The sequence below is a fragment of the Janthinobacterium sp. GW458P genome (genome assembly GCF_002127585.1).
Lineage (GTDB): Bacteria > Pseudomonadota > Gammaproteobacteria > Burkholderiales > Burkholderiaceae_D > Janthinobacterium.
Genome location: NZ_NEGZ01000022.1, coordinates 56419 through 100965, shown reverse-complemented (window position 1 = coordinate 100965; position 44547 = coordinate 56419). Strand labels below are relative to the sequence as shown.

Here is a 44547-nt window from a genome sequence, read left to right as displayed (position 1 = left end):
AGTCGCGGCCGCGCCGGCGGCCGATGCCGCCCCCGTGCAGAATGCGGCTGCGCCCATGTCGCGCGACGAGGAGCTGGTGCATGCCCGCCGCCTGCTTGAACACTCGCGCCAGGCCGTGCAGACGATGTTCGACGAGGCGCGCATGGGCAAGGCCTTGTCCGTGGGGCAGGCTTACGAACTGGTCGACGATATCGCCGCGTCGGTGTTGCGCGGCGGCAGCGTGCTGCTGGGACTGGCGCGCCTGAAAACGGCCGACAATTACACGTATATGCATTCGGTGGCCGTGTGCGCGCTGATGACGGCGCTGGCCACGGAGGTGGGCCTGGCGCCCGAGCAGGTGCGCTCGGCCGGCCTGGCGGGCCTGTTGCACGACATAGGCAAGATGGCCGTGCCTTCCGCCATCCTCAACAAGCCGGGCAGCCTGAGCGAAGCGGAATTTGGCTCGGTGCGCGCCCATCCGGCCGCCGGCCACCGCATGCTGCAGGAGGTGGGCGAGCTCGATCCGGTGGCGCTCGACGTGTGCCTGCACCACCATGAAAAACTCGATGGCAGCGGCTACCCGCACGGCTTGCGCGGCGAGGAAGTGAGCCTGTATGCGCGCATGGGCGCCATCTGCGACGTGTATGACGCGATCACCTCGAACCGGCCGTACAAGCAGGGCTGGTGTCCGGCCGATTCGCTGCGCCGCATGGCCGCCTGGCGCGGCGCGCACCTGGACGCGCAGCTGTTCGCCGCCTTCGTCAAATGCCTGGGCATCTATCCGCTGGGCACCCTGGTGCGGCTGCAATCGGAACGCCTGGCCGTGGTGGTGGGGCAGACGCCGGGCAAGCCGCTGACCCAGCCCACCGTGCGGGTATTTTTTTCCATCCGTGCCGGCACCTGCATCGTGCCATCGGTGATCGACCTGGCCGCACCGGGTTGCCAGGAGCGCATTGTTTCCACGGAAAGCGCGGAACGCTGGCGCTTGCAGGACGTGGAGCGCTACTGGGCCGGCGAACCCGCCATCGCTTAGCGGCTGGCAAGGGTGGAATAAAAGTACATTTTATTAATAGCAAAATATTAAAATAGTGGTGCCAGTGCCGTGCCTGCTTTCCTGACTGGCGACCGTGCCTTGTCCGCATACCCGTCGCCGTACGGGCTACCTCTGAGGATGTGACCATGCGACTTAATCTTCCCGTCAGCGATACCGAGATCACACTGAGCGATAGCGAGACCATCGTCTCGACTACCGACTTGCAAGGCAATATCACGTATGCGAATCCGTATTTCATCACTGTCAGCGGCTACAGCGCGGAAGAATTGATCGGCGCGCCGCAAAACATCCTGCGTCACCCGGACATGCCGGTGGAAGCGTTTGCCGATTTCTGGGCCACCATCCGCTCGGGACGCTCGTGGAGCGGCATGGTCAAGAACCGCTGCAAGAACGGCGATTTTTACTGGGTGCTGGCGAACGTGACGCCCGTGGTCGAGGATGGCGTGGCCGTCGGCTACATGTCCGTGCGCACCAAGCCCACGCGCCAGCAGGTGGCGCAGGCGTCGGCCCTGTACGCGCGCATCAAGGCGGGCCAGGCCGACGGCATCGCCCTGAGCCAGGGCGCCGCCGTGCGCACGGGCTGGCTGGCCCGGCTGCTCAGCGTGCGCGACATGGCGCTGGGCCGTCGCATCGCCTGGAACCTGGGCGCGCTGGTGCTGCTGTTGCTGCTGCAGCTGGGGTGGGATGCCGGCCTGTTGCCGGCCGCGGCCCATGGCTGGCTGACGGGGCTGTCCGTGGCGGCCCTGTGCCTGACCCTGTATTTCTGGCATGCCTTGCACAAGGTGGTGCTGCAGCCGCTGCAGCGGGCGCGCCAGGCCTGCGACGTGATGGCGGGCGGCGACCTGACGGGCGAGCTCGACACGACGCGGCGCGACGAGATGGGGCAGCTGCTGCGCTCCTTGCGCCAGCTGCGCGTGAACCTGCATTCCATCGTCGGCGACGTGCGCGGCAACTTCCTGCGCATCAGCATGGCCAGCCAGGAAATCGCCGCCGGCAATATGGACCTGTCGGGCCGCACGGAGGCGCAGGCCTCGGCCCTGGAACAGACGGCGTCGAGCATGGAGCAGCTGGCCGCCACGGTGCAGCAAAACAGCGGCAATGCCGTGCAGGCCAGCGACATGGCGGGCAAGGTGCACGGTCTGGCCGGTCGCGGCGGCGAGATCGTCGGCCAGATGGTGACGATGATGGCGGACATTAACGCGTCATCGAGGAAGATCGGCGACATTACGGGCATTATCGAGGGCATCGCCTTCCAGACGAATATCCTGGCCCTGAACGCGGCCGTGGAAGCGGCGCGCGCGGGCGACCAGGGCCGTGGTTTTGCCGTCGTGGCCGGTGAGGTGCGCAGCCTGGCCCACCGCAGCGCGGCGGCGGCGACGGAAATCAAGCAGTTGATCACATCCTCGCTGGAACAGGTGCAGGCGGGCGCGCGGCTGGCGCAGCAGGCGGGCGCCAGCAGCGCCGAAATGCTGGGCGCGGTGCAGGGCGTGCATGGCATCATGGAAGAAATCGCCTCGGCCTCGCGCGAGCAAAGCCACGGCATCGGCCAGGTCAACATGGCCGTCACGCAGATGGATGAAGTGACGCAGCAGAACGCGGCCCTGGTGGAAGAGTCGGCGGCCGCTTCCGCATCGCTGCAAGACCAGGCCTTGCAGCTGGAGCAAGCCATGGCCCTGTTCAAGCTGGAGCGGCGGCGCGGCGGCCCGCCCGCGCCCGCGCCGGAGCGCCGCGTTACAGCAGGCGCTCTGACAGCGCCTTGAAGGGAACCTTGGGCACGAGAAAGGCGAACGGGGCGGACAGGGGCGGCAACTGCGCCAGCAAGCCGCAGTCGGCGCGCAAGGCCGTCAGCGCTTGTACTTGATCCAGATCAACGGGCAAGTCGATTTCGCCGAAGACCAGCTTGCCATTGCGCGGCACGGACGCGATGGCCGCATCCTGGCAAGCGAGGAAGGCGACGGCGTCGCGCCAGCTGCCGAACAGCTGTTGCCAGTGGCCATCGAGGGCCTTGCCGCCGCCGATGGCGGCCTGCACGTCCAACGGTGGAGCGCTGCCGGCGCCGCCGGCAATGGCGCAATGGGCTTGCTTGGCAGAAACATCCAGCGTCATGGCGTTCGCCAGGTGCGTCGGCAGGATGTCGCTGAACAGCCGCGTGCCCAGCGCATGGGGCAGGCTGTCCATGATATTTTTCAGGAAGTACACGCAGGGCACGTCCGGCGCGCCCGCTGGCGTGTGGTCCAGGTACAGCCGCCAGTTGCTTTGCAGCGGAGACGGCATCCGCCGGCGCAAGGGCCCCAGCAGGGCGGGGCCGAAATGGCCGTGGCGGTAGGTCAGCACGGTGAACGGCGTCTTGCCGTCGCGCTGCCACAGGGCCACGCCTGGCGGCAATAATTTCTGCGCGGCAGCGGCGTCGACCAGCCAGCTCACGTAGACGACATCGCGCACGTCGCTGTGCAGTGTCAGGAAGGGCAGGCGCGACATGACAGCCTGGCGCAGATGGGCAAAGCGCGCGCAGTTGGCGAGCGCGGCAAACAGGCGCCCCGGCCAGCCCGCGCGCGGGTGGCGGTAAGTGTTGTCTTGCAATTGGGAACTTTCGGGAAAGGCGCGGAGGGTTGATACGCTAACGCTGCAACGCCCGTCCACATCATCGCGAGCGGCAGCGATGTGTGGCCGAGACGCGCAGCTGTGCTGGAGCACAGCGAGCATCGCAGGCCGCACAGGGCGCCGCGCAGCCGATGTGGGCGGGCGTCACTATTATTGCATGTGCCAGCCGTGGCTGACGACGATGGATTGTCCGCTCAGTGCCGTCGACGGGAACGCGGCCAGGAACACGGCCGTTTGCGCCACGTCCTGCGTGGTGGTGAATTCGCCGTCGATGGTGTCTTTCAGCATGACTTTCTTGATCACGTCTTCTTCGCTGATGTTCAGCTGGGCCGCCTGTTCGGGGATTTGCTTGTCGACCAGCGGCGTGCGCACGAAGCCGGGGCAGATGACGTTGGCGCGGATGCCATCCTTAGCACCTTCCTTGGCCACCACCTTGGCCAGGCCCAGCAAACCATGCTTGGCGGCAACGTAAGCGCTCTTGAACGGCGAGCCTTCGTGCGAGTGCACGGAGCCCATGTAGATGATGGCGCCGCCGCGGCCGGCCTTGAGCATTTCGCGCATGCAGGCGCGCGTGGTGAGGAAGGCGCCGTCCATGTGAATGGCCAGCATCTTCTTCCACTGCTCGAACGGGTAGTCGACGACGGGGCTGATGATCTGGATGCCCGCATTGCTGATCAGAATGTCGATGCCGCCGAAGTGGGCCGCGGCGTCCGCCACGCCCTTGTCGACCTGCTCTTCGCTGGAGACGTCCATGGCGACGGCAAACGCCTGGCCGCCAGACTGCTTGATTTCCTCGGCCGTCTTGCTGGCCGCTTCCAGGGCCAGGTCGGCGATGACGACCTTGGCGCCCTGTTTGGCGTATTCGATGGCCATTTCCTTGCCGATACCACTGGCGGCGCCGGTAATCAGTGCGACTTTGTCTTTGAGTTGCATATTAATCCTTTGCATTGCGGGTTGGAGTGATGGTGGGAGCCTGACATGCCAGTATAGCCAGAAAACGGGCAGGGCATGGCGCGCGCACGCCAGTCAGGCGGCCTGTCCGGCCTGCAGTTCCTGCAGGCGCCAGGCGCCGGGATTGGTGCCGGACCAGGTGCGGAACGCATGGTTGAACGCGCTTTGCTCCTGGTAGCCGAGCAGGAAGGCGATGTCGACCAGCGACAGGCCCGGCTGGCGCAGATAGTCGCGCGCCAGGCCGTACCTGGCCTGATCCAGCAGGGCCTGGAAACTGGTGCCCGCGTCGGCCAGCTTGCGCTGCAGGGTGCGCGGCGTGACGGCCAGCGCGGCGGCCACGTCCGCCAGCCTGGCCGGACCCTGGCGCAGGCCGGCCACGATGGCCGCCTGCACCTGCGCGCCGATGCCGCCGCCCGCCTCGGCCTGGCGCTGCGCCAGCAATTGTTCCGCGTGCTGGCACAGCACGGGATACAGGCTGACGTCGGCATTCGGCACGGGCCAGTCCAGCAATTGCGCATCGAAGGTGGCCGTGTTGGCGGGGGCGTTGAAGACGGGCAGGCTGCCCAGCACGCGCACGTATTCGTCGCGGTGCGCCGCGTGGCGCAGCAGCTCGCCGCCGCCGTCATGGGCAAATGCCAGCCGGGCCGGCGGCAGCGGCATGCCGGCCAGCCATTCGCCGCACACCTTGACGCCGGCAAAGACGCTGTCGACCAGGTGCCGGCTGGCGCCCGGGTAGTTGCTGGCCCAGCGGTAATGCGCGACGGCGCCGTCACGCTGCAGGGTCGAGCGTCCCAGGTCGTGCGCCAGCCGCTCGTAGCGGGCCGTCTGTTCCAGCGCCTGGCCCACGTTCTGGCAACTGAGCAAAATCAAGCCATACGCGCTGTACGTGCCCATGCGCACGCGCTGGCCCACGTGCAGGCCGAAATGCGCGTCGCCCGCCAGGCTGGCGCCCGCATCGAGCAGGCGCACGTAGTCGCGCGCGGCCAGGCCGGGCGCTGTCGCTTCCAGGCTGTGCGGCGGCACGCCGGCCGCCCGCGCCAGGGCGGCGGCAGCGATGCCGTGCGCGCCGGCCGCTTCCAGCAGCGGCTGCAGATAGGCGCCGGCGACCCGGCCGTCCGCGTGGTGGCTGTCAGTGCTTGTCATGATGGAACAATGCGATTGTCATGAAAAACCAATACCCGTCGTTTCTGGCGGCATATGCTGTTGAACAGGCAAGAACAGTATAGCAAGCCGCCGTGGCGCGCAACTGGCCCAACACAGGGGATGTCGATGCAACGCTGGAATGGCTGGGGTGACGAAAGCATCGTGTACGCGCTGGGCGCGGAGGCGCTGGCCTTCCTGGGCGAACGGCTGGGGCCGGGCACCGCCATTGCTGACGCCAGCTTCGAGGATGCCTGCGCGCAAGTTCCTGCCTCGCGCCTGGCGCCGCATCCGCTCATCGATACTACGCCGGCTGCGCGCGTGCGCCATGCGCTCGGTCAAAGCCTGCCCGACTGGTTCAAATTGCGCCACGGCCGCATCGGCGCGGTGCCCGATGGCGTGGCTTTTCCCGACAGCGGCCTGCAGGTGCGCCAGCTGCTCGATTACGCGCGCCAGGCCTGCGTGGCCGTCATCGCGCATGGCGGCGGCACCAGCGTGGCCGGACACCTGACGGTGGCGCCGGGCCCGCGCCCCGTGCTGTCGATCAACCTCACGCACCTGTGCGCGCTGGGCCACCTGGACGGCGAGGCGCTGCTGGCCACGTTCGGCGCGGGCGTGTACGGCCCTGACCTGGAAGCCCAGCTGCGCGCGCAGGGCTATACCCTGGGCCACTATCCGCAGTCGTTCGAGTATTCCACTTTGGGCGGCTGGATCGCCACGCGCTCGTCGGGCCAGCAATCGCTGCGCTATGGCCGCATCGAGCAGCTGTTCGCCGGCGGCGTGGTGGAAACGCCGGCCGGCACCCTGACGATTCCAACTTTCCCCGCGTCGGCGGCCGGCATCGACCTGCGCGAAATGGTGCTCGGCTCGGAGGGCCGCATCGGCATCGTGACGCAGGCCACCGTGCGCATTTCTCCGCTGCCGCCGTACGAAGCGTTCCACGCCGTGTTCTTCGCCGCCTGGGAAGAGGCGCAGGCCGCCGTGCGCGCGCTGGCGCAGGCAAAACTGCCGCTGTCGCTGCTGCGCCTGTCGAACGGAGCGGAAACGCAAACCATGCTGACCCTGGCCGTGCACAAGAAACTGGTGGGATTATTGGAACGCTATCTGTCCCTGCGCGGCTGCGGGGAAGGCAAGTGCATGCTGATGGTGGGCGTCAGCGGAGAGGAAAAGCCGGCGCGCGCGGCCCTGCGCGGCGCCCTGGCGCTGGCGCGGCGGCACAAGGGCGTGCACGTGGGACGGCACATGGGCGAAAAATGGAAGCAGGGACGCTTTCGCAATGTCTACCTGCGCAACGGCGCCTGGGAACACGGCTATGTCATCGACACGGTGGAGACGGCCGTCGACTGGCCCCGCGTGGCGCCCATGATGGCGGCGCTGGAGCAGGCGGGCCGCACCGCGCTGGCCGCGCACGGCGAGCAGGTGCACGCCTACACGCATTTGTCGCACCTGTACCCGCAGGGCGCCAGCGTCTACACCACGTATGTGTACCGGCTGGCGCCCACGTTCGAGGAAAACATGGCGCGCTGGCGTACCTTGAAAGACGCGGCCGGCGCCGCCATCGTCGCCAACGGCGGCACCATCAGCCACCAGCACGGCGTCGGCACGGACCACGCGCCGTGGCTGATGGCCGAAAAGGGGGAACTGGGCATCGCCGCCATGCGCGCGCTGCTGCGCCAGATGGACCCGCAGGGCATGATGAATCCCGGTAAACTGCTGCCCGACGCCGGCGGTCCGTCATGAACAGGGCAGAGCTGCCTGGCCTCCTGGCGCGCGAGTGGGATGTGCTGATCGTCGGCGGCGGCATCACGGGCGCCGGCATCCTGCTCGAAGCATCGCGGCGCGGCTTGACGGCGCTGCTGGTGGAGCAGCGCGATTTCGCCTGGGGCACGTCGAGCCGTTCGTCGAAGCTGGTGCACGGCGGCTTGCGCTACCTCAAGCAGGGACAGTTCGCGCTGACGCGCGAGTCGGTGCATGAGCGGCAAGCCTTGCTGACGGATGCGGCGGGGCTGGTCGAGTCGCAGGGCTTTGCCTTTGGCGACTACGTAGGCCGCCGGCCGGGGCGGCGCCAGTTCATGCTGGGCCTGGCCATCTACGACGTGATGGCGGGCAAGCGCGCGCGCCGCTATGTCGCCGCAGACGATTTTGCCATGCTGGCGCCGCACGTCCGGCGCGACGGCCTGCGCGGCGGCATGCTGTACCAGGACGCCAAGACCGATGATGCGCGCCTGGTGCTGCGGGTGCTGCAGGAGGCGCGGCGCCATGGCGGCGTGGCCGTCAATTACCTGGGCGTGGCATCGCTGCTGCGTGAAAATGAACAGGTCGTCGGCGCCACGCTGAAGGATGCCGTCGGCGGCGGCACGCCGGCCGTGCGCGCGCGCCTGGTGATCAGCGCCACGGGCGCCTGGGCCGACGCCTTGCGCGGCCAGGTGGGCGAGCAGCCGAAACTGCGGCCCCTGCGCGGCAGCCATCTGCTGCTGCCCGCCTGGCGTTTGCCGCTGGCGCAGGCCGTCAGCCTGATGCACCCGCACGATGGCCGCCCCGTCTTCGCCTATCCGTGGGAGGGCGTAACCCTGGTCGGCACCACCGATGTCGACCACGCCGGCGGCCTGGAAAGCGAGGCGGCCATCACGCGCGGCGAGCTCGATTACCTGCTGGCCGCGCTGCGCTGGCAGTTCCCGCAGCTGGCGCTGGGCGAAGACGACGTGCTGGCCACGTTTGCCGGCGTGCGTCCCGTCATCGACAGCGGCCAGCTTGACCCGTCGAAGGAAGCGCGCGAACATGCGCTGTGGCTGGAAAACGGCTTGCTGACGGTGGCGGGCGGCAAGCTGACGACGTTTCGCGTGATCGCCCTCGATGCGTTGCGCCGCGCCGCGCCGCTGCTGCCGGGCTGGCAGGCGGACCTGCGCCCGCTGCCTGTTTTTGACGCAGTGCCGGCCCTGTCGGGCAAGGCCTTGCGGCTCGATGGCGAACAGCGCGCGCGCCTGCTGGGCCGCCACGGCGCGGCCGCGCAGGCGCTGTGCGATGCGGCGCTGGACGGCGAACTGGCGCCGGTGCCCGGCACGCAGACCCTGTGGGCGCAGCTGCGCTGGGGCGCGCGCAGCGAGGACGTACAGCACCTGGACGACCTGCTGCTGCGGCGCACGCGCCTCGGTTTGCAGCTGGCCGGCGGCGCGCTTGCTATCATGCCGCGCTTGCGCGCCATCTGCCAGCATGAGCTGGGGTGGAGTGATGCGCGCTGGGAGGAAGAACAGCAGCGCTACCTGGCCCTGTGGCGCCGCCATTACAGCGTGCCGCAGGGCGATTGAAAACCATAAGAATAAACAAGAGGAGAGCATCATCGACACCACCCTGTTTGGCCAGCATCTGGCGCTGGGCGACGCGCGCATCACCTACGACAGCCTGTCGCCGCTGGACCTGCGCCAGCCGTTGGCCGCCCTCGTCGACGAGCTGGGCGAAGACCTGCTGCAAATCACGTGCGCAAACGGCGCTATCGTCGACCTGGGCTGGTATCCGGCATGGAGCGTAGAGGGGCGCCTGCGCGTGGTGGCCGTGCGGGATCAGGACTGGGAAGCGCCCGTCTTCAGCGCCCGGCCGGAGCTGACGCCGCAAGCGCTGCTGCATGCGCTGCGCGCCGCGCTGGCCAGCGTGGCGTAAGCCATGGCCTCCGCGGCGGGCAATGGCCCGTATATCCTCGCCATCGACAATGGCACGCAAAGCGTGCGCGCGCTGCTGTTCGACCGCGAGGGGACGCTGGCGGCCAAGGCGCAGGTTTTCCTGGAAGCGTATTATTCCGACCACCCCGGCTGGGCCGAGCACGACGCCGACGGCTACTGGCTAGCCGTGTGCGCAGCGTGCCAGCAGCTGTGGCGCGGCACGGACATTGCCAAATCCGCGGTGGCCGGCGTGGCCGTCACCACGCAGCGCGGCACGGTGGTCAACGTGGATGCACACGGCGCGCCGCTGCGCCCCGCCATCACCTGGCTGGACCAGCGCAGCACGCGCGATATTCCCCGCCTGGCGCCGTGGTGGCGCGCCCTGTTCCGCGCCACGCGCCTCGATGGCACGATCACGTACTTCCGCCGCGAGGCCGAGATCAACTGGATTGCGGCGCAACAGCCCGACATCTGGCGCCGCACGCACAAATTCCTGCTGCTGTCGGGCTTTTTGAATCACCGCCTCTGCGGAAAATACATCGATTCAACGGGCTCGCAAGTGGCCTACATCCCGTTCGACTACAAGCGCCACGCCTGGGCCTGGCGCTTCGACTGGAAATGGCAGGCGCTGGCGATACGAAGTTCCATGCTGCCCGAGCTGGTGGCGCCGGGCGCGCGCATGGGCGCCATCACGGCATCGGCCGCCGCGGCGACGGGCATCCCGGAGGGCACGCCGCTGCTGGCGGCGGCCGCCGACAAGGCGTGCGAGGTGCTGGGCGCCGGCTGCGTCGAGCCGCACGTGGCGTGCCTGAGCTACGGCACCACGGCCACCATCAACACGACCAGCCGCAAATACGTGGAAGTGACGCGTTTTATCCCGCCGTACCCGGCCGCCATGCCGGGCGCCTACAGCACGGAAGTGCAGATTTTCCGCGGCTACTGGATGGTCAACTGGTTCAAGGAGCAGTTCGGCGACCGCGAACGGGCGGCGGCCGCCGAGGATGGCACGGGCCTCTCGGCCGAAGCGCTGTTCGACCGCCTGGTCGACGCCGTGCCGCCCGGCTCCATGGGCCTGATGCTGCAGCCGTACTGGAGTCCCGGCATCAAGGTGCCGGGGCCGGAAGCGAAGGGCGCCATGATCGGCTTTGGCGACGTGCATACGCGCGCGCACATCTACCGCGCCATCCTCGAAGGCCTGGCGTATGCGCTGCGCGAAGGCAAGGAGCGCATCGAGCAGCGCAGCGGCGTGGCGATTACGGAGCTGCGCATCGCGGGCGGCGGCTCGCAAAGCGACGCCGCCATGCAGCTGACGGCCGATATCTTCGGCTTGCCGGCCGCGCGCGCCCACGTGTATGAAAGCTCGGGCCTGGGCGCGGCCATCGCCGCCGCCGTGGGCCTGGGCTGGCATGCGGACTTTCCCGCCGCCGTGCAAGCCATGACGCGCAAGGGCAAGGTGTTCCAGCCCCATCCCGAGCACCGCAAAATCTATGAACAGCTGTACCGGCGCGTCTACCGCAAGATGTATGCGCGGCTGCAGCCCTTGTACCGCGAGATCGCCGACATCACCGGCTATCCGGAATAGCTACTCCTTAAATGCTATTGCGAATCATTCGCATCTAATATATGATGTGTTCCGCATTTCACTAAGGCAACTTATCCCGGTGACTGCAGCGTGCTGCCGGCCATGCGCCGGCGGCACGTTCGTGCGGGCAGAGCTCCGCCGCAACGCTTCCGTCAACGCCGCCGCTTGATCGTGCGCCGCCTGTCCTCTGCCCTGCGTTTTTTCATTCCAGCAGCATCAAGTTGCAAGCAAACCCAGGCAAGGATAGCGATGAAGAGCAGCAGCAAACAAGGATTGACCCCGCTGGCCGCCGCGCTGGCGCTGGCATTGGGGGGCGCGCAGGGCCATGCGTGGGCGGCAGCGAAGGCGGACAAGGCCGATGCGGTACAGATGCCGGCCATCAGCGTGTTTGGCGACGCCATCAGCGCCGGCACGGCCGGCCGCTCGTATATCAACAGCGCCGACATCGAACGCCAGCAGGCCGACAATGTCGCCTCCTTGCTCGACACCTTGCCCGGCGTGGACCTGGCCGGCACGGCCCGTCCCAGCGGCCAGAGCCTCAATATCTGGGGCTTCAATAAAGTGCAGGACGTGAAAGTCATCCTCGACGGCGTGCCCAAGGGCTTCGAGAAGTACCGCCAGGGTTCCATCTTCATCGAGCCGGAGCTGATCAAGCAGATCGAAGTGAACAAGGGCGCGCATACGAGCTTGTACGGCAATGGCGGCTTCGGCGGCGTCATCACGGTCGAGACCAAGGATGCGCAGGACTTGCTGGAAGGCGGCGAGAGCGCGGGCGCCATGCTCAAGTATTCGCGCCACTCGAACAATGGCGAAAACGACGCCACCGTGGCCGTCTACGGCCGCACGCAAGACGGTCGCTTCGACGCCATGGCTTTCACCACGCAGCGCAAGTCGGACGACTTGCGCAAACCCGATGGCAAGCCATTCCGCTTTTCCGCCATCGACGCGCCATCGAGCCTGGCCAAGCTGAATATCCGGCTGACGCCGGAGCAGCTGCTGACCCTGACGGCGATGAAGAGCGGCAGTTCGGGCTGGGGGCCGTTCGCCGCCATGGGCGAGGACGTGCCCACGCCGACCGAGGCGGAAATCAAAAAATATGGACTGGAGGAGGCGTGGCAGCGCAAGGCCGTGTACCGCGACCAGGACGACGACACCTATTCCGTGAAGTGGCAGTACGCGCCGCAGGATAATCCATGGATCAAGCTGACGGCCAGCGCCGGCTACTCGCACACGGACCAGCATGACAAGCGTCTGCCATCGGCTTCGCCGGGTTCCTACCTGGGCTCCCTGGGCAACGAGAGCTGGGCCTCGTACGTCGACCGCATTGCCGAGGTGCGCAACGAGAGCGTGTTTGTCACGGGCGCCGTGTCGCACGTGCTGCAAACGGGCCTGCAATGGCACAAGAACGTGCGCGACACCCTGATGTACTACCCGTCGTCGACGGCGCTGAAGGACCCCAGCTACAACTACGGCTACTTCCAGCCCTACTACATGCCGGCCGGGCGCCAGGAAACCACGGGGTTGTATCTGCAGGATGCCATCACCTATGGCAGCGTGACGCTGACGGCGGCGCTGCGCCACGACCGCGTCGTCTCCGAGGGCGTGCCGAACAAGGCGTCGCGCTACAACAGCCCGCTGCCGGCCGCAGGCCACGATTTCAGCGAAAAGGTGCACGCGGACTGGTCGCCCCGGCTGGGGCTGTTCTGGAAGGCGTCGGACAGCATGGCGCTGTTCGGCGACTTGAGCCGTACGTGGCGCGCGCCGACCATCGACGAGATGTATTCGAATGAATACTATGTGTCACCGCGCGTCGGTTCATCGACGCCGGCCACCAGCCGCACCCTGGCCGTCGAGCGCGTGACGGCCGTGCGCGCCGGCGCCATGCTGCACCGCCAGAACGTGTTCATGGAGCGCGACGACGCGCAGCTGCGCCTGACGGTCTACCGCAACCGCGTCAGCGACAATATCGGCCCGCGCCTGGGCGTGCTGGTCGAAGGCTACGAGCCGGGATCAGGCAAGGTGCCGCCGGCCCTGTCCGACTACCGCAACCTGGCCGGTTTCCATACGCAGGGCGTGGAAGTGGAGTCCTATTACAACTCGCCGCGCCTGTTTGCCAGCGCCTCGCTGTCGAAGCAGCGCGGCACCCGCACGGGATCGCAGCGCGACCCGTGGGGCGCGGATGAACCCGTGTCGACCATTGCGCCGGACAAGCTGATGGCGGGACTGGGCTGGCGCTTCCCCGACCTGGGCGCCAGCGTGGGCTGGCAGGGCCGTTTCGTGGCGAAGCAGGAGCGCGTGCTGCCGGTGGGGAGCGTGTACCGCTTGCCGCCGTCGAAGGGCTATGCGCTGCACACGCTGTTCGCATCGTGGAATGGCAGGCAAGGCGTCTGGCGCGGCACGGAAGTGCGCCTGACGGTCGATAATGTCTTCAACCGCAATTACATGCCTTACCTGAGCGAGGCGGTCACCGGCGTGGGGCGCAATGCGAAGTTGAGCGTGTCGAGAAAGTTTTGATTAATTTTAGGAATAGCGGGCCGGAGACGCGGGCCTGAGAAAATGCCGATGGCGGCGTTGCAGCTTCCTTGCCGTACATGCGTACTGTCTGCGTCGCTGCGCCTTGCCCTCGACATTTTTCAGGCCCGCTTGGCCCGGAGTGCCTTTTTTTTGTGACTTGGGCCTACTCCCGGTCCGTTGCATGTTCCGTTGAACTTCCAACTTCAAACGTCAACGTAAAATGATCGCCTTGACCGTTTCCCAGGCCGCGCTGCCCGACTGCGTGGCGCGCACCTGGTTGCGGCCCCCTTCCTTGGCCACGTACAGGGCGCGGTCGGCGGCGACGAACAGCGCTTCGCGGTCGTCCAGCTGGTGCGGGTGGATGGTTGCCACGCCGATGCTGACGGTAATCCACGGCGAGGTGCTTGACCGCGGATGCGGCAGTTGCAGCGCTTCGATGCTGGCGCGAATGGCCTCGGCCAGGTGCAGGGCGCTGTCGGCATCCGTGTCGGCAAACAGCAGGACGAATTCCTCGCCGCCGTAGCGGGCCGCCAGGTCGCCGGAGCGGCTGGCGTGCGCATCGATGGCTTGCGCCACCCGCTGCAGGCAGCTGTCGCCGGCGGGGTGTCCCAGGCTGTCGTTGTACAGTTTGAAATGGTCGACGTCGAGTACTACCAGCGACAGGGCGCCGCCGCCGCGCACGGCGCGTTGCCACTCTTTTTCCAGGAAACTGTCGAAATGCCGGCGGTTGGCGATTTTCGTCAGCGGATCGAGGTAGGCGGCGCGCTGCAATGCGTCTTCCGACTGCTTGTGGTGCGTGATGTCGTGCAGCAGGCCGATATACAGGGGCTGGCGCAGATACATGGGCGTCAGGGTCAGATCCATGCTCAGCGTCGCGCCGTTGCGGTGGCGGATCGCCACTTCGCGCGTGCCGTGGTTGTGCGCCGTCTCCGGATTGGCCGCGTACATGGCGAAGTAATCGAGGTATTCCTGTGTCACCAGGGGGCTGAGCAGCTCGCCGATGGAGCGCCCGGCCAGCTCGTTTTCGCGGTAGCCCAGGTACTGGTCGCAGGCGGGATTGGTGTACTGGATGCGGCCGTCGGCCTCGATGATCAGCAGGCCTTCGGCCATGTTGTTGACGATGGTGCGCAGGCGTTCGGCCTGTTCCTGCTGGGTTTCATTGTTGCTGCGGATTTGCAGCTGGGCGCGCACGCGCGCGCACACTTCGGCCATGCGCAGCGGCTTGCTGATGTAATCGACGGCGCCGCAGTCGAAGCCGGCCACCACGTCTTCCGTTTCCGTCTTGGCGCTCATGAAGATGACGGGGATGCGCTGCGTCAGCGGATGCTGCTTGAGGCGGCGGCAGGTTTCGATGCCGTCCATGTCGGGCATCAGCACGTCGAGCAGGATCAGGTCGGGATGGGCGCGCTGGGCGATCGCCAGCGCCCGTTCGCCGGACGTGGCGACATAGGTTTGATACCCCTGTTCGCTCATCAGCTTGCGCAGCAGCTCAAGATTGGCCGGCGCATCATCGACAATCAAAATGGCGGCTTCATGCCGCTGGGAATATCCCACACTGCCTGGACTCATTGCTACCGGCCTTCTCGGATGTGCTGCGCGAGGCCAGCGTTTGCTGCACTTTCGGCGGCGCCGAAGCCCGCCAAGCCGCTGCCGCCACGCCTGATGGGCGGGCAGGGGCGTGCCGGGAGTGTTGTCCTGGCCGCCAACTGCGGACCCTGGGCGCGACACGTGTAGTCAAAGGCTGACCGGAGTCAAAACTGACGCTGTGGGCGAATCATACCGCCTTGTTAATTTATTGGGTAAAAAATGATGGTCGACGAGCGGGTAAAATATTATTTTTATGATACTTTTAAAAATAAATACACGAAGTTGCCGCCGTAAACGCTGTTTTTGGAAGACGAAGACGCGTGCCCGGCAGTGGGGTGCTGGGGCGGTGTGGCGGAAACGCCCCGCGCAAGGCGGGGCGTGAAGCGCGGATTTATACTTTGGCGGCGATCAGCTTGCCCAGAATGGCGATGCCCTCGCGGATGCGTTCCGGCGGCACCGTCACGAAGGACAGGCGCAGGGTGTGCGTGTCCGGCGTGTTGGCGTAGAACGGCGCGCCCGGCACGAAGGCCACCTTGTTGGCGATGGCTTCATCGAGCAGTTGCATGGCGTCGATGTGCTTCGGCAGGGTGACCCAGATGAACATGCCGCCTTCCGGCCTGGTCCAGGTGACGCCGGCCGGAAAGTGCTCTTCCAGGGCCGACAGCATGGCCTGGCACTGGTTGCCGTACAGGCTGCGGATGCTGGGGATATGCCGCTCCAGGAAGCCATCCTTGATCACTTCATGCACGACCATCTGCGTCAGCTGCGAGGTGTGCAGGTCGGCTGCCTGCTTGGCCAGCTCCAGGCGGCGCACCAGCGGCATCGGCGCCACCACGTAGCCGAGGCGGATGCCGGGCGTGAGCACCTTGGAGAACGAACCCATGTAGATGACGCCGTCCGGATTCATGTTGATCATCTTCGGGTACGGTTCGCCGCTGTAGCTGAGGGCGCCGTACGGATCATCCTCGATCAGCGGCAGGCCGTGGCGGGCGCAGGTTTCCACCAGTTCCACGCGGCGCGCCACGGACAGGCTGCGTCCCGTCGGGTTCTGGAAGTTCGGCAGCGCGTACAGCAGGCGCGCGCCGTCGGCGACGGGGTTGATCGACGACGGCACCAGGCCTTCGTCATCGGTATCGACGGACACGAATTGGGGGCGGTAGACGGAGAACGCCTGCAGCGCGCCCAGGTAGCTGGGGGTTTCCACCAATACCTTGCTGCCTTCGTCGATGAGGACCTTGCCCAGCAAGTCCAGCGCCTGCTGCGAGCCGGACGTCATCAGCACCTGTTCCGGCAGGATGGTGCTGCCATTGCCGGAGAGTGAGTCGGCGATCCACTGGCGCAGCGGCAGGTAGCCGTCGGTGGGGCCGTACTGCAGGGCCACTTTGCCATTGCTGGACAGGACCTTGTCGAAGGCCGTCTTCATTTCCTCGACGGGGAAGGTGGCGGGCGAGGGCAGGCCGCCGGCAAACGAAATGATCTCAGGGCGCTGCGTGATCTTCAGGATTTCGCGGATGAACGAGCTTTGCAGCTGTTCCGCGCGTTCGGCAAAGCGCCATTGGATCGGATTCGGATTTTCAATTTTCATACGAGTCTCACGGAAGATGCCGAGCTGCGCCGGCTGGATTTGTTGGCCCGCTTGTGGCGGTGCTTGAGCAAGCGGCGCCGGGTAGGCGCCGCCAAAGTGCTGCTGTATTGTACGGCTTGTACGCCACTCTGCCCATCCGCACGCGGCGCGGCGTTGCAAACGGGCCTCAGCAGCGCCGTATTCATGGCGCTTTATTTCAGCTTGCGCCCGGCCGCCACCACGGCGATCACGGCGCCGGCAAACAGCAGGCTGGAACCCGTCAGTGGCTCGCCCAGCAGCACGGCGGCGCCCAGCAGGGTGAGGAAGGGCTGCAGCAGCTGCGTCTGTCCGACGCGGGCCACGCCGCCCAGCGCCATGCCCCGGTACCAGAAAAAGAAGCCGATGAACATGGAAATCACGGAAATATAGGCAAAGCCCAGCCAGGCGGCGGCGCTGGCCTGCGCCATCAGCGCGCGCTGCGGCCAGGCGCTCCACAGCACCACGGGCAGGACAAAGGGCACGGCCAGCAGCAGGGCCCAGGAAATGACGTGCTGGCCCGGCATGGCTTGCGCCAGGCGCCCCCCTTCCGCATAGCCGAGTGCGCCGAGCAGCACGGCGGCGAACATCAGCACGTCGGCCAGGTGAAAGCTGCCGCCGCCCTGGCGTAGCGCGAACACCACCACCAGCGCCGTGCCGAGCAGGGCCATCAGCCAGAAGCCCGCAGACGGACGTTCCTTGCCGCGCAGCACGGCAAACGCGGCCGTCGCCAGCGGCAGGATGCCGACCAGGACGGCGCCGTGCGAGGCGGGCAGGCTGCGCATGGCGATCGACGTCAGCCAGGGAAAGCCCAGCACGCAGCCCAGCGACACCAGGGCCAGCGGCAGCCATTGTTCACGGCGCGGCAACGGCGCCCGCGCATGCCATAGCCACAGGCCGGCCAGGCCGGCGGCCACCAGTGCGCGGCCCAGGGCGACAAAGGTGGGATCGAGTTCGGCTACGGCCAGGCGCGTGAAGGGCAGGGTCAGGCTGAACAGGGCGACGGCGATCAGGCCCAGCAGCAAGCCCTTGCGGTCGTCGCGAAGGCGGGGCGGGTGGGCGGTAGGGGTGGCGGTGCTTGTGTGTGAAGACATGGGTTTCCTGGTGCGTGCGGTAAGGGAAAGGCATGGATTTGTATGCTCCATACTGCTATCCTAGGCGGGAATAGCAGTACAGTACAAATACACTTCAACGCATAATTTCACATACTGTAATGGTCATATGAGTAATACACCGGCCACACCAGCGCTGCCCTTGCTGTCGCGCGCCTCGGGCGAAACCCTGATCGACCAGATCGTCCGCTCGGTAGCGGCGCGCATCGACGACAAGCTGCTGCGCGGCGGCGCGCGCATGCCCTCGATCCGCCAGTGCGCGGCCAGCCTGAACGTGTCGTGCGCCACGGTGGTGGCCAGCTACGACAAGCTGGTGGCGCGCGACTATCTGGAATCGCGGCGCGGCGCCGGATTTTTCGTGCGCGAGCGCTCGCCGCTCAATGCCCTTGTGCCGCAGTCGCGTGGCGCGCAGGAAGACGCGGGCGCGCAAAAGTTCGATGTGGTATGGCTGATCCGCAATATGTTCCGCCAGACGCCAGCGATCCCCGCGCCAGGCTCCGGCATGCTGCCGCCGGAATGGCTGGACGGTGAACTCGTGGCGCGCGCCTTGCGCGATGTCAGCCGTCAGCCGAGCGCGCACATGCTCAGCTACGGCGCGCCGCAGGGTTTCTTGCCGTTGAGGCAACAGTTGCAGCTGAAACTGGCGAGTCTCGAAATCGCCTGCCCGCCCGAGCAGATCGTCACCACGGTGGGCGTGATGCAGGCGCTGGACCTGGTGGCGCGCGAATTCACGCGTCCCGGCGACACCATCCTGGTCGACGACCCCGCCTACTGGCTGATGTTCGGCGCCTTCGCCGCCATGGGCATGAAGGTGGTCGGCGTGCCGCGCCTGGGCGACGGTCCCGACATCGCCGTGCTGGCCGAAATGGCGGCGCTGCACCGGCCCAAGCTGTACGTGATCAATTCGGTGCTGCACAATCCCGGCTCCGGCTCGCTGTCGGCGGCCAAGGCCTTCCAGGTGCTGCGCCTGGCCGAGCAGCACGACTTCCTGGTGGTCGAGGACGACATCTATTGCGACATGCATCCGGGCGGCAGCGTGCAGGCGGCCACGCGCCTGGCCGCGCTGGACCAGCTGCGCCGCGTGATTTACCTGGGCGGCTTTTCCAAGAGCCTGTCGGCCAACCTGCGCGTGGGCTTCATCGCCACCTCGCCTGAATGGGCGCAGCGGCTGGCCGACCGCAAGATGCTGGCCACGCTCACCACCAGCGACATCGGCGAACGCGTGGTGTATAAAATCCTCTCGCAGGGCCTGTACCGCAAGCATGCGGAGCGCCTGCGCGCTCGCCTGGACAAGGTGCGCGAGGGCACGTACCGCCGCGCCGAGCGGGCGGGCCTGCGCTTCGATCCCGCGCCGGCCGGGATGTTCATCTGGGCCGACGCGGGCTGCGACACGAATGTGCTGGCCGAAAAAGCGCTGGCCGAAGGCCTGGTGCTCGGTCCCGGCAGCCTGTTTTCGCCGCGCCAGCTGCCGTCGACCTGCATGCGCCTGAACCTGGCCACGGTGCAGGACGAGCGGGTGTGGGCATTTTTCGACCGCGCGCTGGGATAGGCTGGCGCCGCTGTCTCATCGGCATGCGCCAGCCAGCAACGCGGCGCCTGGCTTCGTGCCGCGCGCGCCGTTGTTCAGGCGCGTCGGCGCTGGCGGCCTGTCACAGCCGCCAGCAGCGCCGCGCCGGCCAGCAGCATGCCGGCCTGCGCGGGTTCCGGCACCTCGACGACTCGCCACAGGGCGTAGGTGCCGGTGCCGACGAAATTGGTCTTGCCGACGTAAGGGCCATGGTCGTCCGGATAGCGCGGCGTTGTATATGTCAGCTGGAATTCGGCACTGTAGCCCCAGGGGTCGAAGAAATCCTTGAATTCGATGCGCTGTTCAAACTCCGCGGTGTCAAAGTAAGGCGTTAAGCCGCCGGTGGACACGTCGAGCATGGACGACACATTGTACTGTCCATAGCTGTCGCTGTAGCCACCGGAACTAAGCATCAAGATATTGCTTGGCGGTCGCAAATACGTGCTGGCGTGACTGGTGGGATCCGGGGTCCAGTTGTAGCGGCGGCTGCCCATCGTGATCTCGCCGGAAAAATACGCGGGAGCGCCATTGCTTGAGTTACTGGCGCCATGGATGTTCCCGGACTGACTCTCGGCAAGCGTCGACGTGTCGAGCAGGAACTTCATCGTATACGGCTTGCCGACTATCGACTCCCCCGTGGAGAACAGGAGCAAGTGGTCCTCGCCTTTGGCGACGATGCCGCTGACGCTGAATTCGATTATGGTCGCGTGCACCATCGCCGGCAGCGCCAGCATGCCGGCCAGCACACCGGAGCACAGGACCCGCGCGAATGCGTTGTGCTGGCGGGTGGGATTTTCTCGAGGGCGTGAAATCGCTGTTTGCATGCAACCCGGCGCAGCCCAGGACAGCGGTATGCGCGTATCAGCGGACATCTTCGACAGGCATTTCATGACTATCCCCTTCTTTATTTATAATGATGGAAAGTCAATATTAATGTCGGTGCTGCCTGCAAGGCGCTCAATTGATCAGATTGCTTTGTTATCGTTTTTGCTATTACTGTTGCGGAACAGGCGCACGCCATCCCGTCTGCACATTTGTGCAGGGACGCCTTGAAATCGCCTGTACCATCCCCAACTCCGTAAAATCCGTCCCATCCACAAGACTATGAGGTAAAAATGGCTGTCTCCGAAAAGCAAACCCTGGGTTTTCAGACCGAAGTGAAGCAAATGCTGCACCTGATGATCCATTCCCTGTACTCGAACAAGGAAATCTTCCTGCGCGAATTGATCTCGAACGCGTCCGACGCGGCCGATAAATTGCGCTTCGAAGCGATCGATAACGACGCCCTGTACGGCAACGATCACGAATTGAAGATCAAGGTCAGCTTCGACAAGGATGCGCGCACCATCACCATTTCCGACAACGGCATCGGCATGACCCGCGACGAGGCGATCTCGCACCTGGGCACCATCGCCAAGTCGGGCACCAAGGAATTCTTCGGCAAGCTGTCGGGCGACCAGCAGCAGGACGCGGCCCTGATCGGCCAGTTCGGCGTGGGCTTCTATTCCGGCTTCATCGTCGCCGACAAGATCACCGTCGAAACGCGCCGCGCCGGCGTGGACGCTGCCGAAGGCGTGCGCTGGGAGTCGGCGGGCGAAGGCGACTACAGCATCGAAACCATCGACAAGCCGTCGCGCGGCACGGACATCATCCTGCACCTGCGCGAAGGCGAGGACGAATTGCTGTCGAGCTGGAAGATCAAGTCCATCATCCGCAAGTACTCGGACCATATCTCGCTGCCGATCGTGATGCGGAAGGAAGAGTGGGACGACGAGAAGAAAGAAACCGTCCTGAAGGACGAATTCGAAACCGTCAACCAGGCCAGTGCCCTGTGGGCCCGCAACAAGGCCGACATCACGCCGGAACAGTACGACGAATTCTACAAGCACGTGTCGCACGACTTCCAGTCGCCGCTGACGCACACGCACAACCGCGTGGAAGGCCGCAGCGAATACACGCAGCTGCTGTACATCCCGGCCAAGGCGCCGTTCGACATGTGGGACCGCAACAAGCGCGGCGGCATCAAGCTGTACGTCAAGCGCGTCTTCATCATGGACGATGCCGAGCAGCTGATGCCAACGTACCTGCGCTTCGTGCGCGGGGTGATCGATTCGGCCGACCTGCCGCTGAACGTGTCGCGCGAAATCCTGCAGGAGTCGCGCGACGTCAAGGTTATCCGCGAAGGCTCGACCAAGCGCGTGCTGGGCATGCTGGAAGAACTGGCGAATGCGGACGAGCAGGATAAAAAAGACAAGTACGCCGTCTTCTGGAAGGAATTCGGCCAGGTGCTGAAAGAGGGCATCGGCGAGGACGCGGCCAACAAGGAACGCCTGGCCAAGCTGCTGCGCTTTGCCTCGACGGCCAACGACAGCGACGAGCAAGTCACCTCGTTCGCCGACTACGTGGCGCGCATGAAGGAAGGCCAGGACAAGATCTACTACGTCACGGCCGACAACTACGCCGCCGCGAAAAACAGCCCGCACCTGGAAATCTTCCGCAAGAAGGGCGTCGAAGTGCTGCTGCTGACGGACCGCGTCGATGAATGGATGCTGTCCTTCCTGCAGGATGTCGAAGGCAAGCAACTGGTCTCCGTCGCCAAGGGCGGCCTGGACCTGGGCGCGTTGGAAGACGAAGCGGAAAAGAAAGAGCACGAAGAAACGGAAACCTCGTACGCCGACCTGGTGGGCAAGATGAAGACCGTGCTGGCCGACAAGGCCAAGGACGTGCGCGTCACGTTCCGCCTGACCGATTCGCCAGCCTGCCTGGTGGCCGATGAAAACGAATTGTCGGGCAACCTGCTGCGCATGCTCAAAGCTGCTGGCCAGAGCGCGCCGGAATCGAAGCCGATTTTGGAAATCAACCCGAACCATCCGCTGGTGACGCGTTTGAAGTATGAAGACGCGGAAGGCGGCAAGTTCGGCGACTGGGCCAACATCCTGTTCGACCAGGCCATGCTGGCCGAAGGCGGTTCGCTGGCCGACCCGGCAAGTTTCGTCAAGCGCCTGAACGAATTGCTGCTCAATACGGCGAAGTAATCGCTTAGCTGCAAACGTCATCAAGCCGGCCCTTTCTGCGCGAAAGGGCCGGCTTTTTTTATGCTACAGTGCGCGATTATTTTATTTTATGGAAATAGCAATGGCGCATTGCCCGGCATGTGACAGTTCCAATATTCAACGTCTCTCGATGGTGCATGCCTCCGGCATTTCCGGCACCTCTACCCATATCTCGGGCAGGATCGATGGTGATTTCATCCACGGTCATGCGCATACGCGCAGCCAGACCTTGTTGTCGCGCCAGACCGCCGGGCCGACGATGCAGACCCACCAGAAGGTAGGGCTGATCGTGTTGGGCATGATCATTTTTGTCATCGCCGCCGTCATCTTTTACCAGGCTGGCGCAAATGGCCTGTTCTGGATCTTCGTGGCAGGGGGTGTCGTCTCCGTCGCCTTGTCGCAAACGTCCTTCGTCGCCAATTGGGACAAGGAGGCCGCCGCCTTGCAGGATAAATATGCGCGTACCTTCATGTGCCATGCCTGCGGCCACCGCTTCATTCCTGTACTCAAGCAACCGTGAAAATCCGCCTGATGGCCGGCCTGGGCGCGCATGCGCTGGGCTGCCTGCTGTTTATCGCATTGAGCTGGCTGGGGTTTTATCTGTACACGCAGCTGTTCGGCAGCCTTGGCTCGCGCGGCGTGGCCGGCGGCCTGGCCTTGCTGCTGGTGTTTTACGTGTATGCGGGCACGAATCTGCTGCTGGCGCTGCTGCCGCCTGGCCGGTGGAAGCCTGTGCTGTGCGGTCTGCTGTGCGCGGCGGTGCTGGCCTATCTGCTGCCGCAGCATCCGCTGCGGGCCATCTACTTCAGCGTGCTGTCGGGCGGCTTGAGCTGGCTGGCCGTGCTGGCCAGCGCGCGGTTAGTTGAGCGCCTGCGGGTCTGACAGGCCGTCGATAAAGGCGGCAACGGCGTCGGCGGCCGCTGCCGGCGCCGCCTGCAGCAGCATGTGCGGCGCGGCGATATCTGCCAGTTGCGCGCCCGGCGCCAATCGCTGTACCTGCATGGCGTTCGCCGGCGGCACCAGACGGTCATGGCGGGCGCGCAGATACAGCACGGGCAGGCTGCCGCGCGCGAAGCTGGGCGAAGCGTCCGTTTCCAGCACGGCGCGCAAGCGTCGGCGCAGCACGCTCGGCGGCACTTGCGCCAGCGCCGCTGCCAGTTCCGCCTGCAGTGCCGGCGTCGCATACGGCGCCAGCAGCGCCTGGCGCAGGACGAAGCCGGGCAGGGCGCCAAAGGGGACCAGGTCCAGCAGGTGGCGCAGCGGCGCCAGCAGCGGGCGCGGATTGCGCACAAACGAACAGCACAGGATCAGGGCGCGCATGCCGGGCGGCGGATCGGCGCGCAGGGCGGCGCCCAGCGGTCCCGAAAACGATTCAGCCAGCACGACGAAAGGGCTGTCCTGCGGCAAGCGCTCGCGCACGAACGCTTCCAGCGCCGCATAGTCCAGCGGTGCCGCGGGATAGGCGATGGCCTGGGTAATGATGGCCGTCTGCGCGCGCAAGGCGGCGTCAAAATGCCGGAACAGCCGTGCCGTGCCGTCCATGCCGGGCAGGAGGACAAGCAGCGTCGGGGCGGGGGAGAGGATCATCATCGCGGCCATCATACCAGCCCGCCGGTGCGCGCGCCGTCCGCCAGCCGCACGGCATGGGCGCTGGCGCCATGCTAGAATCGCCGGCGCGCCATGCGTGGCCGGTGGCCACGGTAGCGGCCAAATCTCCCGACAGACAGAATCATGCATATCACCTTTTCGAACTACCGCACCCTGGGCGGCGCCTTGCTGGCGGCGGCCTGCGTCCTTTGCCAGCCCGCCCGCGCCACTGCGGCGCCATCGGCGCCGGCCGGGACAAGCCTGTCTTCCCTGCTGGCCGGCGGCCCCTTGCCGCGCCTGAGCGACGATGCGCAGGTGCGCGCCGCCCTGTTCGATTTCTTCGGCTATGCGCGCGGCAGCTACACGGAAGACGATGAACTGCTGCTGGAGCAGGCGCTCGAGGCGATCAGCGAAAAGCGCGACGCCACGCGTACGCCGCTGCCGGACGGGCGCCAGCTGCTGGCGTCGATGAATGACCGCAAGCAGGGGCGTGAACGGGGCGCCATGCTGCTCGACAAGCGCGGCGCCATCATCGCCTTTGGCCTGGTCAACGGCCATTGCCGCCTGGAGGGCCGGCCGCTGGCCAAGGTGTGCAATCCCGATCCGAACGCCGTGTTGACGGTTTTTCACCGCAAGGGCATGCTGGTCGGCGAGGCGGCGCCCCTGCTGGCCTGGGCCAGGCAGCTGCCGCCCATGCTGGCGCTGATCGCCGCCGACAAGGAGGCGGGCGCCGGCGGGCAAAAGATCGCCAGCGTCGAATATGTGCTGGCGCAGCCGGCGCTGCCGGGCTGGAACCGCGCCCAGCTGCCGCCAGCGTATCCGCCGGCGCTGCTGCCGCTGCTGCTCGACAAATCGACGGTGCTCACGTCGGCCGGCGCCGGGGTGTTTGCCTATCCGCTCACGCTCAAGGGCAAGAAGCAGAACAATGTGCTGGACCAGGCCGAAGGCCGCCCTCCGCGCGACCTGGAGGTGGCGCTGCGCAGCTTTGCCAGTTTCGATACGGTGGTCGAGCGCTACCGCCGGCTGGCCAAGGGTGCCCGGCTGCAGCGCAACGAGCGCACGGCCTACCTCGATGGCGACATGGGGCAGGGCAGCTACCGCGTCTACATCCGCAACACGGGCGCGGACGGCGTGATGATCGACGTGGCGCTATGGCAACGCAGGCTGGCGGCCAGCCGCTGATTTCAGCGTCGTTTTCAAAACGCTGTTTTCAATAGTAGGGCGCCTTGGCGTAACCGAGTTGCGTCAATTGCGCGCGGATTGCGTCGTCGCGCTTCTTTGCTCCCGTCGAAAAACTCAGCTGCTTTAATGCGGCCGGCATGGTCGCGGCCAGCAGCGCATCGATATCGAGCCGCGTCATGTGCACGGCCAGCGCCTGTAGCGCAGGCAAGCCCGCGAGGCCGCTCAGGTGCTCGATGGCCTTGCAATTGCGCAGAACCAGCCATGCCAGCGCCGGATTGGCGCCCAGCCGTACTTCCTTCACCTGACTCTGGTCTTCCACCGACAGCCGCTCGAGGTGCGGAAAGCGGCCGATGTCGCCCAGGTCTTCCAGTCCGCGCACGCGCGCCACTTCAAGCTCCCGCAGCCGCGGCGCCGTGACGTGGGCGATCGATGTCCGCCCTCCCAGGATAAAGCACAGCCGCTCCAGCGCCGGCATGGCGCCGATGAAGTCCACGTCATCCTTGCTTTTGATCTGCGCCAGCGTCAACTTTGCCAGCGTTGGCACGGCGGTGATCGCCTCGATGTTTTTCGCGTGGCCGGCAGTATGCAGCTGCGTCAGCCGCTTCCAGTGCCGCAGCGGCGCCAGGTCGATATGCGCCCTGGCCGTTGGCTCCAGGCTCAGGGATTCCAGGCCGCGCAGGTTGTCCAGCGCCAGGATGTCGCCTTCGGCCAGGTGATGCACGCCCAGGCACAGGCGCTTCAAGTGGCTCAGGCCGCCCAGCTGCTCCAGGTGGATGGCGCGCATGTGGCAATCGAGCGATAGGTTGACGGCATGCGGCAGCGCGCGCAGCACGCGGGCGTCGAAAGGCAGGGTACTGGCGCCAAAGAAGCGGATCTCCAGCGCCGTTCCGCAAGTGGAGGCCAGCGCATCGAGGCTGGCCAGCAGTGGCGCCGGCAGGCGGTCCTGCGTGAATTGAATGACCACCTGTTCGCCCTGGTCTATGCACGCGCGGATGGCGGCGGCATCGATGTGGGCCGGTTGATGGATGCGTTCCTGCACGGGTGGCTGGTACATGGGCGGGTTCCGGGGGGNGTCTGTGTGGTCGAGGGAGGGGGGGGGGGGGGTGGTGTTGTTGGTGGGTGGTGGGGGGGGGTGGTCGGGGAGGGGTGGATGAGGAGGGGGGGGGGGGGGGGGGGGGGGGGGGGGGGAATGGAATGCTGCTTACGGGCGGGGCGTGTCGTAGCCATGCTCCGCCAGCTGCGCCGCGATGGCGTCGTCGCGCGTTTTCCTGCCGGTGCGCAGGCGCGCATGCGTCAGCGACGCGGGCAGATCCTGCAGCAGTGCGTCCACGTCGAGCAGGGTTTCCGACGCCGACAGCTGGCGCAGGGCGGGCAAGGCGGCCAGGCCGGGCAGGCTGTCGAGCGTCTTGCAGGTATGCAGGTTCAGGCGTTCGAGCACGGGATTGGGCCCCAGCGCGATCTGCCGCAGCTTGATCTGGTCTTCCACCCATAGCGCCTGCAGCAGCGGGAAACGGCCGATATCGCCCAGCGTTTCCAGGCCGCGCACGCGTATCACTTCCAGCTGTTCCAGCAAAGGCGCTTCGATGTCCGCCAGCGATTCGCGGCCGCCCAGCTGCAGTTTCAGTTGCCGCAGGCGCTCCATGCCAGACACAAAATCCAGCGCCACCTTGTTCTTGATGCGGTACAGCGACAGCTGGTGCAGCGCCGGCAGGCTGGCCAGGGTGTCGATGTGCTGGCTGTGGCCTTCGATGACGAGGCTGGCCAGGTGCGCATACTGGCGCAGGGGCGCCAGGTCGATATTGTTCCTGGCCGATTCGCCCAGGTTCAGGTATTCGAGGGCGCGCAAATTGTCCAGTTGCAGGATGTCGCCTTGCGCCAGCTCGTACACGCCCAGGCTCAGGCGCTTCAGGTGCCGCAGTTCGCCCAGCGCTTCCAGATGGATGGCTTGTCGGTGGCAGTCGATGGACAGGCTGGCCACATGCGGCAGCGCGCGCAGGATGCGGGCATCGAACACTCTCGGGTCGTAGCCGTAGATGCGGATGGTCAGCGCCGTGCCGCAAGTGGCGGCCAGGGCGTCGAGGTCGGCCAGCAGCGGCGCCGGCTCGGCCAGGGTATTGAACTGCACCAGCACCTCTTGGCCGCCCGCGATGGCGGCGCGAATCGCCCCGGCATCGATGCGCTCGGGATTCTGGATGCGCTGCGGCTGTCTTGTTTGCGTCATGGTCACAGTCCTATCGGGTAGTCGACTTTCCTGGGGGGAGGGCAGCCTTCCGGCCCCGGGAACGTCTGCTTGCCCGTGTCATCGTAGCGCTTGCCGCAATCGACGAGCACGCGCTTGCGGAAGGTATAGATGCTGGCCACCTTGCCGTTCGGGTGGTAGCAGATATTGTCGCCATCGCGGTCGGCCGAAGCGTAGCTGATCATGGTCTGGCCGTTGACCGTGCGCGTGCTGTGGCCGCTGCGCGGCTCCGTGCATTTGAGCTGGCCGCTTTCGTAATACGCATTGACGACGGAAGTGTCGGTGGCGCGGTCGACCAGCAGTTCATCCTTGCGCTTGCCGTTCGGGTAGTTCGAATAGCCTTCCTGGCGCTGGCCGTACTGGAAGGCGTAGTAGTACTGGGGCTTGCCGTCCGGGTAGTACATGTGGTGGTACTCGCACACGTCGTCGCGCGTGCTGCCGTACTCCTTGAAGGTGCAGCGGTGGATGTCGTTGAGCAGTTGGCCGTCTTCATAGTACTCGCGCAGGTGCGTGAGCAGGCGCCCCTGGTCGACGACGGCCAGGCGTTCCGGCTTGCCGTTCGGGTAGTAGCGCGCGTCCAGGCCCTGCTTCTTGCCGTTGTCCCACAGCGTATCGAGGCGCAGGATCTTGCCGCTGTCGTCAAACGCCTGTTCACGCCCATCGAGCTGGCCGTTGCGGTAGGTGGCCGTGTAGACCACGTATTCCTTGCCGGCCGGGCCCAGATAGCGCGTGCGGCTGCCGTCGAGCACGCCCGCCTGGTAGTGGTCGCGCACGCGCAGCGCGCCTTGCGCATCCGTGTCGAGGGCCTCGCCCTGTTTCTTGCCCTTGACGAAAGTGACACTTTGCGTGACCTTGTCCTTGAGCCTGAGCTTCCACGGCCCGTCGCGCAAGCCGTCGACAAAGCTGCCGTCGCCGTCTTCCGTGATCCACGGCCCGTGGCGCGAACCGTTGACGTAGTTGCCGCGTGTGCGCACTTTGCCGCCCATGCTGCGCTCGTGCGGGCCGTTCAGCTGGCCGCCGGCGTAGGTGTCGAAACCCGTCACCTCGTCTTCGTCGGCATAGTTGGTGACCGTCCAGCGGCCCTCGCGCTTGCCGGCGCGGTACATGCCGCTCTCGCTCTGTTTGGGATAATTGAAGTACCACATGCCTTCTTGCAGGCCGTTGACGAAATGGCCTTTTTCGCTGCCTTCGTGCATGCCCTCGCGCAGCCACAGGCCCTGGCGCTTGCCTTTCACGTACTGGCCCCGCTCGACCACCGAGCCATCGTCCCAGGCCAGGCTGTAGATGACGGACGGACCGTCTGCGCTGCCGGTGAATTGCTGCGGCGCCGTCTCCCACGTCACTTGCCACAGGCGGTAATTGGGCAGGATGCCGGCGCCCGCATCGCTGTACAGGGTGTAGCTGGCCGTGAGAAAGCGCCCGCCCTTCTTCTGGAAGGTCTTCTTATAGGTGATGATGTCCTTGCCGCCGGCCGCCATGGGCTCGCCGTCGACGCCGTAGTAGCCAACGATGCTGCCTTGCGTATGGTCGATGGCGTCGAAGTCCGCATTGCCGCTCTTGCCGCGCGGGACGCTGTAGTCCATGGGCGCCAGTTTCGCCAGCGCCGCCTTGACCTGGCCCGCATTGGGCAAGGTGGTTTGCGCCGCGATGCGGTTCAGTGCCGGCTGCAAGCCGTCGAGGCGCCGGTACTTGCCGGAACTGCGGTGGTAGCGGTAGGCGCGCAGACCGTTTTTGTCACCCTGGCGGAACAGCACCAGCATGGTTTGCACGCTGGTGTCCGATTCCTTGTCCAGTGACGCGTAGAAGACGGAGCGGATGACGGCATTGCCGAACTGGTCGAGCAGGAAGGTTTTCGAACTGGCGCTCGTGCATTCGCAGTAATAGCCGTTGACGCCGTCTTTTTCCTTGAGGAAGGCGATGTCGAGGCCGCTATCCTGCGAGGCGCTGATGGCGGGATGGGCGAGGCTCTTGCCTTCGTAGAAGGGCGCGCCGTGGGCGAGGGCGGAGCAGAGCAGCAAGGGCAGGAGAACTGGCAAGAGCGGACGTTTCATCGTGAGGCTGGCGCCAGGGCGCCGCAATGGAAAGGCCACGATTCTGCCTGCGTTCTTACTTGCGGGCAAATGCGGGCGCGTCTATCGTGCGCGCGCGTACGCCCCGGTTCAGGGCTGGTGCGCGGCGCAGAAGTCCAGCAGCAGCTGTTCGCCTTCCGGCCAGGGACCGTAACCGGCGTCGCCGTTGATGTGACCGGCGTCGCCGATCATGGTGAAATCGCTGCCCCAGGCGGCTGCAAACGCGCGTGCGCGCGTGAAGCTGACGTAGGGATCATTGCCGCTGGCCACCACCAGACTGGGGAAGGGCAAGGCTTGCAGCGGCATGGGAGAGAAACCCGTGGTGCCAGACGGGTAGGACGGGGCCTCCACGTCGCTGGGGGCGACGAGGAAGGCGCCGGCGATCCGGTGCGGCGAGCCGCTGGCGGTCCAGCTCCGCCACCCATTCGTCCTTGTCCGGCGTCTGCCATTCCCGGTGCTGCGCGCGCGACCATTGCGGGTGGCGCGCTTCCCAATGGGTTTGCCAGTGCTGCGGCCCGGAATTCCACAGGCCGGCCAGGGTCAGGACGAGAGGCGACATCATTTCTCCTTGTAGAATGCCCGGCAAAATCGTAGCGGGCGGCAGTGGATTGCGGCCGAGACGCGCAGCTGTGCGCATGCACAGTGAGCATCGCAGGCCGCAAGGCGCGCCGCGCAGTCAATTTGGTCTGGCATTTTTATAGCTCGGTGCGCAGGGCGAACAACTCGGGGAACAATACCACGTCGAGCATCTTGCGCAAATAGCTCACGCCCGCCGTGCCGCCCGTGCCCGTCTTGAAGCCGATGATGCGTTCGACCGTCGTCACGTGGCGGAAGCGCCAGAAGCGGAAGGCCGTTTCCAGGTCGACCAGCTTTTCGGCCAGCTCGTACAGGGCCCAGTGTTTCGACGGGTCGCGGTAGACTTCCAGCCACGCCGCCTTGACGGACGCGTCGGAGGCGGTCGGCAGGGTCCAGTCGGCGTCCAGGCGCTCGGGAGCGATGGGCAGGCCGCTGCGCGCCAGCAGCTTGATGGCTTCATCGTAGACGGACGGCGCGCGCAGGGCGGCATCGAGCGTCTTGTAGGTGTCGGGGGCCGTCGCATGCACGTTGAGCAGGGCGGCGTTCTTGTTCCCCAGGATGAATTCGATCTCGCGGTACTGGAAGGACTGGAAGCCGGACGAGGCGCCCAGGTAGGGGCGGATGGCCGTGTATTCGGGCGGCGTCATGGTGGCCAGCACGTCCCAGGCATGCACCAATTGATCCATGATGCGCGCCACGCGGGCCAGCATTTTAAATGCGGGCGCCAGGTCGCCGCTTTGCAGGTTGGCGCGCACGGCGTGCATTTCGTGCAGCATCAGCTTCATCCACAATTCGCTGGTCTGGTGCTGCACGATGAACAGCATCTCGTTGTGGTTGGGGGAGAGCGGATGCTGGGCCGTGAGGATGCGGTCCAGCGCCAGGTAGTTGCCATAGCTCATCGATTCGCTGAAATCCATCTGCGCGCCGTGCCACTGCGCATCCTGGCCGCCGGCATGCATGGGGCAGCCGCTGGTGTTTTCCTTGTTCATATTCTTGTCGTCGCTCATGGGATGGTTCAGGTGACTGCATCGCGCTTGGCGGCGATGTCGTAGGCTAGTGTGTCGAGGATGTCGCGCAAAATTTCTACCGCATCCCACACATCGGCAAAGCTCGTGTACAGGGGCGTAAAGCCAAAGCGCATGATGGCCGGTTCGCGGTAGTCGCCGATCACGCCGCGCGCGATCAGCGCCTGCATCACGGCATAGCCGTGCGGGTGCGTGAAGCTGACCTGGCTGCCGCGGCGCGCATGCTCGCGCGGCGTGACGAGGCCCAGCGGATGGCTGGCGCAGCGCTGTTCCACCAGCGCGATGAACAAATCCGTCAGGGCCAGCGACTTGCGACGGATGGCTTCCATGCTCGTTTGCGCAAAGATGTCGAGGCCGCATTCGACCAGGGCCAGCGAGATGACGGGCTGCGTGCCGCACAGGGCGCGCGCGATGCCGTCGGCGGGCGCGAAGCCCGGGTCCATGGCGAACGGCGCGGCGTGGCCCCACCAGCCGGACAAGGGCTGGCGGAAGCGCGCCTGGTGCTTTTCCGGCACCCAGATGAAGGCGGGCGAACCGGGGCCGCCGTTCAGGTATTTATAGGTGCAGCCGACGGCCAGGTCGGCACCGGCGCCGTTCAGGTCCAGCGGTACGGCGCCGGCCGAATGGGCCAGGTCCCACAGCGCCAGTGCGCCTTGCGCGTGGCAGTGGCTGCTGACGGCGGCCATGTCGTGCTGGTAGCCGGTGCGGTAATTGACGTGCGTGAGCATGGCGACGGCGCAATCGGCATCGATGGCTTGCGCCAGTTCGTCCGGGCTGTCGACCAGGCGCAACTGGTAGCCGCGGTCCAGCCAGGCGGACAGGCCTTGCGCCATGTACAGGTCGGTGGGGAAGTTGCTGCGCTCGCTGACGATGATGCGCCGCGCGGCGCGCGCGGGATCGCTGGCCTGCATCTGCAGGGCGGCGGCCAGGGCCTTGAACAGATTGACGGAGGTGGTGTCGGTGATGACGACTTCACCCGCCTGCGCGCCCAGCAGCGGTGCCAGGCGGTTACCCAGGCGCTTGGGCAGGTCGAACCAGCCGGCCGTATTCCAGCTGCGGATCAGGTCCTTGCCCCATTCGGCGGTGATGACCTGGCAGGCGCGCTCCAGCGCCGCCTTCGGCCGCGCGCCCAGCGAGTTGCCGTCGAGGTAAATCACGCCAGCGGGCAGGTCGAACCGCAGGCGCAGTGGCGCCAGGGGATCGTCGAGGTCGCGCGCACGGCAGTCATGTTGAGAAATCACGGTGGCTTTCATGTTGAGACTTATCAGGATGGCACGATATTGCTTGAGGCTTAAAGTATCGTGCGGTTGCGGCAGTGTAGCAAATCCCTGCCTCCAAGCGTGTTTGCCAGCATGAAAATGTGACGGGAAAATGCGTGCTTGAGGGGCGTCAACGAAAAAAATCACGATTTTTTGAAATATTTTTCAAGCAGCCCTAAAGTTCTGCAAATTGCCGCCGTCAACGATTACATGAAGGGTGGAACTCCGTCGGGCATGCAACGTACTTTTTAAATATTTTAAAAAAAGAGCCTAAAGTTCCCGCCGAAGCTGCCGTTACCTCAGTTAGTGGGCTTGATTAAGGTCAAGTTGTTGTAAAAAAGTGATTTCATTGCAAGCGAAAAGTCAGGCAAATCCGGCTCCTTGCACATCTCTACAATCCGCGCCCTTACTGGCGTGCGACCATGGTCGAGCAGTGTTTGTCAGACAAACACCTACGACCCTATCCGCAATTCCCCGACCAAAAATACAGCGCTAGGCCTCTGTTGCGTTTGATGTTGCTCCTGCAGAATGTATCTCACTGGCAACACACAAGGCCAGCTGAATTCAACGGATTGAGGAGATGGAAATGACTGCTAACGATATGATGGCTGAGATTCGCGACGCTAACCTGAGCTACCTGATGCTGGCTCAGCAAATGATTCGTGCGGACAAGGTAACGGCCATCTTCCGTCTGGGTATCTCCGCTGAAATCGCAGAATTGATCGAAGGCATGAGCAATGCGCAGATCCTGAAGTTGGCTGGTGGCAACATGATGCTGGCCCGCTTCCGCTTCGACGACAGTGCCATCCTTGGCATGCTGACGAATTACAATAAAGACCGCTCGCTGGCCCAGTCGCACGCCGCCATCCTCATGGCCGGCCAGGGCGTCGAAGAAATCGCTTAAGGTTTCCGTCAAAACGTCCATGGCTGCGTTGCATTGCCTCGCCGTACATTCGCAACGCGCCTTGCCCTGAACGTTTTGCTGGCAGCCCTTTAGTCAGTAGCAGTCAGTATCAGTTAGTCAGCATCAGTCAGTCGTGGAGCACACAGCATGGCCAAGAAAAGTGTCGTATCGGAAGCGCAGGAAATCCAGCTGGCCATCGAATTGATACAGCTTGGCGCCCGCCTGCAACTGCTGGAGACCGAAGTCTCGCTGTCGCGCGAGCGCCTGTTGAATTTGTACAAGGAATTGAAGGGCGTCTCCCCGCCCAAGGGCATGCTGCCGTTTTCCACCGACTGGTTCCTCACCTGGCAGCCGAATATCCATTCCTCGCTGTTCATCAATATCCACAAGTTCCTCGTCGACCACGCCGGTGCGACCGGCATCGAGGCGGTGATGAAGGCGTACAAGTTGTACCTGGAGCAGATGCCGCCGGAGGCGGGCGAAGAGCCGCTGCTGTCGCTGACCCGCGCCTGGACGCTGGTGCGTTTCTTCAGCAGCAAGATGCTGGACATGGCGCCCTGCGGCAAATGCGGCGGCAAGTTTGTCGTCAACTGCCTCGACCTGAACGCCGATTATGTCTGCGGCCTGTGCCACATGCCTTCGCGTGCCGGCAAGACCAAGAAGGCGCGCGATGTGGCGGCGGCAATGCCTTCCGGCCTGGCCGTCTGACGCATCCGTCCCTATCATCTTCATAGTGAAAGCCGGAGCCGGTCGCCAGACCGGTCTCCGGTTTTTTCATGGTGCTTTCGCTTACACTGGCGTTTTTCTTCCCCTGCCTGCCCATGCTGCGACAAATCCTGCGCGCGCCCGCGCTCAAGGCCCTGCTGATCCAGGTGCTGGCCGTACCCCTGATGCTGCTGCTCGTCTATGGCCTGGCGCGCGCCGGCGTGCGCATGTCGCTGCCGGTGGTGGCGTTGCTGCAAGGCGTGCTGGCGGCGCTCATCACGTGGCGCGCGGGGCTGGCGCGCTGGTGGTGCGCGATCGGCTTGCTGTTCGCGCCGGCCCTGCTGGGCGCCAGCTTGCTGGCCTTGCCGCCGGTCTTTTTTCTGCTGGTGTTTGTCTTCTTGCTGAGCCTGTACTGGTCCACGTTTCGCACGCAAGTGCCGTTTTATCCATCGGGGCCGGCCGTGTGGCAGGCCGTGGCGCAGCTGATTGCCGATAGGCCCGGCGTGCGCTTCGTCGACATCGGCAGCGGCCTGGGCGGCCTGGTGCTGGATCTGGCGCGGCGCCGCCCCGATGGGCAATGCTGCGGTATCGAGCTGGCGCCCCTGCCTTGGTTGCTGAGCCGGCTGCGCGCACTGGCGAGCGGCAGCCGCGCGCGCTTTCTGCGCGGCGACTACGAGGCGCTCGATTTCGGCCACTACGATGTGGTGTTTGCCTACCTGTCGCCAGCCGCGATGCAAGCCCTGTGGATCAAGGCTGAAAGGGAAATGTTGCCCGGTGGCATGCTTCTTAGTTACGAATTCAAGATTGCGGCGCGCGAGCCCGATAAGACCATTGCCGCCACAGAGGGTGGCCCCTTGCTCTACTTATGGTGCTTTTAAGCAATTGTCTGCGTTATTTGCTTGCCCGGAGGACAATCTCACGTTATTGTAGTTCCACACGGCATTTTGTTGAAATTGTGTTGAAATGCAGGCCATTTCAATTAACTTTTGGTTACTTTCTTGTCGCTGTTCCCCGCCGGTGGCACAGCCGCCGGCTGCCGGGAACTGGTTTGAGCATGCCGGGCGCGCGAGCCCGGCCCTAATTGGGAGTCAGGGCACTTGTTAGTCATAATCGGATACATCATCGTCTGCGCCTCGGTCTTTGGCGGCTTTGCGCTGGCGGGCGGCCATCTGGCGGCGCTGTTTCAGCCGCTGGAACTGCTGATGATCGGCGGCGCGGCCCTGGGCGCCTTCCTTGTTGGTAACAATAACAAGGCGATCAAGGCGACGATCGCAGCCTTGCCCAGCCTGTTCAAGGGCTCGCGCTATACCAAGGAACTGTACATGGAGCTGATGTCGCTGTTGTTCGAAGTGCTCAGCAAGGTGCGCAAGGAAGGCTTGATGTCGATCGAAGGCGATATCGACAAGCCGGAGGAGAGCCCGCTGTTTTCCAAGTATCCGGCCGTGCTGGCCGATCACCATATCGTCGAATTCATGACTGACTACCTGCGCCTGATGGTATCGGGCAATATGGATGCGTTCCAGATCGAAAACCTGATGGATAACGAGATCGAGACGCACCATCACGAAGGCGCCGTGCCGGCCCACGTGATCGCCAAGGTGGGCGACGGCTTGCCCGCTTTCGGTATCGTCGCCGCCGTCATGGGGGTGGTGCACACGATGGAATCGGTGGGCATACCGCCGGCCGAGCTGGGCATGCTGATCGCGCACGCGCTGGTTGGCACCTTTCTCGGCATTCTGCTGGCTTATGGTTTCGTGGGGCCGCTGGCCAGCCTGCTGGAGCAGAAGCTGGAAGAGTCCAGCAAGATGTTCCAGTGCGTGAAAGTGACCCTGCTGGCCAGCCTGAATGGTTATGCGCCGGCGCTGGCCGTGGAGTTCGGCCGCAAGGTGCTGTTCTCGACCGAGCGCCCGACGTTCAACGAGCTGGAAGAGCACATCAAGAAATCGAAAACGAAGTAAGCAGTGAAGGCACGCCTGGATATCATGAGTCAATTGCAGCACAGGGAAGGGGAACGCCATGGCCGATGAAGGCATGCGCCCGATTATCGTCAAGCGCATCAAGAAGACGGCTGGCGGGCACCATGGCGGGGCGTGGAAAATCGCCTATGCCGACTTTGTCACGGCCATGATGGCCTTCTTCCTTCTGATGTGGCTGCTGGGCTCGACCTCGAAGGGCGACTTGAACGGCATCTCCGAATTCTTCAAGACGCCGCTGAAGGTGGCGATGGCCGGCGGCTCCGGCAGCGGCGAGAGCAATTCCGTGATCCAGGGCGGCGGCCAGGATCTGTCGCGCCAGGACGGCCAGGTGCGCAAGGCGCAGGAAGAGCAGCAGCGCAAATCCTTCGACCTCAATTCGGCCAAGGCCGCGCTCGAGCGCGAGGAAGGCCGGCGCCTGCAGGCGCTGAAAGCGCGCATCGAGGCGACCATCGACGCCAATCCGCTGCTGAAAAAATACAAGAACCAGCTGCTGCTCGATATCACCAGCGAAGGCTTGCGCATCCAGATTGTCGACGAGCAGAACCGCCCCATGTTCGCGCTGGCCAACGCCAATCTGCAACCGTACACCAAGGAAATCCTGCACGCCATCGGCTTTGTGCTCAACGAGGTGCCAAACCGCATCGGCCTGTCAGGCCATACGGATTCGACGCCTTACATGAGCGATGCCGGCTACAGCAACTGGGAGCTGTCGGCCGACCGCGCGAATGCGTCGCGGCGCGAACTGGTTATCGGCGGCATGAATGAAGACAAGGTATTGCGCGTCGTGGGACTCGGCTCGGCCGCCCACCTGGACAAGCTGGACCCGTTCAACCCGATCAACCGGCGCATCAGCATCATCGTCATGAACAAGCGCACGGAGGAAAACGTCCTGCGCGATGGTTCGGCGATCGAGTTGCCGGTGACCGATGCGGCCAGTGCCGCAGTCGCCTCCGGGCTGGCGGCCGGCGCGCCGCCCCCCGCGGCGGCCGCTCACGGCCCGGCTGCGGCAAAAAAATAGCGCGCATGGCTGGTCAGCGCGTGGTGTATTGAAACAATGAGACCTTTATGACAAGAAAGAAAATACTTGGCTCGCATGTAAAGCGCCTGCTGTCTGGCGTGTCGGACCATGGCCGCAAGCACTTGACGGAGGTAGAAACCGACCTGGTGCAGACTGGCATCTTGCTGGAAGAGGCGATTGAGAAGCTGTCCTTCAATTTCATGGCCATCCATGCGGCCGTCGCGGCGCAGCAAGACACCATCGCCCTGCTGCTGGAAGGCGGCGTGCCGGCAGAAGAGCAGCGGGAAAAATTGCTGGCGCTGCAGGACGAGGTGGGCGGCTACGTGAACGCGGCCATCACCAGCATGCAGTTTCAGGACATGACGAGCCAGCTGATCGAGCGCACCCTGAAACGGGTGACGGGCTTGCGCGAGTTTCTCGGTACCCTGGGGTCGCACGGCGCTGAAATGCTGCCGGAAAGCGACAACGAAGAAATTGTCGCCTTGCTGGGGCGGGTCAGCATGGCGCTGGCGATTCAAAGCCTGGAGTTGCGCAGCGTGCTGCGCAAGGCTGTCAGTCAACAGCATTTGGAAAGCGGCGACATCGAGCTGTTCTAGCATGAGGATGCGGAACGCTTGCGGTTACATGGATTGATTAATCAAATACTCGGGCAGGATGCCCGGAATAAGTGGGAGCAAAGATGGCCAAAACGATACTTGCAGTGGACGATTCCAGCTCATTGCGCCAGATGGTGGCGTTCAGTCTGAAAGCCGCCGGTTACCAGGTAGTGGAGGCCGTTGACGGCCAGGACGGACTGGAAAAAGCCAAGCTGCAAACCGTGGACCTGGTGCTGACCGACCAGAACATGCCGCGCATGGACGGCCTGGAGTTGATCAAGCTGCTGCGCGAGCTGCCGACCTACCAGAAGGTGCCTATCCTGATGCTGACGACCGAGTCGTCGGACGAAATGAAGTCGAAGGGACGTGCCGCCGGTGCCAATGGCTGGCTGGTCAAACCGTTCGATCCGCAACGCCTGATCGAGGTGGTCAAGAAGGTGATCGGCTGATGCCAGCCGCGGAGCGTAACGATGCAATTGACGGAGTCACCCTATGACCATCGATATTAGCCAGTTTTTCCAGGTCTTTTTCGATGAGGCCGAGGAACTGCTGGCTGAAAAGGAACGGCTGCTGCTGGCCGTCGATATTGCGGCGCCGGACGCCGAAGACCTGAATGCGATTTTCCGCACCGCCCATTCGATCAAGGGCGGCGCGTCGACGTTCGGCCTATCCGACATGAGCGAGGTGACGCACATCCTCGAGTCGCTGCTCGACCGCATCCGCCAGGGCCAGATGGCCCTGACGGCCGAACACGTCGACGCCTTTTTGGCCGCCAAGGACATTCTCAAGATGCAGCTCGACGGCCATCGCCTGGGCAGCGCCGTCGACCAGGACGCCGTGGCCAATGTGCGCATGATGCTGCAGTCGTTCTCGCAGGACGTGCCCGTGGCGGCGCTCACGCCCGTCGCGCCGGCATTCCATACTGCCGACAAGGAAACCGTCAGCCATGCCGGCGGCCAGCGCTTCCGCCTGGAGCTGCCGGCCATGGAGCAGCGCGAAGTCGATGCGCTGGCGGCTGAACTGGGCCTGCTGGGCGACGTGGCGGTGTCGACGCTGCCTGACGCGCGCAAGGTGCTGGAAGTGACGACGCATGAAAGCCTGGACGATATCCTGGCCATCTGCTCGTTCGTACTCAATCCCGACGACATGGTCATCACGCAGGCGCCACCACTGGCGCCAGGCGAGGCCGAGGCGGCTCGCGCGGCGCAGGAAAAGGCGCAGGGCTACGGCTTCTTCGACCCCTTGCCTGGTTCGCCCGCGGCGGCGAAAGCCGAAGCGGACCCCGGCTATGGCTTCTTCCAGCCGATCGAGGAAATCCGCGCCGCGGCGCAGGGCGAGCAAAGCGATGCCCAGCGCGGCTACGGCTTCTTCCAGCCGCTCGAACAGATTCGCGCCGACGCCGCCAAGGCTGGCGCCTCCACCGGCGCGGCCGCCGTGCAAGCCGTGGTGCACGCCGTGGCAGAAGTGGAGCAGGACAAGAAACCGTCGAAGAAAGAGGGCGACAAGGCCGGCGCCGAATCGTCGTCGATCCGCGTATCGATCGAAAAGGTCGACCAGTTGATCAATCTGGTGGGCGAACTGGTGATCACGCAGGCGATGATCGAGCAGCGCGCCAGCGCGCTTGATCCGATGCTGCATGAAAAACTGCTCGACAGCGTCAGTCACCTGACGCGCAACACGCGCGACCTGCAGGAAGCGGTGATGTCGATCCGCATGATGCCGATGGATTTCGTCTTCTCGCGCTTCCCGCGCATGGTGCGCGACCTGGCCACCAAACTGGGCAAGAAGGTCGATTTCATCACGAATGGCGCGGCCACGGAGCTGGACAAGGGCCTCATCGAGCGCATCGTCGATCCGTTGACGCACCTGGTGCGCAACAGCATCGACCATGGCGTGGAAATGCCGGCCGCCCGCGTCGCCGCCGGCAAGACGGAAGCGGGCCGGCTGTTCCTGTCGGCCAGCCACCAGGGCGGCAATATCATCATTGAAGTGTCCGATGACGGCGCTGGCCTGAACCGCGAGCGCATCCTGGCCAAGGCCATGCAGCAGGGGCTGGACGTAGCGGAAACGATGAGCGACGCCGAGGTGTGGCAGCTGATCTTCGCGCCCGGCTTTTCCACCGCTGAGGCGGTCACCGACGTGTCGGGCCGTGGCGTGGGCATGGATGTCGTCAAGCGCAATATCAGCGCCATGGGCGGCGTCGTCGACATCCGCTCGGCGAAAGGCTTCGGCACGACGATTTCCATCTCGTTGCCCCTGACCCTGGCCATCCTGGACGGCATGTCGATCCGCGTCGGCGATGAGGTGTATATTTTACCGCTGGGCTTTGTCATCGAATCGCTGCAGCCAGCCGTTGAGGATGTCAAGGACATCAGTGGCAAAGGCCAGGTGGTGAAGGTGCGCGGCGAATACCTGCCTTTGATCCCGCTGTACCAGATGTTCGACATCGCGCCGCGCTTTACCAGCCCGTCCGAAGGCATCTGCGTGATCCTCGAGACGGAAGGGCGCAAGGCGGCCCTGTTTGTCGACGATCTGGTGGGGCAGCAGCAGGTCGTGGTGAAAAACCTTGAATCGAATTACCGCAAGGTGGTGGGTATTTCCGGCGCCACCATCCTGGGCGATGGCGGCGTGTCGCTGATTCTTGACGTCGCAGCCCTGATCCGTTCTTCTCGTCAGCTGGCTGACGAGTCCCTTTTCGCAACACAGATAGATAAATAACAGATAGGAAATTCATCATGTCAGATACTCAACAAACATCCGGCAGCAAACCTGGCGACGGCAAGGATATCGCCGGCCGTGAATTCCTGGCCTTTACCCTGGGCTCCGAAGAGTACGGCATCGATATCCTGAAAGTGCAGGAAATCCGCGGCTATGAAGCGGTGACCCGCATCGCCAACGCGCCTGAGTTCATCAAGGGCGTGATCAACCTGCGCGGCATCATCATTCCCGTGGTCGACATGCGCATCAAGTTCAACCTGGGCACGCCCGTGTACGACCAGTTCACGGTGGTGATCATCCTGAATATCGGCGGACGCATCGTCGGCATGGTGGTCGACAGCGTGTCGGACGTGACCACCTTGACGCCGGAACAGGTGAAGCCGGCGCCGGAAATGGGCACCGCGTTCTCGACCGACTACATGATCGGCCTGGGAACCATCGATGAGCGTATGCTGATCCTGGTCGACATCGACAAGCTGATGTCGAGCAGCGAGATGGGCCTGATCGACAAGCTGGCGGCGTAAGGCCGGCAGGCGGCGCCAGGGGCGCCGCAGTTTTACCGCAAGTATCACTACAGATATGCATGTACCGGCGTGACCAGAGGCGCGCCGGCAGGCTGCAAGGTCCGACAGAGGCCTGGCCACAATACGGCGCCGTTTGGTTGAGCGCGCGCCGTTCACACATCTATATTGGAGACTGTAATGAGTTTGCGCGATTTTAAGATAGGCACGCGGCTGGGATATGCTTTTGGCAGCATTTTGCTCATTCTGGTGGTGGTCGTCGTGGCGGCCAACGCCCTGAATTACCGTAACAAGGCGGAGCTGCTGGATGGCCTGGCGCTGGCAGGCGAGAAAAACACGCAGGCATCGCTGATGAAGAGCGCGATGCTGGAAACCGGCATCGCCATGCGCAATATCGGCTTGCAGGGCGACGTGGCCCTGATGCAGGCAGAGGAGGGCAAGGTGCGCCAGCACCGCAAATTGTATGACGGCGCGCGCGACAAGCTGGCCACCCTGGGCTTGTCCGGCAGCGAGAAAGCGCTGCTGGCCGATATTGCCAAGGTCGACGGCGAAGTCGATGCGGCCTTCAAGGAGGCGATGGGGCAGGTGCTGGCGTTTAACAGCGAGGGTGCGGCCAAGGTGATTGCCACGCGCATCGATCCGCTGAACCGCAAGACCCTGGCCGACATCAACAAGCTGCTGGAATTGCAGCATGTGGCGCAGCAAAGCTTCATGGATGGCTCGCTGGCGGCCGATGCGCGCCTGATGACGGTATTGCTGGTCCTGGGCGGTGTGGCGTTGGCGCTTGGCGCCTGGTGCGCCGTCTTCATCACGCGCTCGATCACGGTGCCGCTGTCGGGGGCCCTGGCCGTGGCACAGAAGGTGGCGGCGGGCGAGCTGACGTCGCACGTGGTGGTCGAAGGCAAGGATGAAACGAGCGCGCTGCAGCGGGCACTGAAGGATATGAACGACAGCCTGGTGAAGACTGTCAGCGACGTGCGCAGCGGCACGGAAACCATCACCATCGCTTCGCGCGAGATCGCCAGCGGCAATGCCGACCTGTCGGCGCGCACGGAAACGCAGGCCAGTTCGCTCGAAGAGACGGCGTCGTCGATGGAGGAGCTGACCTCGACCGTGAAGCAGAACGCGGACAATGCGCGCCAGGCCAATCAATTGGCCGTGTCGGCATCGTCGGTGGCCGAGCAGGGCGGCAGCGTGGTGGCGCAGGTGGTCAATACCATGGGTTCGATCAAGGACAGTTCGCGCAAGATCGTCGATATCATCGGGGTCATTGACGGCATTGCGTTCCAGACGAATATCCTGGCCTTGAATGCGGCCGTCGAGGCGGCGCGGGCGGGCGAGCAGGGGCGCGGTTTTGCGGTGGTGGCGTCGGAAGTGCGTAATCTTGCCCAAAGGTCCGCTGGCGCAGCCAAAGAGATCAAGGGCCTGATCGGCGACTCGGTCGACAAGGTCGACGCGGGCAGTCGCCTGGTGGACGAGGCGGGCCAGACCATGGGGCTGATCGTCACGTCGATCCGCCAGGTGGCCGATATCATGGGCGAGATCACGGCGGCGACGCAGGAGCAGAGCCATGGGATCGAGGAAGTAAACCAGGCCATCGCGCAGATGGACCAGATGACGCAGCAGAATGCGGCGCTGGTGGAAGAAGCGGCAGCGGCCGCCGAAAGCATGCAGGACCAGGCGCAAAAGCTGGCCGATGCGGTCAGCATCTTCAAGCTGGGCGGCGAACAGATGGCGCCTGCCGTCCGTGCGCCGGTCATGCCGGTGCGGGCCGCTGTTCCTGCGGCGAAGGCGCCAGTGGCGCGCGTGGCTGTGGCGAAGTCGGAATACAAGACGGCGCCACCGCCCGCCAAAAAGCTGGCGGCAGCCAGCGGCGACGATTGGGAAGAGTTCTGACGCCAACCCGGTCCCGCTAGTTATACTTGCAAAGGCATTGGTCAGAGTAGTCATAGAGAGGTAAAAACAAAATGCCGCAAACTAAAACGGATTCGGTCAAGGAGTTTGACTTCACGGGCAAGGACTTCGAACGGGTCCGTGCCATGATTTACAAGCGGGCCGGCATTGCGCTGGCCGACAGCAAGCAGGAAATGGTGTACAGCCGCCTGGCGCGGCGCCTGCGCGCGACCGGCATTTCCTCGTTCGTCCGTTATCTGGACGACCTGGAAGCGGGCCGCATGGGCGACGAGTGGGAAGCCTTCACGAATGCGCTGACGACGAACCTGACGTCGTTCTTCCGTGAGGCGCATCACTTCCCGCTGCTCGCCGAGCACGTGAAAAAACTGAGCGGGCCGATCACCATCTGGTGTTCGGCCAGTTCCACCGGCGAGGAGCCGTATTCGATCGCCATGACGGTGTGCGAGGCGTTCAATACGCTCACGCCGCCGGTGACCATCGTCGCTACCGATATCGACACCAACGTGCTGGCCACGGCCGCCAATGGCGTCTATAACCTGGACCGGCTCGACAAGATGCCGGCCGACCGTGCGCGGCGCTTTTTCTTGCGCGGCAAGGGCGATCGCGAGGGACAGGTGCGGGTACGCCCGGAACTGCGCCAGATGATCACCTTCAAGCCGCTCAACCTGCTGGCCGACAGCTGGCCCGTGACGGGTCAGTTCGACGTCATCTTCTGCCGTAACGTGATGATTTATTTTGACAAGGCGACGCAGCGCAAGATTCTGTCCCGCTTTGTGCCGTTGATGAAGCCGGATGCCCTGCTGTTTGCGGGCCATTCGGAGAATTTTCTGTACGTGTCGGATTCATTGAAGCTGCGCGGTAAAACAGTCTATGAGCTCGATCAGCCTCGGGGCAGCGCACCCAAGGCATCGTCGCATCGTACATGAGAGTGAAATATGAGCCTGGAATCCAAAGAGCAATTCGCCACTAACGTCTATTACGACCGGACGTTCAATTGTGATGCAGCCAAGATCCTGCCTGGGGAGTATTATTTCACCAACAAGGACATGCTGATCGTCACCGTGCTGGGCTCCTGCGTATCGGCCTGCATCCGCGACCGTGTCACGGGCCTGGGCGGCATGAATCACTTCATGCTGCCCGACGGCGGCAGCGACACCAACAGCCCGATCTCTGCATCGATGCGCTATGGCACTTACGCCATGGAGATATTGATCAATGATCTGCTGAAGGCGGGAGCGCGGCGCGAGAACATGGAAGCGAAGGTGTTCGGCGGCGGCGCCGTACTACGCGGCTTCACGGCGATCAACGTCGGCGAGCGCAATGCGGCTTTCGTCATCAACTACCTGAAGGCGGAAAAGATGCGCGTGGTGGCTGAAGACCTCAACGACATCCACCCGCGCAAGGTGTACTTCTTCCCGCGCAGCGGCAAGGTGCTGGTGAAAAAGCTGATGCAGACGCATAACGACACGCTGGTACGCCGCGAACTCGATTACGCAAGCCGTCTCAAGGTCGCCCCGGTCGGCGGAGAGATTGAGCTGTTTTAAAAAACACCGGACCAAACCTGCTGCGCGTCGCGCATTGCGCGCCGGCGGCGGTTTTTCAGGTGTACTGGTTTAATAAAGAATAAGGGCCGCAAGGCCTGGAAGGATAGATATGAAGATCAAAGTATTGATCGTGGATGATTCGGCCTTGATTCGTAGCGTGATGACGGAAATTGTGAACAGCCAGCCCGACATGGAAGTGGTGGGCGCGGCGCCCGATCCGCTGGTGGCGCGCGAGATGATCAAGCAGACCAATCCCGATGTGCTGACCCTGGACGTCGAGATGCCGAAGATGGATGGCCTGGACTTTCTGGAAAAGCTGAT

At 64.5% G+C, this 44547-nt stretch carries 38 protein-coding genes and 1 pseudogene (1 of these 39 only partly in view); 25 read left to right on the top strand and 14 right to left on the bottom strand.

The window, feature by feature from the left end; all coding sequences use genetic code 11:
* A partial coding sequence (locus CBW50_RS14480) for an HD-GYP domain-containing protein (RefSeq protein ID WP_086146201.1) occupies nt 1-1012 on the top strand: 1012 nt, incomplete at its 5' end.
* A 146-nt stretch (nt 1013-1158) separates the two neighbouring features.
* Nucleotides 1159-2793 carry a PAS domain-containing methyl-accepting chemotaxis protein gene (locus tag CBW50_RS14475; protein ID WP_086146200.1) on the top strand — a complete coding sequence of 545 codons (1635 nt, stop codon included), beginning with the start codon at nt 1159-1161 and terminating at the stop codon, nt 2791-2793.
* On the opposite strand, the gene CBW50_RS14470 is transcribed toward CBW50_RS14475, so the two are convergent.
* The 3 genes from CBW50_RS14470 to CBW50_RS14460 all read right to left on the bottom strand — a co-directional run bounded on the left by CBW50_RS14470 (nt 2765) and on the right by CBW50_RS14460 (nt 5728).
* Nucleotides 2765-3613, bottom strand: a complete 849-nt coding sequence (locus CBW50_RS14470; protein ID WP_086146199.1) for a DUF2071 domain-containing protein — start codon at nt 3611-3613, stop codon at nt 2765-2767. The two genes, CBW50_RS14475 and CBW50_RS14470, sit on opposite strands and share 29 nt — an antisense overlap.
* Before the next feature lie 171 nt (nt 3614-3784).
* A complete protein-coding gene (locus CBW50_RS14465) occupies nt 3785-4567 on the bottom strand; it encodes a 3-hydroxybutyrate dehydrogenase (RefSeq protein WP_086146198.1) in 783 nt (260 codons plus the stop codon).
* Nucleotides 4568-4660: 93 nt separating this feature from the next.
* Complete coding sequence (locus CBW50_RS14460) at nt 4661-5728, bottom strand: AraC family transcriptional regulator (protein WP_086146197.1); 1068 nt, start codon at nt 5726-5728, stop codon at nt 4661-4663.
* Nucleotides 5729-5854: 126 nt separating this feature from the next.
* Here CBW50_RS14460 and CBW50_RS14455 point away from each other — a divergent pair, with 126 nt between their 5' ends.
* The 5 genes from CBW50_RS14455 (at nt 5855) to CBW50_RS14435 (ending at nt 13474) form a co-directional block, all read left to right on the top strand.
* Entirely contained in the window at nt 5855-7465 is a 1611-nt protein-coding gene (locus CBW50_RS14455; RefSeq protein ID WP_086146213.1) for an FAD-binding oxidoreductase, read from the top strand.
* Nucleotides 7462-9030, top strand: a complete 1569-nt coding sequence (locus CBW50_RS14450) for a glycerol-3-phosphate dehydrogenase/oxidase (protein WP_086146196.1) — start codon at nt 7462-7464, stop codon at nt 9028-9030. The genes CBW50_RS14455 and CBW50_RS14450 overlap by 4 nt, the downstream gene beginning before the upstream one ends.
* Nucleotides 8954-9379: a hypothetical protein gene (locus CBW50_RS14445; RefSeq protein ID WP_086146195.1), complete on the top strand. Its 426-nt coding sequence runs from the start codon at nt 8954-8956 to the stop codon at nt 9377-9379. Before CBW50_RS14450 ends, CBW50_RS14445 begins: the two co-directional genes overlap by 77 nt.
* A gap of 3 nt (nt 9380-9382) precedes the next feature.
* Nucleotides 9383-10960, top strand: coding sequence for an FGGY-family carbohydrate kinase (locus CBW50_RS14440; RefSeq protein WP_086146194.1), 1578 nt, complete (start codon nt 9383-9385; stop codon nt 10958-10960).
* Nucleotides 10961-11209: 249 nt separating this feature from the next.
* Nucleotides 11210-13474 carry a TonB-dependent hemoglobin/transferrin/lactoferrin family receptor gene (locus CBW50_RS14435; RefSeq protein ID WP_157792495.1) on the top strand — a complete coding sequence of 755 codons (2265 nt, stop codon included), beginning with the start codon at nt 11210-11212 and terminating at the stop codon, nt 13472-13474.
* A gap of 210 nt (nt 13475-13684) precedes the next feature.
* Here the strand turns inward: CBW50_RS14435 and CBW50_RS14430 are convergent, their stop codons facing one another.
* From CBW50_RS14430 to CBW50_RS14420, 3 genes are all read right to left on the bottom strand, one after another.
* Nucleotides 13685-15043 (bottom strand): diguanylate cyclase, encoded by a 1359-nt coding sequence (locus CBW50_RS14430; RefSeq protein WP_086146192.1) that lies wholly within the window; start codon nt 15041-15043, stop codon nt 13685-13687.
* Between the two features lie 409 nt (nt 15044-15452).
* The gene (locus CBW50_RS14425; protein WP_086146191.1) at nt 15453-16646 is read right to left on the bottom strand and encodes a PLP-dependent aminotransferase family protein; all 1194 of its coding nucleotides are present in this window, start codon (nt 16644-16646) and stop codon (nt 15453-15455) included.
* 191 nt (nt 16647-16837) lie between these two features.
* Nucleotides 16838-17755: a DMT family transporter gene (locus tag CBW50_RS14420; protein WP_086146190.1), complete on the bottom strand. Its 918-nt coding sequence runs from the start codon at nt 17753-17755 to the stop codon at nt 16838-16840.
* Between the two features lie 127 nt (nt 17756-17882).
* Here CBW50_RS14420 and CBW50_RS14415 point away from each other — a divergent pair, with 127 nt between their 5' ends.
* Nucleotides 17883-19322, top strand: coding sequence for a PLP-dependent aminotransferase family protein (locus CBW50_RS14415; RefSeq protein ID WP_086146189.1), 1440 nt, complete (start codon nt 17883-17885; stop codon nt 19320-19322).
* Between the two features lie 74 nt (nt 19323-19396).
* Here CBW50_RS14415 and CBW50_RS14410 read toward each other — a convergent pair whose 3' ends face one another.
* Complete coding sequence (locus CBW50_RS14410; RefSeq protein ID WP_139842516.1) at nt 19397-20230, bottom strand: PEP-CTERM sorting domain-containing protein; 834 nt, start codon at nt 20228-20230, stop codon at nt 19397-19399.
* A 225-nt stretch (nt 20231-20455) separates the two neighbouring features.
* On the opposite strand from CBW50_RS14410, the gene htpG reads away from it, so the two are divergent.
* From htpG to CBW50_RS14395, 3 genes are all read left to right on the top strand, one after another.
* The gene (gene htpG / locus CBW50_RS14405; protein ID WP_086146187.1) at nt 20456-22375 is read left to right on the top strand and encodes a molecular chaperone HtpG; all 1920 of its coding nucleotides are present in this window, start codon (nt 20456-20458) and stop codon (nt 22373-22375) included.
* A gap of 100 nt (nt 22376-22475) precedes the next feature.
* Nucleotides 22476-22913 carry a hypothetical protein gene (locus CBW50_RS14400; protein WP_139842515.1) on the top strand — a complete coding sequence of 146 codons (438 nt, stop codon included), beginning with the start codon at nt 22476-22478 and terminating at the stop codon, nt 22911-22913.
* Complete coding sequence (locus CBW50_RS14395; protein WP_086146185.1) at nt 22910-23275, top strand: hypothetical protein; 366 nt, start codon at nt 22910-22912, stop codon at nt 23273-23275. Before CBW50_RS14400 ends, CBW50_RS14395 begins: the two co-directional genes overlap by 4 nt.
* Here CBW50_RS14395 and CBW50_RS14390 read toward each other — a convergent pair.
* Nucleotides 23252-23983: an alpha/beta fold hydrolase gene (locus CBW50_RS14390; RefSeq protein WP_226936421.1), complete on the bottom strand. Its 732-nt coding sequence runs from the start codon at nt 23981-23983 to the stop codon at nt 23252-23254. The two genes, CBW50_RS14395 and CBW50_RS14390, sit on opposite strands and share 24 nt — an antisense overlap.
* A 141-nt stretch (nt 23984-24124) precedes the next feature.
* Between CBW50_RS14390 and CBW50_RS14385 the strand changes: the two genes are divergently transcribed.
* Nucleotides 24125-25162, top strand: a complete 1038-nt coding sequence (locus CBW50_RS14385) for a hypothetical protein (protein ID WP_086146184.1) — start codon at nt 24125-24127, stop codon at nt 25160-25162.
* 28 nt (nt 25163-25190) lie between these two features.
* Here the strand turns inward: CBW50_RS14385 and CBW50_RS14380 are convergent, their stop codons facing one another.
* From CBW50_RS14380 to kynU, 6 genes and pseudogenes are all read right to left on the bottom strand, one after another.
* Nucleotides 25191-26216, bottom strand: coding sequence for a hypothetical protein (locus CBW50_RS14380; protein ID WP_139842514.1), 1026 nt, complete (start codon nt 26214-26216; stop codon nt 25191-25193).
* 147 nt (nt 26217-26363) lie between these two features.
* Nucleotides 26364-27383: a hypothetical protein gene (locus CBW50_RS14375; RefSeq protein ID WP_086146182.1), complete on the bottom strand. Its 1020-nt coding sequence runs from the start codon at nt 27381-27383 to the stop codon at nt 26364-26366.
* Between the two features lie 2 nt (nt 27384-27385).
* Nucleotides 27386-29452, bottom strand: a complete 2067-nt coding sequence (locus tag CBW50_RS14370; protein WP_139842513.1) for a toxin-antitoxin system YwqK family antitoxin — start codon at nt 29450-29452, stop codon at nt 27386-27388.
* 108 nt (nt 29453-29560) lie between these two features.
* Nucleotides 29561-30029, bottom strand: a pseudogene (locus CBW50_RS14365) (RBBP9/YdeN family alpha/beta hydrolase).
* A gap of 136 nt (nt 30030-30165) precedes the next feature.
* Nucleotides 30166-31053, bottom strand: coding sequence for a tryptophan 2,3-dioxygenase (gene kynA / locus CBW50_RS14360; protein WP_099375531.1), 888 nt, complete (start codon nt 31051-31053; stop codon nt 30166-30168).
* A gap of 8 nt (nt 31054-31061) precedes the next feature.
* Nucleotides 31062-32312, bottom strand: a complete 1251-nt coding sequence (gene kynU, locus CBW50_RS14355; protein ID WP_086146210.1) for a kynureninase — start codon at nt 32310-32312, stop codon at nt 31062-31064.
* 604 nt (nt 32313-32916) lie between these two features.
* Between kynU and flhD the strand changes: the two genes are divergently transcribed.
* The 13 genes from flhD to CBW50_RS14290 form a co-directional block, all read left to right on the top strand.
* Complete coding sequence (gene flhD, locus CBW50_RS14350; protein ID WP_076570756.1) at nt 32917-33234, top strand: flagellar transcriptional regulator FlhD; 318 nt, start codon at nt 32917-32919, stop codon at nt 33232-33234.
* Nucleotides 33235-33381: 147 nt separating this feature from the next.
* Nucleotides 33382-33942, top strand: a complete 561-nt coding sequence (flhC, locus tag CBW50_RS14345) for a flagellar transcriptional regulator FlhC (protein ID WP_086146180.1) — start codon at nt 33382-33384, stop codon at nt 33940-33942.
* A 113-nt stretch (nt 33943-34055) separates the two neighbouring features.
* On the top strand, nt 34056-34817 hold the full coding sequence (locus CBW50_RS14340; RefSeq protein ID WP_086146209.1) for a class I SAM-dependent methyltransferase: 762 nt from the start codon (nt 34056-34058) through the stop codon (nt 34815-34817).
* A gap of 219 nt (nt 34818-35036) precedes the next feature.
* A complete protein-coding gene (motA, locus tag CBW50_RS14335) occupies nt 35037-35897 on the top strand; it encodes a flagellar motor stator protein MotA (protein ID WP_076570761.1) in 861 nt (286 codons plus the stop codon).
* A gap of 58 nt (nt 35898-35955) precedes the next feature.
* The gene (gene motB / locus CBW50_RS14330) at nt 35956-36933 is read left to right on the top strand and encodes a flagellar motor protein MotB (protein WP_086146179.1); all 978 of its coding nucleotides are present in this window, start codon (nt 35956-35958) and stop codon (nt 36931-36933) included.
* 47 nt (nt 36934-36980) lie between these two features.
* Nucleotides 36981-37529: a chemotaxis protein gene (locus tag CBW50_RS14325; RefSeq protein ID WP_086146178.1), complete on the top strand. Its 549-nt coding sequence runs from the start codon at nt 36981-36983 to the stop codon at nt 37527-37529.
* Between the two features lie 83 nt (nt 37530-37612).
* Nucleotides 37613-37978, top strand: coding sequence for a response regulator (locus CBW50_RS14320; RefSeq protein WP_034758362.1), 366 nt, complete (start codon nt 37613-37615; stop codon nt 37976-37978).
* A 43-nt stretch (nt 37979-38021) separates the two neighbouring features.
* Complete coding sequence (cheA, locus tag CBW50_RS14315) at nt 38022-40247, top strand: chemotaxis protein CheA (RefSeq protein WP_086146177.1); 2226 nt, start codon at nt 38022-38024, stop codon at nt 40245-40247.
* Between the two features lie 17 nt (nt 40248-40264).
* Nucleotides 40265-40771 (top strand): chemotaxis protein CheW, encoded by a 507-nt coding sequence (locus CBW50_RS14310; RefSeq protein ID WP_071324468.1) that lies wholly within the window; start codon nt 40265-40267, stop codon nt 40769-40771.
* A gap of 177 nt (nt 40772-40948) precedes the next feature.
* The gene (locus CBW50_RS14305) at nt 40949-42664 is read left to right on the top strand and encodes a methyl-accepting chemotaxis protein (RefSeq protein WP_086146176.1); all 1716 of its coding nucleotides are present in this window, start codon (nt 40949-40951) and stop codon (nt 42662-42664) included.
* A gap of 71 nt (nt 42665-42735) precedes the next feature.
* On the top strand, nt 42736-43608 hold the full coding sequence (locus CBW50_RS14300) for a CheR family methyltransferase (RefSeq protein WP_086146175.1): 873 nt from the start codon (nt 42736-42738) through the stop codon (nt 43606-43608).
* 9 nt (nt 43609-43617) lie between these two features.
* Complete coding sequence (gene cheD, locus CBW50_RS14295) at nt 43618-44226, top strand: chemoreceptor glutamine deamidase CheD (protein WP_076570770.1); 609 nt, start codon at nt 43618-43620, stop codon at nt 44224-44226.
* Between the two features lie 109 nt (nt 44227-44335).
* Nucleotides 44336-44547, top strand: partial view of a chemotaxis response regulator protein-glutamate methylesterase gene (locus tag CBW50_RS14290; RefSeq protein WP_086146174.1) — the 5' portion only. The gene runs 859 nt beyond the window's last position; 212 of the gene's 1071 nt are visible here — the first part of the coding sequence; its start codon is at nt 44336-44338; the stop codon falls past the right edge of the window.

Excerpts from the sequence above, each read along its gene's own strand:
- CBW50_RS14475 (WP_086146200.1), top strand. The coding sequence starts at position 1,159 with ATGCGACTTAATCTTCCCGTCAGCGATACCGAGATCACACTGAGCGAT.
- CBW50_RS14465 (WP_086146198.1), bottom strand. The coding sequence starts at position 4,567 with ATGCAACTCAAAGACAAAGTCGCACTGATTACCGGCGCCGCCAGTGGT.
- CBW50_RS14460 (WP_086146197.1), bottom strand. The coding sequence starts at position 5,728 with ATGACAAGCACTGACAGCCACCACGCGGACGGCCGGGTCGCCGGCGCC.
- CBW50_RS14455 (WP_086146213.1), top strand. The coding sequence starts at position 5,855 with ATGCAACGCTGGAATGGCTGGGGTGACGAAAGCATCGTGTACGCGCTG.
- CBW50_RS14450 (WP_086146196.1), top strand. The coding sequence starts at position 7,462 with ATGAACAGGGCAGAGCTGCCTGGCCTCCTGGCGCGCGAGTGGGATGTG.
- CBW50_RS14445 (WP_086146195.1), top strand. The coding sequence starts at position 8,954 with ATGCGCGCTGGGAGGAAGAACAGCAGCGCTACCTGGCCCTGTGGCGCC.
- CBW50_RS14440 (WP_086146194.1), top strand. The coding sequence starts at position 9,383 with ATGGCCTCCGCGGCGGGCAATGGCCCGTATATCCTCGCCATCGACAAT.
- CBW50_RS14435 (WP_157792495.1), top strand. The coding sequence starts at position 11,210 with ATGAAGAGCAGCAGCAAACAAGGATTGACCCCGCTGGCCGCCGCGCTG.
- CBW50_RS14430 (WP_086146192.1), bottom strand. The coding sequence starts at position 15,043 with ATGAGTCCAGGCAGTGTGGGATATTCCCAGCGGCATGAAGCCGCCATT.
- CBW50_RS14425 (WP_086146191.1), bottom strand. The coding sequence starts at position 16,646 with ATGAAAATTGAAAATCCGAATCCGATCCAATGGCGCTTTGCCGAACGC.
- CBW50_RS14420 (WP_086146190.1), bottom strand. The coding sequence starts at position 17,755 with ATGTCTTCACACACAAGCACCGCCACCCCTACCGCCCACCCGCCCCGC.
- CBW50_RS14415 (WP_086146189.1), top strand. The coding sequence starts at position 17,883 with ATGAGTAATACACCGGCCACACCAGCGCTGCCCTTGCTGTCGCGCGCC.
- CBW50_RS14410 (WP_139842516.1), bottom strand. The coding sequence starts at position 20,230 with ATGAAATGCCTGTCGAAGATGTCCGCTGATACGCGCATACCGCTGTCC.
- htpG (WP_086146187.1), top strand. The coding sequence starts at position 20,456 with ATGGCTGTCTCCGAAAAGCAAACCCTGGGTTTTCAGACCGAAGTGAAG.
- CBW50_RS14400 (WP_139842515.1), top strand. The coding sequence starts at position 22,476 with ATGGCGCATTGCCCGGCATGTGACAGTTCCAATATTCAACGTCTCTCG.
- CBW50_RS14390 (WP_226936421.1), bottom strand. The coding sequence starts at position 23,983 with ATGATGATCCTCTCCCCCGCCCCGACGCTGCTTGTCCTCCTGCCCGGC.
- CBW50_RS14385 (WP_086146184.1), top strand. The coding sequence starts at position 24,125 with ATGCATATCACCTTTTCGAACTACCGCACCCTGGGCGGCGCCTTGCTG.
- CBW50_RS14380 (WP_139842514.1), bottom strand. The coding sequence starts at position 26,216 with ATGTACCAGCCACCCGTGCAGGAACGCATCCATCAACCGGCCCACATC.
- CBW50_RS14375 (WP_086146182.1), bottom strand. The coding sequence starts at position 27,383 with ATGACGCAAACAAGACAGCCGCAGCGCATCCAGAATCCCGAGCGCATC.
- CBW50_RS14370 (WP_139842513.1), bottom strand. The coding sequence starts at position 29,452 with ATGAAACGTCCGCTCTTGCCAGTTCTCCTGCCCTTGCTGCTCTGCTCC.
- kynA (WP_099375531.1), bottom strand. The coding sequence starts at position 31,053 with ATGAGCGACGACAAGAATATGAACAAGGAAAACACCAGCGGCTGCCCC.
- flhD (WP_076570756.1), top strand. The coding sequence starts at position 32,917 with ATGACTGCTAACGATATGATGGCTGAGATTCGCGACGCTAACCTGAGC.
- flhC (WP_086146180.1), top strand. The coding sequence starts at position 33,382 with ATGGCCAAGAAAAGTGTCGTATCGGAAGCGCAGGAAATCCAGCTGGCC.
- CBW50_RS14340 (WP_086146209.1), top strand. The coding sequence starts at position 34,056 with ATGCTGCGACAAATCCTGCGCGCGCCCGCGCTCAAGGCCCTGCTGATC.
- motB (WP_086146179.1), top strand. The coding sequence starts at position 35,956 with ATGGCCGATGAAGGCATGCGCCCGATTATCGTCAAGCGCATCAAGAAG.
- CBW50_RS14325 (WP_086146178.1), top strand. The coding sequence starts at position 36,981 with ATGACAAGAAAGAAAATACTTGGCTCGCATGTAAAGCGCCTGCTGTCT.
- CBW50_RS14320 (WP_034758362.1), top strand. The coding sequence starts at position 37,613 with ATGGCCAAAACGATACTTGCAGTGGACGATTCCAGCTCATTGCGCCAG.
- cheA (WP_086146177.1), top strand. The coding sequence starts at position 38,022 with ATGACCATCGATATTAGCCAGTTTTTCCAGGTCTTTTTCGATGAGGCC.
- CBW50_RS14310 (WP_071324468.1), top strand. The coding sequence starts at position 40,265 with ATGTCAGATACTCAACAAACATCCGGCAGCAAACCTGGCGACGGCAAG.
- CBW50_RS14305 (WP_086146176.1), top strand. The coding sequence starts at position 40,949 with ATGAGTTTGCGCGATTTTAAGATAGGCACGCGGCTGGGATATGCTTTT.
- CBW50_RS14300 (WP_086146175.1), top strand. The coding sequence starts at position 42,736 with ATGCCGCAAACTAAAACGGATTCGGTCAAGGAGTTTGACTTCACGGGC.
- cheD (WP_076570770.1), top strand. The coding sequence starts at position 43,618 with ATGAGCCTGGAATCCAAAGAGCAATTCGCCACTAACGTCTATTACGAC.